Annotated in this window: 61 protein-coding genes and 3 tRNA genes (1 of these 64 running past the window's edge); 8 read left to right on the top strand and 56 right to left on the bottom strand. The window is 34.7% G+C overall.

The features are described from left to right. The 4 genes in view from F5ESL0246_RS01675 to F5ESL0246_RS01660 are tightly spaced (at most 11 nt apart) and all read right to left on the bottom strand, a layout consistent with a single transcriptional unit that may run on beyond the window. A protein-coding gene (locus tag F5ESL0246_RS01675; protein WP_122017826.1) for a TIGR01457 family HAD-type hydrolase crosses the window boundary here: on the bottom strand, nt 1-497 show its 5' portion. It extends 280 nt beyond the left edge of the window; only the first 497 of its 777 coding nucleotides appear in the window; its start codon is at nt 495-497; its stop codon lies beyond the left edge, outside the window. Next, nucleotides 498-1061: a YutD family protein gene (locus F5ESL0246_RS01670; RefSeq protein ID WP_122017825.1), complete on the bottom strand. Its 564-nt coding sequence runs from the start codon at nt 1059-1061 to the stop codon at nt 498-500. Beyond that, complete coding sequence (locus F5ESL0246_RS01665; protein WP_122017824.1) at nt 1051-2436, bottom strand: bifunctional UDP-sugar hydrolase/5'-nucleotidase; 1386 nt, start codon at nt 2434-2436, stop codon at nt 1051-1053. The genes F5ESL0246_RS01670 and F5ESL0246_RS01665 overlap by 11 nt, the downstream gene beginning before the upstream one ends. An 11-nt stretch (nt 2437-2447) precedes the next feature. Next, the gene (locus F5ESL0246_RS01660; protein WP_122017823.1) at nt 2448-2780 is read right to left on the bottom strand and encodes a hypothetical protein; all 333 of its coding nucleotides are present in this window, start codon (nt 2778-2780) and stop codon (nt 2448-2450) included. Between the two features lie 85 nt (nt 2781-2865). On the opposite strand from F5ESL0246_RS01660, the gene F5ESL0246_RS01655 reads away from it, so the two are divergent. Further along, nucleotides 2866-4236, top strand: coding sequence for a glycerophosphodiester phosphodiesterase (locus F5ESL0246_RS01655; RefSeq protein WP_122017822.1), 1371 nt, complete (start codon nt 2866-2868; stop codon nt 4234-4236). A 51-nt stretch (nt 4237-4287) separates the two neighbouring features. Here F5ESL0246_RS01655 and F5ESL0246_RS01650 read toward each other — a convergent pair whose 3' ends face one another. Continuing rightward, nucleotides 4288-5289, bottom strand: a complete 1002-nt coding sequence (locus tag F5ESL0246_RS01650) for a substrate-binding domain-containing protein (protein ID WP_122017821.1) — start codon at nt 5287-5289, stop codon at nt 4288-4290. Between the two features lie 151 nt (nt 5290-5440). On the opposite strand from F5ESL0246_RS01650, the gene F5ESL0246_RS01645 reads away from it, so the two are divergent. Beyond that, the gene (locus F5ESL0246_RS01645; protein WP_122017820.1) at nt 5441-6547 is read left to right on the top strand and encodes a Xaa-Pro peptidase family protein; all 1107 of its coding nucleotides are present in this window, start codon (nt 5441-5443) and stop codon (nt 6545-6547) included. Nucleotides 6548-6629: 82 nt separating this feature from the next. Here the strand turns inward: F5ESL0246_RS01645 and F5ESL0246_RS01640 are convergent, their stop codons facing one another. Then, nucleotides 6630-7013, bottom strand: coding sequence for a YtxH domain-containing protein (locus tag F5ESL0246_RS01640; protein WP_122017819.1), 384 nt, complete (start codon nt 7011-7013; stop codon nt 6630-6632). Nucleotides 7014-7030: 17 nt separating this feature from the next. Beyond that, nucleotides 7031-7456: a DUF948 domain-containing protein gene (locus F5ESL0246_RS01635; protein WP_122017818.1), complete on the bottom strand. Its 426-nt coding sequence runs from the start codon at nt 7454-7456 to the stop codon at nt 7031-7033. 114 nt (nt 7457-7570) lie between these two features. Here F5ESL0246_RS01635 and F5ESL0246_RS01630 point away from each other — a divergent pair, with 114 nt between their 5' ends. Further along, nucleotides 7571-8386 carry a mechanosensitive ion channel family protein gene (locus F5ESL0246_RS01630; RefSeq protein ID WP_122017817.1) on the top strand — a complete coding sequence of 272 codons (816 nt, stop codon included), beginning with the start codon at nt 7571-7573 and terminating at the stop codon, nt 8384-8386. 33 nt (nt 8387-8419) lie between these two features. Here F5ESL0246_RS01630 and F5ESL0246_RS01625 read toward each other — a convergent pair whose 3' ends face one another. Together F5ESL0246_RS01625 and murI are read right to left on the bottom strand one after the other, a co-directional pair. Then, complete coding sequence (locus F5ESL0246_RS01625) at nt 8420-9040, bottom strand: XTP/dITP diphosphatase (protein ID WP_122017816.1); 621 nt, start codon at nt 9038-9040, stop codon at nt 8420-8422. A 17-nt stretch (nt 9041-9057) separates the two neighbouring features. Next, nucleotides 9058-9852 carry a glutamate racemase gene (murI, locus tag F5ESL0246_RS01620; protein ID WP_122017815.1) on the bottom strand — a complete coding sequence of 265 codons (795 nt, stop codon included), beginning with the start codon at nt 9850-9852 and terminating at the stop codon, nt 9058-9060. A 79-nt stretch (nt 9853-9931) separates the two neighbouring features. Here murI and F5ESL0246_RS01615 point away from each other — a divergent pair, with 79 nt between their 5' ends. After that, complete coding sequence (locus F5ESL0246_RS01615; RefSeq protein WP_122017814.1) at nt 9932-10339, top strand: YslB family protein; 408 nt, start codon at nt 9932-9934, stop codon at nt 10337-10339. A 70-nt stretch (nt 10340-10409) separates the two neighbouring features. After that, nucleotides 10410-10775, top strand: a complete 366-nt coding sequence (mscL, locus tag F5ESL0246_RS01610) for a large-conductance mechanosensitive channel protein MscL (protein ID WP_122017813.1) — start codon at nt 10410-10412, stop codon at nt 10773-10775. 229 nt (nt 10776-11004) lie between these two features. On the opposite strand, the gene trxA is transcribed toward mscL, so the two are convergent. The 11 genes from trxA to F5ESL0246_RS01555 form a co-directional block, all read right to left on the bottom strand. Then, nucleotides 11005-11316, bottom strand: coding sequence for a thioredoxin (trxA, locus tag F5ESL0246_RS01605; protein ID WP_122017812.1), 312 nt, complete (start codon nt 11314-11316; stop codon nt 11005-11007). A gap of 89 nt (nt 11317-11405) precedes the next feature. Then, entirely contained in the window at nt 11406-13757 is a 2352-nt protein-coding gene (locus tag F5ESL0246_RS01600) for an endonuclease MutS2 (RefSeq protein ID WP_122017829.1), read from the bottom strand. Nucleotides 13758-13807: 50 nt separating this feature from the next. Then, on the bottom strand, nt 13808-14113 hold the full coding sequence (locus tag F5ESL0246_RS01595; RefSeq protein ID WP_122017811.1) for a DUF1292 domain-containing protein: 306 nt from the start codon (nt 14111-14113) through the stop codon (nt 13808-13810). A 1-nt stretch (nt 14114) separates the two neighbouring features. Continuing rightward, nucleotides 14115-14543 carry a Holliday junction resolvase RuvX gene (gene ruvX, locus F5ESL0246_RS01590; protein WP_122017810.1) on the bottom strand — a complete coding sequence of 143 codons (429 nt, stop codon included), beginning with the start codon at nt 14541-14543 and terminating at the stop codon, nt 14115-14117. After that, complete coding sequence (locus F5ESL0246_RS01585; RefSeq protein ID WP_122017809.1) at nt 14543-14800, bottom strand: IreB family regulatory phosphoprotein; 258 nt, start codon at nt 14798-14800, stop codon at nt 14543-14545. The genes ruvX and F5ESL0246_RS01585 overlap by 1 nt, the downstream gene beginning before the upstream one ends. 52 nt (nt 14801-14852) lie before the next feature. Further along, nucleotides 14853-17492, bottom strand: coding sequence for an alanine--tRNA ligase (gene alaS, locus F5ESL0246_RS01580; protein WP_122017808.1), 2640 nt, complete (start codon nt 17490-17492; stop codon nt 14853-14855). A 264-nt stretch (nt 17493-17756) separates the two neighbouring features. Continuing rightward, on the bottom strand, nt 17757-18188 hold the full coding sequence (locus tag F5ESL0246_RS01575; RefSeq protein ID WP_122017807.1) for a GNAT family N-acetyltransferase: 432 nt from the start codon (nt 18186-18188) through the stop codon (nt 17757-17759). A gap of 22 nt (nt 18189-18210) precedes the next feature. Beyond that, a complete protein-coding gene (gene nadE, locus F5ESL0246_RS01570; protein WP_122017806.1) occupies nt 18211-19044 on the bottom strand; it encodes an ammonia-dependent NAD(+) synthetase in 834 nt (277 codons plus the stop codon). Nucleotides 19045-19048: 4 nt separating this feature from the next. Further along, nucleotides 19049-20518, bottom strand: coding sequence for a nicotinate phosphoribosyltransferase (locus F5ESL0246_RS01565; RefSeq protein ID WP_122017805.1), 1470 nt, complete (start codon nt 20516-20518; stop codon nt 19049-19051). A gap of 67 nt (nt 20519-20585) precedes the next feature. Further along, nucleotides 20586-21686, bottom strand: a complete 1101-nt coding sequence (locus F5ESL0246_RS01560) for a glycosyltransferase (protein WP_122017804.1) — start codon at nt 21684-21686, stop codon at nt 20586-20588. After that, nucleotides 21683-22417 carry a WecB/TagA/CpsF family glycosyltransferase gene (locus F5ESL0246_RS01555; protein ID WP_122017803.1) on the bottom strand — a complete coding sequence of 245 codons (735 nt, stop codon included), beginning with the start codon at nt 22415-22417 and terminating at the stop codon, nt 21683-21685. Before F5ESL0246_RS01555 ends, F5ESL0246_RS01560 begins: the two co-directional genes overlap by 4 nt. A 121-nt stretch (nt 22418-22538) precedes the next feature. Between F5ESL0246_RS01555 and tagD the strand changes: the two genes are divergently transcribed. Continuing rightward, complete coding sequence (gene tagD, locus F5ESL0246_RS01550) at nt 22539-22925, top strand: glycerol-3-phosphate cytidylyltransferase (protein ID WP_122017802.1); 387 nt, start codon at nt 22539-22541, stop codon at nt 22923-22925. A gap of 327 nt (nt 22926-23252) precedes the next feature. Here the strand turns inward: tagD and F5ESL0246_RS01545 are convergent, their stop codons facing one another. The 12 genes from F5ESL0246_RS01545 to pfkB all read right to left on the bottom strand — a co-directional run bounded on the left by F5ESL0246_RS01545 (nt 23253) and on the right by pfkB (nt 33825). Next, entirely contained in the window at nt 23253-23951 is a 699-nt protein-coding gene (locus F5ESL0246_RS01545; RefSeq protein ID WP_122017801.1) for a GntR family transcriptional regulator, read from the bottom strand. A gap of 73 nt (nt 23952-24024) precedes the next feature. Next, entirely contained in the window at nt 24025-25140 is a 1116-nt protein-coding gene (locus F5ESL0246_RS01540; protein WP_122017800.1) for a hypothetical protein, read from the bottom strand. A gap of 164 nt (nt 25141-25304) precedes the next feature. After that, a tRNA-Gln gene (locus F5ESL0246_RS01535) sits at nt 25305-25376 on the bottom strand. Nucleotides 25377-25383: 7 nt separating this feature from the next. Further along, nucleotides 25384-25465, bottom strand: a tRNA-Tyr gene (locus tag F5ESL0246_RS01530). Between the two features lie 57 nt (nt 25466-25522). Next, nucleotides 25523-26704 carry an aminotransferase class I/II-fold pyridoxal phosphate-dependent enzyme gene (locus F5ESL0246_RS01525; RefSeq protein ID WP_122017799.1) on the bottom strand — a complete coding sequence of 394 codons (1182 nt, stop codon included), beginning with the start codon at nt 26702-26704 and terminating at the stop codon, nt 25523-25525. A gap of 123 nt (nt 26705-26827) precedes the next feature. Next, the gene (locus F5ESL0246_RS01520) at nt 26828-27532 is read right to left on the bottom strand and encodes a glycerophosphodiester phosphodiesterase family protein (RefSeq protein ID WP_122017798.1); all 705 of its coding nucleotides are present in this window, start codon (nt 27530-27532) and stop codon (nt 26828-26830) included. A gap of 172 nt (nt 27533-27704) precedes the next feature. Continuing rightward, nucleotides 27705-27776: transfer RNA gene (locus F5ESL0246_RS01515), tRNA-Gln, on the bottom strand. Between the two features lie 87 nt (nt 27777-27863). Then, nucleotides 27864-28379, bottom strand: coding sequence for a GNAT family N-acetyltransferase (locus F5ESL0246_RS01510; RefSeq protein ID WP_122017797.1), 516 nt, complete (start codon nt 28377-28379; stop codon nt 27864-27866). 61 nt (nt 28380-28440) lie between these two features. Beyond that, nucleotides 28441-29499 (bottom strand): SEC10/PgrA surface exclusion domain-containing protein, encoded by a 1059-nt coding sequence (locus F5ESL0246_RS01505; protein ID WP_122017796.1) that lies wholly within the window; start codon nt 29497-29499, stop codon nt 28441-28443. Nucleotides 29500-29689: 190 nt separating this feature from the next. Continuing rightward, nucleotides 29690-30328, bottom strand: a complete 639-nt coding sequence (locus F5ESL0246_RS01500) for a hypothetical protein (protein ID WP_122017795.1) — start codon at nt 30326-30328, stop codon at nt 29690-29692. Nucleotides 30329-30971: 643 nt separating this feature from the next. Next, on the bottom strand, nt 30972-32894 hold the full coding sequence (locus tag F5ESL0246_RS01495; protein ID WP_122017794.1) for a fructose-specific PTS transporter subunit EIIC: 1923 nt from the start codon (nt 32892-32894) through the stop codon (nt 30972-30974). Between the two features lies 1 nt (nt 32895). After that, nucleotides 32896-33825, bottom strand: a complete 930-nt coding sequence (pfkB, locus tag F5ESL0246_RS01490) for a 1-phosphofructokinase (protein WP_122017793.1) — start codon at nt 33823-33825, stop codon at nt 32896-32898. A 121-nt stretch (nt 33826-33946) separates the two neighbouring features. On the opposite strand from pfkB, the gene F5ESL0246_RS01485 reads away from it, so the two are divergent. Beyond that, a complete protein-coding gene (locus tag F5ESL0246_RS01485; protein ID WP_122017792.1) occupies nt 33947-34708 on the top strand; it encodes a MurR/RpiR family transcriptional regulator in 762 nt (253 codons plus the stop codon). A gap of 90 nt (nt 34709-34798) precedes the next feature. On the opposite strand, the gene F5ESL0246_RS01480 is transcribed toward F5ESL0246_RS01485, so the two are convergent. After that, nucleotides 34799-35791, bottom strand: coding sequence for a tagatose 1,6-diphosphate aldolase (locus tag F5ESL0246_RS01480; RefSeq protein ID WP_122017791.1), 993 nt, complete (start codon nt 35789-35791; stop codon nt 34799-34801). 255 nt (nt 35792-36046) lie between these two features. On the opposite strand from F5ESL0246_RS01480, the gene F5ESL0246_RS01475 reads away from it, so the two are divergent. After that, nucleotides 36047-38065, top strand: a complete 2019-nt coding sequence (locus tag F5ESL0246_RS01475) for a hypothetical protein (protein WP_122017790.1) — start codon at nt 36047-36049, stop codon at nt 38063-38065. A gap of 60 nt (nt 38066-38125) precedes the next feature. Here the strand turns inward: F5ESL0246_RS01475 and F5ESL0246_RS01470 are convergent, their stop codons facing one another. The 23 genes from F5ESL0246_RS01470 to F5ESL0246_RS01360 form a co-directional block, all read right to left on the bottom strand. Further along, entirely contained in the window at nt 38126-38527 is a 402-nt protein-coding gene (locus F5ESL0246_RS01470) for a PTS sugar transporter subunit IIA (RefSeq protein WP_122017789.1), read from the bottom strand. 21 nt (nt 38528-38548) lie between these two features. Then, the gene (locus tag F5ESL0246_RS01465) at nt 38549-39367 is read right to left on the bottom strand and encodes a PTS system mannose/fructose/sorbose family transporter subunit IID (RefSeq protein ID WP_122017788.1); all 819 of its coding nucleotides are present in this window, start codon (nt 39365-39367) and stop codon (nt 38549-38551) included. Next, on the bottom strand, nt 39354-40271 hold the full coding sequence (locus F5ESL0246_RS01460) for a PTS sugar transporter subunit IIC (protein WP_122017787.1): 918 nt from the start codon (nt 40269-40271) through the stop codon (nt 39354-39356). Before F5ESL0246_RS01460 ends, F5ESL0246_RS01465 begins: the two co-directional genes overlap by 14 nt. 10 nt (nt 40272-40281) lie before the next feature. Next, nucleotides 40282-40770 carry a PTS sugar transporter subunit IIB gene (locus F5ESL0246_RS01455; protein ID WP_122017786.1) on the bottom strand — a complete coding sequence of 163 codons (489 nt, stop codon included), beginning with the start codon at nt 40768-40770 and terminating at the stop codon, nt 40282-40284. A 165-nt stretch (nt 40771-40935) separates the two neighbouring features. Then, complete coding sequence (locus tag F5ESL0246_RS01450) at nt 40936-42099, bottom strand: SIS domain-containing protein (protein ID WP_122017785.1); 1164 nt, start codon at nt 42097-42099, stop codon at nt 40936-40938. A gap of 23 nt (nt 42100-42122) precedes the next feature. Continuing rightward, nucleotides 42123-42839 (bottom strand): GntR family transcriptional regulator, encoded by a 717-nt coding sequence (locus tag F5ESL0246_RS01445; protein WP_122017784.1) that lies wholly within the window; start codon nt 42837-42839, stop codon nt 42123-42125. A gap of 203 nt (nt 42840-43042) precedes the next feature. After that, entirely contained in the window at nt 43043-43279 is a 237-nt protein-coding gene (locus F5ESL0246_RS01440) for a hypothetical protein (protein WP_122017783.1), read from the bottom strand. Nucleotides 43280-43308: 29 nt separating this feature from the next. Then, nucleotides 43309-44727, bottom strand: coding sequence for a PTS galactitol transporter subunit IIC (locus F5ESL0246_RS01435; protein ID WP_122017782.1), 1419 nt, complete (start codon nt 44725-44727; stop codon nt 43309-43311). 22 nt (nt 44728-44749) lie between these two features. Beyond that, entirely contained in the window at nt 44750-45064 is a 315-nt protein-coding gene (locus F5ESL0246_RS01430) for a PTS fructose transporter subunit IIB (RefSeq protein ID WP_122017781.1), read from the bottom strand. An 11-nt stretch (nt 45065-45075) separates the two neighbouring features. Continuing rightward, nucleotides 45076-45561, bottom strand: coding sequence for a PTS sugar transporter subunit IIA (locus F5ESL0246_RS01425; protein WP_122017780.1), 486 nt, complete (start codon nt 45559-45561; stop codon nt 45076-45078). A gap of 260 nt (nt 45562-45821) precedes the next feature. Further along, on the bottom strand, nt 45822-46340 hold the full coding sequence (gene lacB, locus F5ESL0246_RS01420) for a galactose-6-phosphate isomerase subunit LacB (protein ID WP_199688549.1): 519 nt from the start codon (nt 46338-46340) through the stop codon (nt 45822-45824). 70 nt (nt 46341-46410) lie between these two features. Then, complete coding sequence (lacA, locus tag F5ESL0246_RS01415) at nt 46411-46839, bottom strand: galactose-6-phosphate isomerase subunit LacA (RefSeq protein WP_122017778.1); 429 nt, start codon at nt 46837-46839, stop codon at nt 46411-46413. 23 nt (nt 46840-46862) lie between these two features. Then, nucleotides 46863-47618: a DeoR/GlpR family DNA-binding transcription regulator gene (locus F5ESL0246_RS01410; RefSeq protein WP_122017777.1), complete on the bottom strand. Its 756-nt coding sequence runs from the start codon at nt 47616-47618 to the stop codon at nt 46863-46865. 316 nt (nt 47619-47934) lie between these two features. Beyond that, a complete protein-coding gene (locus F5ESL0246_RS01405) occupies nt 47935-48864 on the bottom strand; it encodes a phosphate/phosphite/phosphonate ABC transporter substrate-binding protein (protein ID WP_122017776.1) in 930 nt (309 codons plus the stop codon). A gap of 295 nt (nt 48865-49159) precedes the next feature. Continuing rightward, nucleotides 49160-49456, bottom strand: a complete 297-nt coding sequence (locus tag F5ESL0246_RS01400) for an HTH domain-containing protein (RefSeq protein WP_122017775.1) — start codon at nt 49454-49456, stop codon at nt 49160-49162. Between the two features lie 460 nt (nt 49457-49916). Further along, a complete protein-coding gene (locus F5ESL0246_RS01395; protein ID WP_122017774.1) occupies nt 49917-50681 on the bottom strand; it encodes a ChbG/HpnK family deacetylase in 765 nt (254 codons plus the stop codon). Between the two features lie 12 nt (nt 50682-50693). Further along, nucleotides 50694-52118 carry a PTS transporter subunit EIIC gene (locus F5ESL0246_RS01390; RefSeq protein WP_122017773.1) on the bottom strand — a complete coding sequence of 475 codons (1425 nt, stop codon included), beginning with the start codon at nt 52116-52118 and terminating at the stop codon, nt 50694-50696. Beyond that, on the bottom strand, nt 52108-52962 hold the full coding sequence (locus F5ESL0246_RS01385) for a PRD domain-containing protein (protein ID WP_122017772.1): 855 nt from the start codon (nt 52960-52962) through the stop codon (nt 52108-52110). Before F5ESL0246_RS01385 ends, F5ESL0246_RS01390 begins: the two co-directional genes overlap by 11 nt. Before the next feature lie 31 nt (nt 52963-52993). Then, a complete protein-coding gene (locus F5ESL0246_RS01380) occupies nt 52994-53485 on the bottom strand; it encodes a PTS glucose transporter subunit IIA (RefSeq protein WP_158592781.1) in 492 nt (163 codons plus the stop codon). A gap of 744 nt (nt 53486-54229) precedes the next feature. Further along, complete coding sequence (locus F5ESL0246_RS01375) at nt 54230-54559, bottom strand: replication associated protein (protein WP_122017770.1); 330 nt, start codon at nt 54557-54559, stop codon at nt 54230-54232. 42 nt (nt 54560-54601) lie between these two features. Next, the gene (locus tag F5ESL0246_RS01370) at nt 54602-54796 is read right to left on the bottom strand and encodes a damage-inducible protein J (protein ID WP_233551569.1); all 195 of its coding nucleotides are present in this window, start codon (nt 54794-54796) and stop codon (nt 54602-54604) included. 592 nt (nt 54797-55388) lie between these two features. Beyond that, nucleotides 55389-55748: a CPBP family intramembrane glutamic endopeptidase gene (locus F5ESL0246_RS01365; RefSeq protein ID WP_122017769.1), complete on the bottom strand. Its 360-nt coding sequence runs from the start codon at nt 55746-55748 to the stop codon at nt 55389-55391. 954 nt (nt 55749-56702) lie between these two features. After that, nucleotides 56703-57365 (bottom strand): CPBP family intramembrane glutamic endopeptidase, encoded by a 663-nt coding sequence (locus F5ESL0246_RS01360; RefSeq protein WP_122017768.1) that lies wholly within the window; start codon nt 57363-57365, stop codon nt 56703-56705. Nucleotides 57366-57671: the final 306 nt, after the last annotated feature.

Here is a 57671-nt window from a genome sequence, read left to right as displayed (position 1 = left end):
TTTCCAGGCATTAGTCCTTGATCACTAGGCAAATTCAAATCCCCATTTGTACTAATAAAGATTGCACCGTTTCTAATAGCATTAGTTGCAACTTGAACCTTATGATAAGTCAAATCAGTATCCATTCCCACAATTACATAATTTGGATTTTCTTCATTTAATTCAAATTGTGAATGTTGCCAAAACTCATTCCAAAGTCCAACTTGCCCAATCAAATAAACACCAATTTTACCAATTCGGTCTTTTTCTTGATCTAAAAGAAAGTCAATTGTTGCCATATTAGGAGTATAAATATGAGTTGTATCTGTTTTTATACCGTGTTGAGCCAATTTTTCAACTACCATCTGCGGTGTTCGTGTAGTGTTATTGGTTAAGAAAATATAATCTTTTTTTGCTTGATCAAGTCGCTTAATAAAACGGACTCCTGCTGCAATTGTATAATTTCCGCGATAAATGGTTCCATCAAGATCAACTAAAAATAAACGGTAATCCTTCACTTAGTTACTACTCTTTCTTTTTTTTATAATAAAAGAATGGTGAATTCCAACTTCTTTTGACATTTTCCCGGTTTCGCGTTTTTTAAAATGAACCATTGGTTGATGATGACGATAGGACAAATTATTATCCTTTCTAAGACGTGCACTCTGTCTATGCTTTTTAGTGCTTCCCCAATTTTTTCGACTATCAGTTTTATAATGATGAACAGGGGTCAATAATTGTAAAACAAAATACGGTCCCCCTGGATTACAAAATTCCATTAAATAATCTGCTATTGCACGTTGCTTGCGATCAATAGCAGTTTGAACGTTGTCTTTATAAAAACCCCTAAGCCGTAAATGATCACTAGAAACATCCCCGACTAAAAAATCATACTGATCTAAGTAGGGATCATATTTTTTACGCAAAACGTCTAAATTGATAGCTTCTTGTTTATTTACAAGAATTTGGTAGAGCTGTTTATTAATTTTTAAATGGTCACCATTTAAGGTCACTGAAGCCAGTGAATGTCTCAACGGTTGTTGTTTGGTAAATTTATTATCATTATTAACTTTATCTGTCATAAGTTCTGCTCCCAGCTAAAGGATATTTTTGTGCCAAATAGTTACCCACAACTTCACGCAAAAATTGTGGGAACAAAAATTCATTTTCTCCAACAATTGCAAGTGTAGGGAAAAAGGGAACCAAAACATAATGATCTAAAACAGCAAGCTCATATTTCTTAACTGGATCAATTTCTTGGTTATTTACAAAAACTGTACGATTGATTGGATCAAATTTAATGCCACGATAATGCATTTGACCAAATACTTCTCCTCGAAAGCTCATTCCTTGAAGATGAAAGCGATCTAAATAATGACGGTTCTTTTCAATTTCCATCACTAAGCGCCATAAATCACAGCCCTTTAGCCTCGTTCGCACTACATGCATTGAATGTGGAAGTGATTTTTGTAAATCATACTTAGTTATCACACCTGACTTAAATGGTGTTAAGAATAATCCTGAGCTAAGCATCGCTAAATTTGTGCCCGCAAAGTTTGCAATTGCATCCATCGAAACACGAATAGCAGCATCATTATTTTCTTCGTATTTGTGCGGTAATTTTGCAACTGGTTCACGCGACAAGATTTTTCGACCGTGTTCAAAATATCCATGCACCAATTCTTTATCACATGGTTTAGTTTCCATTAGATTAGTTGACTCAACAGATGGTGTAATCATTTGGATATGGTGCTGATCATCAATTTCAACGTACGTATTACCAACAAAATTTCCCCATTTACCAGTTTGTGTAATCCAAACTCCATTAACCTTCTCACCATGCTTTAGCAAATCATGGCTATGTCCACCAATAATCAGATCAATTTGAGAATAATTTTTAGCTAAAAAACGGTCCATATTCAAACCAACATGTGTTAAAAGAATTAAAATATCATATTTCCCAGTAATTTTAGGCAAAACTCGATCCATTGTTTCTCGCAGCATTTTTACATGCCAGTGATTCGGTTTATAAGAAAGCGGATAAGCAGCGGTTAGTCCTATTAGTGCAATTCGTGTTCCTTTTTTTGTCCGCATAATCTTATAATCATGTGCCCAATGTGGCATACTTTCGTCTTCCTCACGTAAATTTGCAAGTAGCACTGGAAATTGAGCATGATCAAATAAATGTTCAACAACTTCATGTGAATTGGAAATCCCTTCGTTATTACCAATTGTAACAGCATCATACTTAAACGAATTCATGAATTTAATATTTGCTTGTCCCAAGGTAGCATCCGTTAGTGGATTAGAACGGTCTAAAAAATCACCGGCATCAAATGTCAACACTTGATCAACCGATCGATCTTGTTGAGCCGCATGCAGATAGCGTCCAATTTGAGGAAAATGCTCAAAATGCGAATGCAAATCATTTGTATGTAAAATACGAATTTTTTCCATTTTTATGTTCTCTATCCTATTTTATTTGATCTTAAAATTAAATTATATGTATCTAAAATTTTTCCCTCTGGTTTTTCCCATTCTACCCAGTTGGGATTCTTCCAATCAGCTTCATTAGTTAAAGTTTCTAATTTGTAATTTTTATTAATATATTCTTCGTAAGTGATCAAGGCTTTTGTACGTGGTATATTTAATTGCAAAATTCTAACATTTTTGATTAATCCTCGATCAACGGCTAACTCAGCAATTCCGTTTTGATCAATATTGGAAATTTCAAAATATTTACTACCATCATTACGAGTGATTTCTTCAATTAAATCCAATTCTTCATATTGTTGATTCATTAACTATCCCTACATAAACTTAAACAGTGATATATAGCAAAAAATGTGTAACCATGCTATTGTAATATCTAATAGAGGTGTACACATGAAACATAAAAGCCTGCTGATTGCAGCTCTCTTTTTTAGCATAATCTTTTTAACAACTAGCGGTTTCACCGTTGTCGGTCATCGAGGCGACCCTAGCAAATATCCTGAAGAAACTATCCAAAGTGACGATTCCGCCTTTAACTCAGGCGCTGATTACGTTGAACTCGACCTTCATTTATCCTCAGATGGTGTGGCTGTGGTATCGCATGACGATGACTTATTCCGAGTTACCCATACTCCTGCCATTGTATCACAAAATACTTGGCACGCACTCAGTCAATTAACTTATGATAATGGCGAACATGTATTAAGTCTGGCTGAGTTATTTGCACATTATCAACATAGACCGCAAGCTAAGTTTATTTTAGAAACCAAAATTGATCATTCACTTGATTCATCTTATATGCTTGAAGATGAAATTGCTGCTACTGTCAAAAAATATCACATGGAAAAACGAATAATGATTCACTCATTTTCAGCAGCAAGCCTTTTTCATTTTCGTGAAATTTTGCCTGATTCATATCTAATTCTAATTGTTGGCAGTCTTAAAAGAATGAATTTTAGTAATTTACCACAAGTTAATGCTGTTAACGTTTCTTCTGATTTAATTTTAAACCACCCCTGGCTGATACATTGGCTGCATTTATTAAATAAGCAGGTCTTTGTTTGGACTGAAATGGATGAATCCCCCAGCTTGTGGCATTGGCTTATAAATAAAAATATTGATGGTGTGGTTACTAATTTTCCAAGTACTGGCTTTAAGTATAAACTTGCTAAAGAAGGATCTCGAAAATATGATATTCATCGTAAAGGAATCTATTTTGGTAAAGTAAGAACAGCAACCATGATGAATCCTTATGTTCGACATAAACAGCATAAGTATGTATATCCCGGACAAAATGTTAATGTGATGTACGGTGTTCGCGTTCACAATCAGCTCTACTATCAAATTGCAAATCAAACATTTATTTCTGCTGAATTTGTTAACCTCGATTTAAAACCACAGGATGTGGCTCCTTATCAGAATAAACAAATTTTAGCAAAACCTAAATCATCCGTAATGATTTACCGTTACCCAGAAAATCAAGCAAAGACATCTCAAAAACTTCCTGCAAATCGACTCTATAAAATCCAGAACTTTAATGGCAGTCCTAAAAGCATGTGGCTACGGATTTCATCTGGTTGGATTAGAGCTAAAGATATTCTCTTTTACGGATTCTTCGACGACACTTCTTGGCAACAATATCGCCACCTACCACGAATGAATCGCTACAACAATCTTGCACTAACTGCTTATCAACCAGTTGAACCACCAGCAGTCCTTTCAATTAAGCAACAACTAAATATAATTAATCACATAGCAATATAAAAAGCGATTTACTAATACTGTAAATCGCTTTTTATTGGTTCAAAACTAAAATTATTCATTTGTTGTACTTTGCTTTTTGAGCAATTCGTATGGTAATTCTATTTGTTTATCACTAATTTCTTCATTGTTCATCATCTTTGTTAGCAATCTCATCGCAACTGCACCAATATCATACAAAGGTTGACGAATTGCTGTTAAAGCTGGCCGCACTACCGATGCAACTTGAGTTGCACTAGTCGTAATGATTTCCAAATCCTTAGGAACATTCATTCCCGCATCAATTGCTGAATTTAAAATTCCAACAGCCGTAATATCATTTGTAACAATAACGCCATTAATATTATCACGCATTAATTGAGAAAACAGGTTATAACCATCTGAATAATCTTTAATATTATTATAAATATGTCCCTTACCTAGATTATGCTCTGTCATAAATTTATTATAAGCAACAATACGATTATCAGTATTAACAACTGTGCTGGAATTATCCAAAACAAGGGCTAAATTTCTTTTCCCATCGTTATACAACAAATTTAAAGCTTCCGTGTCGGCTTTTTTATAATCAATGGTTACGGATGGAAATTCATCATGTTTGTCCTTAGTTCCAGCCAAGACTACCGGTGTAGCTGTTCGTTTAAAAGCTTCAACTGCTTCATCTGGAAGATTGTCTGACATATAAATTACACCATCAACTTGCTTATTCAATAAGCTCTGAATCGCTTGATCTTCTTTCATTAAACGATTTTCAATACTTGTGATAATAATATTGTACTTATATAAAAGAGCAATATCATCAATTCCTTTTGACAATTCAGCAAAATATAGATTGGTTAAATCCGGTACAATTAAGCCAACAGTTGTGGTTCGTTTGGAAGCTAATCCTTGAGCCACGGCATTAGGTTGATAATGCAGCCGCTTGATTACTTCCATTACTCGATCGCGCGTATCTTTGCGCACGTTAGTATTACCATTAACAACACGTGAAACTGTGGCCATTGACACCTTAGCTTCACGAGCAACATCATAAATTGTAATATCTTGTTTACGCATCCTCATTCCCCTATCTTAATCTTAAATACTAGTATCAAATTTAGCATGCTTTTTATCTAATTGCAAGCGTTTCCAGCTATTCTTTCATTTTTTCAGGTCAAGAACATGATATAATTTTCCTAATTAATCGATTAATTTGAAAGGATTAAAAATGAATTTAACCAAATTACAAGAATGGCTACAAAGTTCTGGTAACGATGTGGCTTATATTTCCAATCCAACCACAATTGCTTACTTTACCGGTTATGAAATGGAACCTCATGAACGGATTTTCTGCTTATTAGCATTCAAAGATCAGGAACCATTTGTTTTTGTTCCCGCTCTAAACATCGAAGAAGCGAAAAATTCCGCTTGGAATGGTGATGTTTATGGCTATCTCGATTCTGAAAATCCTTGGGCAGTTATTGCTGATAAAATAAAAAGCCGTACTTCAGCATACCAAAAATGGGCGTTAGAAAAAAATAATTTGTCTGTAGCTCATTATCAGCTTATCCATGAACAATTCCCCGATGCTAATTTTGATGGTGATATCTCAAATTTTATTGCCAAAATTCGTTTGTATAAAACTCCAGAAGAAATCAAGCAATTACAAGCAGCTGGCCGTGAGGCTGATTTTGCATTTCAGATTGGTTTTGATGCAATTAGAACTGGCGTAAGTGAACGCTACATTGCTGGACAAATTGAGTATCAATTAAAAATTCAAAAAGGGGTAATGCATGAAAGTTTTGAAACAATCGTACAAACGGGTACCAACGCTGCCAACCCACATTTAGGACCAACAATGGATAAAGTCAACCCCCACGAATTAGTTCTATTTGATTTGGGAACTATGCATAATGGTTATGCATCCGACTCTAGTAGAACAGTTGCTTACGGTGAGCCAACCGCCAAACAAAAAGAAATCTATGAAATCGATAGAGAAGCTCAACAAGCAGCAATTGAGGCTGTTAGACCAGGGATAACTGCTTCTGAACTTGATAGCGTTGCTCGCGATATTATCACTAAAGCTGGTTATGGTAAATACTTTATTCATCGTCTCGGTCATGGTATTGGCAAAGAAGTTCATGAATATCCATCAATCGTACAAGGCAATGATTTAATCATTGAGGAAGGTATGTGCTTTTCAATTGAACCCGGCATTTATATTCCAAATGTAGCTGGCGTCAGAATTGAAGATTGCGGTGTAGTTACCAAAAATGGTTATGAACCTTTTACCCATACCAGTAAAGAATTACGTATCCTTGATTTAAAAGATTAAGCTAAAGTTCGTAACAAAATATAAAAATGCATTAATGGAAAATATGATTTCCATTAATGCATTTTTTAATAGATAATTTTATTTAACCAATAACCTTATCTTCCGGATGATTTAACTCATTCTGGTTATTGAAATCAGAAGGATTTTCGGCATTTTGCAAATCATCAACAGAATCTGCAAAATGATTTTCAATTGAACTATCATCTGATGAATTGTCAATTACAATATCATCAAAATCTTTTATCTCTGAATCATCATCAACATCCTTTGGAAATGATGATAGCTGATTCTTAACTATTTCTGTACCGTTATCGTACTTTTTCTTCAAATCCTGAACTGTTTCATTATTCTTAACTTTTTGTTTTAATTCATCAATTTGATTATCGGTAACAAGTAGTGAACCAGCCAAAAAGCCTGCTGCACCACCAATAACTGTCCCCAATATAAAACTTGTAATTTTTTTCATAAAAGTATCTCCTTTTATTAATCTGCGCCCTTACGACGTCTACGCCGTGCATACATTGATGTTAAAGCAGAAGACATAACACCGTTACGTTTCAAATGAAAACCACTAATTCTCTTTGCTAGTCTGCGTGTGGATGCATTAACATCTGAAACACTTTCACTCACATCTGCAGCTGCCTGCGCTACTGGATCCATAGTCTTCATCTTCACATTAACATCTGCCAGAAGAACATTCGTCTTATCTAACAAATCACTAGTTTGATCAAGTAACCCTTCAATCTCCTTAGTAACTTGCTGAATTGACTCATTAGTAACCTGGATTGTTTTATCTGCTTCTTTGGTCGCCTTTGCAATTCTGATAAGTACCGGTATCATAAAAAGTACTAAAATTAATAATGCAACGGCAGCAATTAGTCCTGCTAATGCACCATAAGAAATTGTCATCTTCTACCTCCAATTCTGTACCTAAAAAAAGTCTAGCATGAAAACACTTTAATCTCAAACCATATGTGATATTTTGATATAGTAAAACATAGAGTGTAAGAAAGGGCAAGAATCATGAACAAAATATTCCAAATTAATAAACGAGCTTTAACTTTTAATTGGGACAGATTAGGAGAACAAGTCCTCACTATGATGTGGCAACTAGCAGTTTCGACTCTAGTTTTTTATATTATTTACCGCCTTGGAAAAAAAATAATCGGTCATTATTTAAAACACGGCAAACGTCCACAAACTAAAAGATCGATGACGGTAACAGCTTTAATTAACAGTATTTTCGAATACACTGTTTTGTTCTTTTATTTATTTGCTGTTTTATCAATTCTTGGAATTCCAATCGGAACTTTATTAGCTAGTGCGGGAATTTTTTCCTTAGCATTAGGTATGGGAGCACAGGGCTTTGTGAGTGATTTGGTCAACGGCTTTTTTATTTTGAGTGAAGACCAGTTTGATGTCGGTGATATTGTCCAAATTAATAACCAAACTGGTATTGTAATTCAACTTGGTCTAAGAACTACTCGACTCAAAGCCGCTGACGGATCAATTATTTATATTCCCAATCGTAATATCTCAATCGTACAGAATTTAGCCCATGGTGGGTTTGGTCTTGACATTGAACTTCAACTAAAAGTAACCAATGACTTTACTAAGGTTCGACAACTAATTGAACAGGTAAACCATAATGCTGGGCTAATTAAAAAAGTATTGGTTCAAAAGCCTCAAATCATTGGAATTACTGCTCAAGTCGCTCAAACAGTAAACTATGTTATTCACTTTCAAGTTATACCTGGAAAAGAAAAAGAAGTACATGACCAATATTTAGCGACATATTTAAAAGTATTACAAGAAAACGAAATTACTCTTGCTAGCTAAAAAGGTGGTAGTCTAATCAGACTAACCACCTTTTTATTTAGTATTAAACTGAGCTAACCAACTTGGAAAAAGTTTAAGCAATTTTTGAAGTGCCTTACCTCTATGTGATAAACTATTCTTTTCATCTACTGACATTTCTGCAAAAGTTTTATCCATTTCATCAACATAAAATAATGGATCATAGCCAAATCCATCTTTACCTCGTGGCATAGTTAAAATACGTCCTGAACATTGCCCAGAAACCACTAAGTCTTGTTCAAAAGCATTCGGCATTGAAACCACAATCGTGGTATTAAATTTAGCAGTTCTTTTTGACAAAGGTACCCCACCTAATTCAGCTAATAACTTTGCATTATTTTTGTGATCATTGTGCTCCTCACCAGCATAACGAGCAGAGTGCACTCCTGGACCCCCATCTAATTCATCAACCATTAATCCAGAATCATCAGCAATTGTTATCAAGTGACTAAAATTTGCAAGAGCATGCGCTTTTAATTTGGCGTTTTGCTCAAAAGTTGTCCCATATTCATCCACAAATGGCGGATTAATTAGATCCGCATTGGTGATTATCTTTATATTAATATTGGCGTTTTCAAAAGCCTTTTTTAGTTCTATTGCCTTTCCTTGATTAGTTGTCGCAAATAATACTTTCACTGATTATTACCCACTTTCTAATAAATGCAGCACTGTGCATGAAATTCAGGTTCATTGAGCACAAGTTTTCCTAATTCATTCACTAAATTAACATCGCCAGTAGTGTAATACTCATGTCTGCCAATAGGAGAAGTTTCATTTAGCAAATGCTCATGTTGTAAAATATCATAAGTATCTTGGGCAACTTGGTCAGCCGGATCAATTAACCGAATTCCAGGTCGAATACACTGGTTAAATTCTGCTTGAATAATCGGGTAATGTGTGCATCCTAAAACAAGAGTATCAATATCTAACCCATTAAGTGACACAAATGTTTCTTTAATGGCTTTAAGATATGCATTGTGTCCTGCTTTTTTTTCTATAAGTGGAACCAACTTCGGAGCTGCAAATTCATTTACTCGGATATCATGACGTTGACTAATGATTGCTTCTTGATACGCATGCATTGCTGTCGTCATCTGTGTTGCTATGACCGCAACATTATTATTTCTAGTTGCTTTTATTGCCGACTTAGCTCCTGATTGAATAACTCCAATAATTTGTACACCAATCCGCTTTTGAATTGTCTTCATTGCCACTGCTGTTGCAGTATTACAAGCAAAAACAATTATCTTAACATTCTGCTGCAACAAAAATTTTACACTTTGCCAAGTTAACGCAATAATTTCATCTTTGGACTTGTTACCGTACGGAATATGCGCATTATCGCCGATAAAAATAGTTGACTCGTTCGGCATTTTTTGAATAAACTTTTTAACTACTGTTAAACCACCAACACCAGAGTCTAAAAGACCGATTGGTCTCTTATCCATATTATAAATCTCCTTAAATATTTTCTACTTTTATCAATTTTACGGTAAAATAGAAGAAAATAAAAGGGATGACTTCTTAATGCAAAGTAATAATCAACATAGTGAACATGTATATTTTGTCAATCAGCTATATCGTGACTTTTTATTACCAGAAATTCTAGGCGAGGATAATGAAGAAATTCTTTACTGGGGTGGCAAAAGAATAGCACGTAAATACGATTTAACTTGTTTTGACGATATCAATAGTTTTTTTGCCACAACTGAATTTGGTACCTTAACTAAAGTTAAGGAACGACGTACAGAAATTATACTAGAATTAAGTGGTCAGAGTGTGACTGATCGATTAAATAGTGGTAGCCATGAATTTTCTTTAGAGTCAGGCATTATTGCCGAAGGAATACAAAAAGAAACTGGACGCACAGCTGAATGTGAGTTACAAATTGATAATAAAAAGAAAAAAGTTCGTTTAATTGCTAAACTCAATTAATTTATTGAGTATATTAATTGAGCTTTTTACCATTTTTGTAATGTTATTAATGTAGAGGAGAGGAATTAAGATGCTAAAAGAATTCAAACAATTCATCGAACGTGGCAATGTTATCGATTTAGCTGTTGGTGTTATTATCGGTGGGGCTTTTACTAATATTGTTAATTCATTAGTAAAAAATCTGATCAACCCGCTAATCGGCTTATTTATCGGCCGAATTGACTTATCTAATTTGATGTTTAAAGTTGGTAATGCATCGTTTAAATATGGGGAATTTATTAACACAGTAATTAACTTTTTGATTATTGCATTTATTGTTTTCCTACTTGTTAAAGCCGTTAACAAAGTTACCCACCCAGCTAAGCAATCTGCTGGTCCCACAACTGAAGATTACTTGAAACAAATTTGTGATTTACTAAAAGGAAAAAATAAGTAAAAAGTCTATGTAATACTGTTTACCAGACAAAAAAGACGTCGAGTTTTCTTACTCAACGTCTTTTTCACAGAACTTTTACTTAAGCTCCAACCATCACGCAAACCTGCCAAAAAATAAATTCCCTTTTTATTGATGACAACTATGAATGAACAAACAGAACGCAAATCATCTAAAAGCGATTTGCGTTCTGTTTTGGTTAAAACGTGAGGAGGTTAGCCCCATTTTTTAATTAGTCAGTATATTGACTCAGAATTTGATCAAGTTTGGCTTTAGGAGTATAACCAGTAAGACGATCAACAACTTTACCATCTTTTTTAATAATTAAAGTTGGAATTGCCATTATTCCTAATGAACTAGGTGTCTCTTTATTTTGATCAACATCCATCTTGGTAAATCTTACATCTTGGCGTTCCTGTGCTAACTCATCGATAATCGGTGATTGCATTTTACATGGACCACACCAGGTAGCCCAAAAATCAGTTAGCACTACGCCATTTTTAGTTTCAGTTTCAAAGTTTTGATCTGTTAATTCATCAACCATAAATAATTCCTCTTTCATATAAATAAGGAGTTTTCTTATTAATAGATTAAGTATAGCAATTTAACTTACTTTTTACAAGCAAGGGGGGTTTATTTCAAATGAACAATTGTAGCACCATTCCCACCCTCGTTAGCTGGAGCATAATTATAACTTTTGACATGTTTACTTGCGTGTAAATATTGCCATACCCCTTTTCTGATCGCTCCCGTACCAATACCATGAATAATTGTTACAACATCAAGTCCAGCTAACAAAACGGAGTCAATATAACGATCAAGATTATTTAAGGCTTCATCATATCGTTGCCCTCGTAAATCCAGTTCACTCCTAGCATTACTACGACGGTTAGAGCTAACCGCATGAGTGAGTGTAACTTTCTTTGACTTAGTTTCAGTACCTGCTTTTTGGATGTCTCGGTCACTAACTTTAACTTTAATGATACCTAACTGCACTTCATATTGATGCTCACCAAGTTTTTTAGTAATTGTACCCAACTGATTATAAGATAAAACTTTTACCCTATCACCAACCTGCACATGATGTCTTTTTTTCTCTCGTCGTAATACACGGTTATGGACCAATTTTTCATTTTGTTGCTCTAACTGATTTAATTTACCTTTAGCAGCGATTAACTCATTTTGCTTAATACTTCCTTGTTGCTTTAACTGTGTAATTATTTGGTCAGCTTTTTTACGACTTTTGGTTATAATTTCATTTGCCCGCTCCTGTGCAAATTCCAATTGCTTCTGTACTCGCTGGTTGTACCAATCAAGTGCCTGTTGTAACTCTAGTTCAAGGTTTCGGCTTCGATCAAGGCTTGATTGCAAGTGACTACGAGCCTGAGTAGCTGCCTTAGTTTGCTTAGTCAGTTCCGTAATCATTTGATTAACATCAACATTGCTATCAGACATCATTTCCTGTGCATCCTTGACTACATCCTCACGCATACCTAACCTACGTGCAATCGCAAATGCATTGCTATGACCGGGAATACCAATTTGCAAACGGTAAGTTGGTGACAAAGTTTTCAAGTCAAATTCCATTGATGCATTAGTTGTTTTGTGTCGATTATAACCGTAAAGCTTTAACTCTGGATAATGTGTAGTCACAATTATCTTAGCATTTTTTTTACGTAAAAAATCCAAGATACTAATTGCCAAACTAGCACCTTCTTCAGGATCTGTTCCCGCACCAATTTCATCAATTAAAACCAAGGTGTGATCATCAACTTTTTTCATTATCTTAATAATACTATTGATGTGTGATGAAAAAGTACTAAGTGACTGCTCTATCGACTGTTCATCGCCAATATCAGCACAAATGTCTTTAAATACCCCTGCTTTACTTCCTTCAGCTGCTGGAATAAATAGACCCGATTGTGCCATTAATTGCAATAGCCCCACTGTCTTCAAAGTAATAGTCTTACCACCAGTATTCGGTCCCGTAATTAACATAGTATCAAAGTCTTGACCAAGATAAATATCATTAGCAACAACTTTGTCTGGCGTAATTAAAGGGTGCCTTGCTTTCAAGAAAGACAAAGATTGATCTTTAGTTAATTTAGGTTCACTTGCATTTAATGAAGAGGCTAACATGGCCTTGGCTTGAATAAAATCAAGTTCAACGAGAGCTAAAGCAATTTGATCGATCTGCTTCACATCATTGCGTGCAATATCCGATAATTGATGTAAAACACGTTGAATTTCACGGCGTTCCTGTGCAAGAAGGTTTTGCTGACGATTATTTAAATTTAACACTGCGTTTGGTTCAATAAACAAAGTTTGGCCACTAGAACTTTGATCATGAACAACACCACCAAATTTATTACGATATTCCTGTTTCACCGGAATAACATAGCGTTCATCCCTAATAGTCACAATCTGATCCGAGAGATACTTATTAGCACCACCTTTAACATAATCATCCATCCGAATCTTAATTTCTTCATCATTCTTTTTAAGCTCACGACGCAATCGCATTAAGTCACTCGATGCAGTATCCAATATTGTCCCATCAAAATCAAGTGATTTTTTTAATTCATATAACAAATTAGCAGGAACCTTAAGGTTAGACAAAATATCGGTAATTGCTGTTAAATCTATTTGTGACAATTCACTTTGGTCTAAGAAATGATTAACCTCATTTGCAAGAGTCAACACCAACAAAATATTGCCTAATTCGGTCGCATTCAAATTAGCATTGATTTTAAGCCTCTTTGTACTTGGCACGACATCCATAAAATCCACAAGTGGTAATTGACCCTTGACTCTAAGCAGGTTTACACCAGTAAGAGTTTGTTGCAAAGTAAATTCAACTTTCTTAAAATCGCTACTTGGAGTTAATGTAGCAGCTTTTTTCTTAGCTGGCATTGTAATTGCCATTTGCTGCAATTTATCAGTAATCTTGGCAAATTCTAAAGTTTCTAATATTTTATTATTCATCATTAACAAATTCTCTATTACTAAAAAAGGCTGGCTAAGCCAGTCTTTTTTTACTCACCACTTAAGCGGTCATCATCCAAGAACGTATTAAGCACTCCCTGAACCATATTCCACTCTTCGTCTTCTTCAATTTCATGCAAATCGCTACTAGTTACATCGCCTTCTGAATCAGCGTCATAGCTAAAAGCCAACACTTCAATTTCTTCATCTTTATTGGTAGCAGCTGGATATAGTAAAATATATGATTTATCATAATCATCTGAATGAAATGTGAATAAAACCTCGTATAATTCTTCATTACCTTGATCATCTATTAAGGTGATTTGACGGTCTTCACCGTGAACTTCTTGTGTCATATTAATCCTTTCGGTTTTGATCTAAATAATTTTGCAAAATCAAGACAGCAGCCATTTGGTCAATAATTTTCTTACGCTGATGCCGATCATGAATTCCAGCTTCTTCCACTAGAATTCGTTGAGATTCGACAGTTGTCAAACGTTCATCTGAATAATAAACAGGCAACTTAAACTTGTCTTGTAATCTTTGACCATATGCTTTACTTCTAATAACTGAAGCACCTGATGAACCATCCATATTTTTAGGAAGACCTAATACAAAGCCATCCACATTGTATTGACGAACAATTTTCTTAAGGGGTCTCATACCAAAATTATGTCGTTTTTCATCTATCAAAATCGTCTCAATTTTTTGAGCGGTTATTCCTAACTCATCACTAACTGCGACCCCAACGGTTTTAGAACCAATATCTAGCCCAATTAACCGCATTATTTATCTTTACCTAGATAACTTTTTACAAGTTCTTCAATAATTTCATCACGTTCGTGCTTTAAAATTAAATTACGAGCATCATTATGCCGGGGAATATATGCTGGATCGCCTGACAATAAATAGCCAACAATCTGATTAATTGGATTATAGCCCTTTTCTTCAAGTGCATTGTAAACATCTTGTAGCGTATCATAAACATTTTTACCCTTATTTTCATTAAAGTCGAAATGCATTGTTTTACCTAATGAACTCATAATCATTCCTCCTGACGTAATTTTACTTGAAAACTTTCATAAACTCAATAAATTAATTTACAGAAATTAAGTTCAAAACAGTTTGAATAGCTTTGCCTAACCCCTCAGGCTTTTTACCACCAGCTTGAGCCATGTTAGAACGACCGCCGCCACCACCGCCAAAAATTGGCGCAGCTTGCTTAATTAATTTACCTGCATGAAGATTAGCATCGAGAGCTTTTTGTCCCAAACTAATAATCATGTTAGCTTTGTCATTCTTGGCTGAACCTAAAACAAGAACATCAGACTTAGAACTATTCTTCCATGCATCTGCAAGTTCGCGCAAGTCGTTCATGCCATTGACATCAACTTGTTCAGCAATAACTGTTAAGCTACCTATTTGTTGAACCTTATTAAAAATTGATGCTGCTTTTGCCTGGTTAATTCTCATGTTCAAATCGTCAACTTGTTTTTGAGTTGAATGAAGTTCTTCTTCCAAACTCTCAACTTTATTAATTACATCTTCAGGCTTCGTTGATTTCACACTGCTTTGAACTTCATCAAGTAATTCTGAACGATGTGCTAAATACTCGTAAGCCTTTTGAGAAACAACCGCTTCAATTCGTCTTAAACCTGCACCAATAGCTGATTCTGATATTATTTTGAAAATTCCAATTTGATTAGAATTAGAACAGTGAGTGCCACCACAAAATTCAATTGAAAAGTCATCCATTTGTACAACGCGAACTTGGTCACCATACTTACCATCAAATAAGGCTAATGCACCCATTTCTTTTCCATGTTCTGGATCAGTAATAGTGGTCTTAACATTAATTGCTGCCCAAATCTTTTGATTAACCAATGTTTCAACTGATTTGATTTCCTTGTCGGTTAAAGGTTCGATTGCAGTAAAATCAAACCGCAAATAATCAGGTTCTACCAAACTACCAGCTTGGTGGGTATGTTCACCAAGAACACTGCGCAAAGCTGCATGTAATAAGTGAGTAGCCGTATGTGAGTGGCGCAATCCTTCACGGCGTGCACGGTCGATTTTTAAAGTATAGTCTTCACCTTTTTTAAAAGGTAAAATTACGTCAACGTAATGCAGATTTTGATCATTAGGTGCATGCTGAACATCAACAACTTGAGCAACAAGATTACCTTCATGATCATAAATTGAACCATGATCAGCCACTTGACCACCCCGTTCTGCATAAAATGGTGTTTTATCAAAAATCAAAGTTGCTTGTTCACCATCAGCTTGATTAACTAACTTGTCGTCAACAATAATATCTATCAATTTGGCATGTTTTTCTTCATAAATACCATACTCAAACTCAGAATTGTCTTTCAAATTCATTAAGGTTTCATCCTGAGCTCCCATTGACTGCAAATTACCGCGTGCTTCTCGCGCACGTTTCTTTTGGGCCTCCATCTCTTTATCAAAACCTTTTTTATCAACTTCTAAGCCAGCATCTTGTGCAGTTTCAAAAGTTAATTCATATGGAAAACCATAAGTATCAAATAATTTGAAAGTATCCTCACCACTAATTGTCTTAGTATCATTTTCTTTAGCATCAGCAATTAACTTGTCAAGCAAGGTTAACCCTGAATCAAGTGTCAGCTGGAAACGCTGTTCTTCATTTTTGATAACTTTAGCAATAAAATCTTTTTGTTTAGTTACTTCTGGATAGTGACTTTCCATAACTTTGCCTACCACAGGAACTAATTTATAAAGAAATGAGCCCTTAATTCCCAAGCGCTGACCATTTAAGTCAGCACGACGAATCAACCGACGCAATACGTAACCGCGACCTGTATTTGAAGGAAGTGCACCATCGGCTATAGCAAAGCTAACCGTTCGAACGTGATCAGCAATAATTTTAAATGCGGTGGTATCAGATCCATTTTGACCATACTTCTTACCCGATGTCATTTCCTCAGTAGCATGAATCATTGGCATAAACAAATCTGTTTCAAAGTTAGTTGGAGCTCCCTGCAAAATTGATAACACACGTTCTAGGCCCATTCCTGTATCAATATTTTTATGCGGTTGATCAACATATTTTCCGTTAGCCAGGTGATTATATTGTGAAAAGACAATGTTCCAAATCTCCAAGTAGCGAGCATTTTCACCTCCTGGAAAATTTTCAGGATCATCTTCAGAAATATCATTATTTTCTTGTCCTCGATCATAAAAGATTTCAGAGTCTGGACCACATGGACCTTCACCTATATCCCAAAAGTTCTCTTCTAATCTAACAATATGATCTTGAGGCATCCCTACCTCAAGCCAAATTTTCTGTGCTTCGGTATCTTTAGGATAAACCGTACAATAAAGTTTGTCCTCATCCAAATCAAGCCAATTCGGACTAGTAAGAAACTCCCAAGCCCAAGTAATTGCCTCTTTTTTAAAATAATCACCTACGGAAAAGTTACCTAACATTTCAAAGAATGTTTGATGTCGTGCAGTTTTACCAACATTTTCAATATCATTAGTCCTAATTGATTTTTGTGAACTTGTGATACGATGATTCTTAGGTACAACCGATCCATCAAAATACTTTTTCATCGTTGCTACACCAGAATTGATCCAAAGTAAAGTTGGGTCATCTTGTGGAATTAATGATTGACTCGGCATTACCATGTGACCGTGTTCTTTAAAAAAGTCCAAAAACATTTGTCTAAATTCAGAACTCGTCAGTTTTTTCATTATTTTCTCCCTTTTCAAAATAAAAAGCACTGTTGCTATACTTAAGGACGCATAAAACGCGGTACCACCTCAATTGCAACAGTGCTTGTTACCTCTTAATTATCTTATTTTGTAAAAACTGTAAGGAGCATCTTTTAAATGACCATAAACCGCTCTCAGCATCCGGCTCTCTCTTTGAAACGTCATTTTAAAAAACATATCTTAAGTTAAAAATAATTGTACTACTTGCACAATCTTTGTCAATAATTCCATTACCCATCTATATTAATCTAACCGTTTACCGAATCGTTTTTGTTTTTTACTACAATGATACCCTAATCGTTCATAAAACTGATGTGCGCCATACCGCTCTTCACCAGAATTTAATCTTATTTCATTAATTCCCGCTTTTTTAGCAAACTGTTCAACTGCATTCATTAACTGTGTACCAATTCCCTTTTGCTGCGCTGATTTTGCAACAGCTAATGCCAGCACATTATACATTGGCGGAAAATAGGTTTCTTCAAATAATTCGGTATGAACATAACCAATTACTTTACCATCATTTTCAAAAACCAAAAGCAAATGGTGCTTACTATCAGCTAAAAGTCTTGACAAATTTTCCTTAGTCTGTTTAACCGGATAATCGTAACCCAATTGCTCTTGATTAATTTTTTGAATTTGCTCTGCATCGGCCACTTTGACTAGTCGAATCATTTTTATCTCCTCAAACAACTTATTAATTGTTAATAAAAAAAGTATCAAACACACTTATCGGTAAATGGCGTTTATGCTCACTCTTTCGCCATAATGCCTCAATTTTTTCAGCTGCTTCAGGCGAAACTTCTCGTCCCTCCAAATAATTATCAACATCATTATAACTGACTCCAAGAGCAATTTCATCTGGCAAATCGGGCTTATCTTCTTCCAAATCAGCAGTGGGTGTTTTTAAATATAGATGTTTTGGGCAGCCTAATTCTTTTAACATTTGTTTTCCTTGACGCTTATCTAATCTAAATAATGGAGTTAGATCAGCAGCTCCATCACCATATTTAGTATAAAAACCACTAAAATTTTCGGCTGCATGATCGGTGCCGACAACAGCACCGTTATGTGCGCCAGCAATTGCATATTGAACAATCATTCGCTCACGTGCCTTAATATTGCCTTTATTAAAGTCAGTTATTTCTTGACCAGCAGTGTTCAAACTGGACACTGTAGCATCAACAGCTTCTTTAATATTAACAATTAAATCTTGATCTGGCTTTTGAAAAGAAATCGCATCAGCAGCATCCTGAGCATCCGCCTGAACACCATAAGGCAAGCGAACAGCAATAAATTGATATGAGTCATCCCCGGTCTCTTGGCGCATTTCAGTAATTGCCATCTGACATAGTTTACCAGTTAAAGTGGAATCTTGACCTCCAGAAATTCCTAAGACGTATGATTTTAAAAAGGGATTTGCTTTTAAATAATTCTTTAAAAAGTCAACAGAACGTCTTATTTCTACTTGAGGGTCAATTTCTGGCAAAACATGTTCATACGCAATTATTTTCTTTTGTAATGGTCTCATTTAATTATCTCCTTTTGGCAATTTGTTGACGAATATCCTTAATTAATTTCATCTTACTGTCATATAATTCTTGAGATAAATCAACTGGATATTCTTGCGGATTTAAACTTCTTTTATATTCATCCCATAAGCCATCTAAATTAGCAGCACAAAATTTCCTAATAGCCGTCAACTTTGGTTGCTGATAAATTAAGATTCCATTTTTAAAAATATCCTTCAATAGCGGTTCAGCTGTATAATTAGAAACCACTTTGTTGATGTAGGTATATTCGGGATGAAACATAAACAACGAATCAAATGTCCGTGGGTCAACGCCCGAACGTGCTATCCAATCACCCTCATTTTTCTTTTGAGTATTGGCAGAGATACGCCACACTTGTTTTTTACCCGGAGTAGAAACCTTGCTTGCGTTAGAAGAAATTTTCAACGTATCTTGCATTTGCTGATTGCCATCTTCAACCGAAACAAGTTTATAAACTGCTCCCAAAGCTGGCTGATCATAAGCTGTAATATATTTGGTACCAATTCCCCAAACATCAATCTTAGCCCCCTGCATTTTCAAACTAGTAATGGTTGTTTCATCTAAGTCATTTGATGCATAAATTTTAGCATTCTGGTAGCCAGCTGCATCAAGTTCATGACGCACCTGTTTAGAGATGTATGCCATATCACCGGAATCAATCCTAACTCCCTGAAAATTAATTCTATCGCCCATTTCATTGGCAACTCGGATGGCATTTGGAACACCACTTCTTACCGTATCATAAGTATCAACTAAAAAAACACAATCTCGGTGCGTTTGTGCATAAGCTTTAAAAGCTTCGTATTCGCTACCAAAAGCTTCAACTAAAGAATGTGCATGTGTACCAGAAATTGGGATACCAAATAGTTTCCCTGCACGGACATTGCTAGTAGAATCAAATCCGCCAATATATGCCGCTCTTGTTCCCCAAAGCGCAGCATCCGTTTCTTGGGCCCTACGCGTTCCAAATTCCATGACACCGTCACCTTGAACCGCTAATTTTACACGTGCCGCTTTAGTTGCTAATAATGTCTGATAATTAATAATATTCAAGATCGTTGTTTCAACTAATTGGCACTGGGCTAACGGGCCTTCAATTTGCATTAATGGTTCATTGGCAAAAACAATTTCACCTTCACGCATCGAACGTACTGTTAACTTTAATTTGAAGTTACGCAAATAATCGATAAAATCAGTATCATAACCCACTTCTTCTTTAAGATATTGCAGATCACTCTCTTTAAATTTTAAATTTTGTAAATACAAAATAACATGTTGTAGGCCAGCAAAAACACCATAACCATTACCAAAAGGTTCTTGACGATAATAGACTTCAAAAACAGCATTACGCTGAGCAATTCCTTTTTTAAAATACGTATACATCATATTGAGTTCATACAAATCTGTATGTAAAGTCAAGGAATCATCCTGATCTAATTCTTGATAAAACATTCTATCCTCTTAATTTAGTTCAAACCAATTTTGTTCTATTATAAACATTTCAATTAGTTTAAACAATTTAGTCGACTTTGAGTAATGAATGATAAACCCCCATCAGACTTAATAATTGCTTGTCTAAAGAGAAATTGTGAGCTAAATATTTTTTTTCACAAAGTGCCATTTGCGTGAGCTTTTTAGCAGGTAGATTTATAGCTGATTTTAGCGTCTGAGTAATTGAATCAAGATCACCAATTTGAGCCACAAAACCATGTCTTTCGTCAGGAATCATCATCCTAATATCACCAACATTTGTAGACATAATTGGTACCAAATTATCACTTGCTTCTAGTAAAACTAACGGAAAACTTTCCGAATAGGAACTTAGAACAGCTAAATCCATTTTATGATATAGTTTTTCCAGTTGCTGGTGTGTCAAAAAGCCTTCAAAAGTGACTTGCGATTCCAGTTTTAAGTCCTGAACCAATTTTTTTAATGTAATTAATTCTGAGCCGTCGCCAGCAATATAAAGATGGATATTGCTTTTATTAAGACGTTTCATTGCTTTTAACAATAGTTCTTGACCCTTAACCTTTTCCGTACGAGCAACATTAATAATATTAAAAGCTACGTGGTCTTCTTTAGACGAAAAGTATTGATTCTCATGAAAAAAAATACCGTTATATATTACATGAACTTTTTCAGGTATAATTTGACCTTTAGTTATCAACAGTTGAGCAAATTTCTGCGTTACTGCAAAAATGGCATCTGCCTTTTTTAGTGCACGCATATTGGCTACTGTAAAAGCATGACCAAGTAAACCCCTATTGGCAAAATCCAAGTAGGGATCAGAATGAACTGTTACACACCATTTAGCCTTAATTTTTGCTTTAATCAATGACAAAAACAAATTAGCGCGAGCCCCATGTGTATGCACAATGTCATAGTTACCTTGATTAATAAAAGTGACCAAACGCTTTAAACTGCCTAAATCATATCGGCTTCGCGCTCCTAATACAAAAACAGGTATACTTGCAGCCTGAGCAGCATAGGCAACTGGACCCTGAGCAAGGCATAATAATTCAAAGTCCTGATTTTCAATCTTTGCTTCTCTTAACAAGTTAATGATATGAGTTAAGCCGCCACCTTCTTCGAGACCGGCGTTAACGTGCAAAACTTTCATCTTTTTTTGTTCCTTTTTTCCTGATAAACATTCAGGACAAATTTGGGTAAAACCAACATTCGTTTACAACGTGTCGGATTTTTTAATAAACGGTAAAACCATTCTAAATGAGCCTTTTGCCAAAACTGCGGTGCCCGCTTAACTTCTCCTGAAAAGACGTCAAAACTACCACCAACGCCCATCATTAAAGCTGGCAAAAGATTTTTACGCAATAAAGCTAAAAGTTGTTCTTGTCGTGGCGACCCTAGAGCAGCAAATACCAAATCGGGTTCAGTACGTTCAATCTGATATGCTACTAGTTCTAAATCTTCATTAAAATATCCATCTTGCGCACCAACCAATTGAATATCTTGGTATTCCCGAGCAATCTTAGCTTGAATAGCATGGATAACAGTAGGCTTGGCACCAATTAAGTAAACTCGCAAACCACGATCATTAGCTAAGGTCATTAGCCAAGAAAACAAATCATAGCCAGTTACGCGTTCTTTTAATGGTGTCTCTAAAATTTTAGCTGCTTTAATAATACCAATCCCATCTGCTGTTATATAATCCGCATCATAACCTAAGAGTTTCATAAATTCAGGATTTTCATTCGCAGTCATCACAATTTCAGGATTAGCGGTCACCACCAACGTAGACTGGTGATTGTTAATTCGTCCAATAAATTTATTTTGAAACTGGTTAAAGCTTTTATTATCAAAGTTAACGCCTAAAACATTTACTTTATCCATGACTATCTCCCTCATGTCCGATTTACTTTATTTTAGCAAACTATTAGGTTTTGAGGGACAGGTTTTACCTTTTCTATAAATATGATACTATTATTTTGTTAAATTAACGGGAGCGCTATATATGAAAAAAGTTATTACTTATGGAACATTCGATTTGTTACATTATGGACACATTCGTTTATTGAAACGTGCTAAAGAATTAGGTGATTATTTAATTGTTGGACTTTCAACAGACGAATTTAACGAATTACAAAAGCATAAGGAATCTTATAATAGCTATGCAGAACGTAAATACATCTTAGAAGCCATTCGCTACGTTGATGAGGTGATTCCTGAACAAGATTGGGAACAAAAAATCCAAGATATTAAAAAGTATAATATTAACACCTTTGTCATGGGAAGCGACTGGCAGGGCAAGTTTGACTTTTTAAAACCATATTGCGAAGTTATTTACTTGCCTCGAACACCAGGTGTTTCAACTAGCAAAATAAAAAATGATTTAAAGTAAAAGACGAGAATCGAATTCGATTCTCGTCTTTTTGTTTCGAAATATAATAAAAATGTCAAACTCGTTATCAAATTTTTGCCAACCAAACTGATTTAAACATTATTTCTTAAAATCATATTTCATAACAAATTATTTAAGCCAATAATCCTGTAGCATACTTTACCAGGTTTTAAATTCAATGATGGTAAGAATTACAAATATCGAACTTAACTTATCTTTTAACTGCTAATATTATTTGTTTTTAAGCAATCACCCAAAATCACTATAACTATAGGCTCTTTGCTAATTTCATTAATTCAGTTGTAAGCCCAAAACATAGTCACATCATTATTTTGAAAATGTAAATTCAAAGCGATCAGCCACATAGCTTGCTCTGGTATATTCAAATGGTTCTCCAGTCAAAAGTTCAGTAACCTGAAGACGAGTAATCAATGCTTCACCCTTTTTTGCATCAAGTAAACGGGCTGTATTTTCATTGGCGATCGCTGCAGAAATATGTTCGGTTACCCGACCAATTTGATAACCATTCTTCTTCAATGTATGGTACAAATGTGCCGAAATATCTGCCTTGGACATCCCCATAATTAGTTGCTGCGGAATTGTCACAACTTCATAACAAATTGGTATATTATCTGCATAGCGAATTCGTTCCATTCGTAGAATTTCTTGGTTATCCGTTAACCCAAGCCGCTCACTCTCAGATAATGTTGGCTTGCCCACTCGATACGAAATCAATTTGCTTGACGGAACCTGACCATTAGCATGGGTTATTTCCGTAAATGACATGATGCCCGACATCTTCTCTTGAACCTTCTGATTAGCAACATATGTGCCACTACCTAAACGTTGTTCTAAAATCCCTTCATCTTCGAGTGTTTTAATTGCTTGACGCAAAGTCATACGCGAAACGCCGAATTTTAGAGCAAGCTGCCGCTCGGCTGGTATTCTGCTACCAACCCGATAAACGTGATTTTCAATTTCACGCTTAATTTGATTATGAATTTTGATATACATTGGTTCTTCCATCAGCATGCCTCCTATTATATTATAACTCAAATTGGTCTAGTTATGATAAAGTAAAATTAATTGATTTCTCTAACTAATTTTTTCTAGTGGTCCACTTCATACCTAAGATTTGAACCTTGGCATCGCGGCTGCATTCCACCAGAATTGATTCATCACTGGTAGCAAGAACACTGGCATGCATTTTTGCCCAATCCTTTACGGCTAAATCAGCACCATTAGAATTAAGTATTAGATCATGTCCTTCAAGTTGAGCATGATCACTTAACGCCAAAAAGTATTGATATTCATTACCTCCATTGAATGTACTTCGACGCACATTACATTTTGCATTATCCTGAAAATCAGCATGATTTAAAATTATCGTATTAATCAATGTTATTTGTGTATCATTAACTGCAACTAAACGACTAATGCGACTATTTTGAATAATAACAGAGGGCTTTTTGTCAAGATAAATTCCCCCCTCAAAGTTGCTAGCAATAATATTAACCCATGATTCATCCGTGATATACAAACTAGTATCATCATGCGATAAAATTTTGCTATTTAGCATATTCAGCCAAACCTGTCCCTGTAATAACATTGTGTCCACAACTGAATTATTCAAATCAAGTTCCACATTACTTTTGGTAAAAGTATCAATACTACCATAAATACGTGAATTACTAATAATTGCTGTACCGTGACCTTCTAAAGCTAAAGCACTAAAATCTTCAGCAATATTTTCAATTGAAGAATCGTTCATCTCTAAACGAAAATCAGAATCTGCAAATAAAGAAACAGAGCCATTTAAAATAACAGTTGAATATAATTCTAAAGTAACCTTACCATTGGCCGCCAAAACTGCCGTATCATTACCATAGCCTTTTACAAGACAATTGCGCAAGGTTAAATACGTGTTAGCTTCGGCTGGCACGAATAGACTATTAGAATCATCATTAGTATTGATACATAGATTTTCCAGATTAACAAACTGACTATCAGCCGCTAAATTTAAATAACCCAAAATGGTTGTCTCCTCTGGAAGATTTCCTGTGCCTTTAATTGTAATATCTGATAGCAATATATCTGGTGGCATTTCGTAAAAACCCGGTTCTAGTAACAGGACGTCATCTGCACGCAAATCTTTCAATGCATCGTGCCAATCAATTTCGCCGCCACCGGCCCCCACTTTAACTAATCTTGCCATAAAAATCCTTTCTTGATGAAAAGTAAGCCAGCTACTATTGTACTATCTTCATCACTGAATAGCTAAAATCAGCTTTAAAACAATAAATATTATTAAATTAAAATTTAGTTGATAAAAGCAAGTAAAAAGGCAACTATTACAGCTGCCTAAATTTAGTATTGATATTGGGTTAGCTGGATTCGAACCAGCGCATACTAGTACCAAAAACTAGTGCCTTACCGCTTGGCTATAACCCAGTGATAATGGAGGAGGGTGGATTCGAACCGCCGAACTCAGAGAGAGCGGTTTTACAGACCGCCGCGTTTAGCCACTTCGCTACTCCTCCGTTACGCACGTTAATTATCTTACCTAAAAACATACGTAAATGCAAGTAAAAATTTGATTATTTTCGATTTTCTTTTACATATTTTTCAAGCCGTTTAAGCCCTTCTTCAATTTGAGACATTGCCACGGCGTAAGAAAAACGAATATAGCCTTCGCCACCCTTTGCAAAACATGATCCACCGGTCACAGCCACATGTGCTTTATCTACCAAATCGTAAATAAACTTACTATCATCCTGCTCAAAGCCAGTTGGGATTTTAGCAAAAATATAAAACGCACCTTCAGGTTTAGCACAAACAAAGCCAAGCTTAGTCAATCCTTCATATAAAACATCACGTCTTTTTTGAAATTCCAATTTCATTTGCTGTGCATCATCCATCCCATTCTTGAAAGCCTCTTCAGCAGCATCTTGCATCGGAGTTGGCTCAGTTGTAACAATTGTCTGATGAACCTTAGCAATTTGAGTCAAAATTTCTTTTGGTGCACAAACAATTCCAATTCGGTAACCAGTCATTGCCCAAGACTTAGAAACACCATTCATTAAGATTACTTGATCATGCAATGATTTTTCCATTGAAGCATGCGGCTGATCATAATTTAACTCACTATAAATTTCATCACATAAAGCAAAAATCGGCCGATCACGAATTACATCTGCTAAAGCATCAAGTTCAGACTGAGTATATACAACACCTGTTGGATTTGTGGGGTAATTCATAACTAACATTCGTACCCGGTCACCATATTGATCAATGACTTGCTGTAGTTGTTTAGGTGTCAATTTGAAATCACTTTGAGATGTATCAATTTCAACCACCTCAATTCCCTCATTAATAATTGCTTCATCAGACATGTATAACGAAAATATTGGCGTTGGTACAACCATTACATCACCAGGATTTAAAACCGCAACCACTGTATCAAAAATCCCTTCACTTACACCATTAGTAACCAAAACCTCAGTAGCAGGATCATATGTTTGACCATACTTTTTCTTTAAAAATATACTGGCCGCAGTTCTTAAACCTATCGTTCCATTAGACGGAGCATAATGCGAATGATTATCAGTAATTGACTTTTGTGCAGCTTCCTTAATATGATCTGGAGTATTAAAATCTGGCTCACCCAGAGTAAATTTTACCACGTCGTGAATTTGACCTGCATACGTCGCAAACTTTAAAATTGGATTTTCAGGAGCATTGGCTAAACCTTTTCTCATATATTTAGTTAAATTAATCATTTCTTATTATCCCCTTTCATTTTTAACAAATTATACATTTTATTAACAAAATTTGCTATAATTTTTAATTTTTAGTTAACAAAAAAAGACGCATCCACTGCGTCTTTTTAATAAAATTAGTTTTTAATCCTGTACCTGATTCCTTATTTTGGTCATCAAAGGATAATTATCTGTAAAAATTCCAGCAACATGAGACTCAAAACACCTTTGAGCAACTTTGGGATCGTCTACCGTCCAAATACGTTGTGAAATTGCCTTTGTTGTAGGTAATAATTGTTTAGGATGAATACCCGCAAAATGATTATCCGCAATTAATTTGGCGGGATTAGCGACCTTTTCATCAGTTAAATAACAATAAATTTGATTAGGATCAATTTCCTGACAGTTTTTCAGCGTAACGTAATCAAAGGAAGAATAGATAATGGGATGATTAAAAGTGTATTTTTTGGCCAAATTTAATACAATTTTTTCAATTCCTGAATAGTGAATAACACCAGTTTTGAATTCAAGGTTAATAACAATATCTCGATTATTAACTAATTTAAATACTTCCTGTAGCAATGGAACTGGCTCACCATTTGCCAAATGCAATTGACGCAATTCTTTTAAAGTGAAATCTTTAAGATAACCTATTCCATCGGTAGTACGATCAACACGCTCATCATGCATAATCACAGGGATCATATCTTTAGTTAGTTGTACATCAAATTCAATACCATCGGCACCATTTTTAACAGCATCAGCAAAACCAGCAAGCGAATTTTCAGCAAACTTGGCTGGATAACCACGGTGACCAAAGACAATTGTTTTATTTTTGACTTTTTCCATTTTTATATATTTTGAACCTCAAATAATTAGTTTTTAATATAGAAGTACAATGGATAATGTTAAACCTTTTAGTACAAATTTGATACCTAAAAGCAAAAATATTTTTAATTTTTTTGATAAAAAAAACAGTCAAACGACTGCTTCTTTCTGGGTTGGGTGTTCGTATGAACAATTGGGTTAGCTGGATTCGAACCAGCGCATACTAGTACCAAAAACTAGTGCCTTACCGCTTGGCTATAACCCAATCAAACTGAGCTTTTCCTCATCGCTCAACATTATTAGTATAGAAAATTGTTGACTGCGAGTCAAGAAAAAATTTATTTTTTTAAAGTTATAAATTAAGCTCGTAAGCATAACGCATACCATCTTGACCGCTATCGACATGAATGATACCACGATACTCAAATCCTGTTGCCTTAATTAATCCCTGCATCCTCAAATTAGAAGCATGAGTATCTATTCGAAAGTTATGTATTCCTAACAACATACCACGTGAAATCAGATTTGATATCAAAATTTTCCCTAATTGTTGTCCTCGAAAGACAGATAAAATTGCTACCCTATGGATGGTCGCATATGGAGCATTCGTGATTCGCCAAGAACCTTCAATCTGTTGATAAGTCGGCTCAATTCCGCATTGCAGAATTGCTACACCCATAATTTGAGAATCATTTATTAAACAGTATGCCTGTTTTTTGATAATATCTTCATTTATTATTGCTTGATTAGGACGACCGTTTTGCCATTGTGGATTACCATCATTCTTTAACAATTTCTTGGCATCAGTGATAATATTCATAATTTTTGCCAAATCTTTAGTTTCAGCCAGTCTAATATATATTGCCATTGTCCTGTCCTCACTTTTTAAGAACAAAAATAAAACTAACTTATTAGATTACTTTAAAGTATTATGGTTGAAATCCAATATTATACTTTTTGCTTTTTACTACATAAGTCGGCACACTAATGAAGTGCAAAGAACAAATATTACTAGTATGTGAAATACTGAAGCCAAAATAATTATAATCGCCATCATGTAATGAGCCTTGCGTATTTAATAAGTCACCAGCATGGTCCCATTCCTGATAATAATTACGATTATTGCGACCATCTTCTCCACTACCAGTATATCCGAACAGCATTTGTTTCAGGCCAAAATAGATACTTTTTTTAAGTTGCGTCATTGTCATAGTTTGGGTAGGATTGTAAAATCCAGCCATGTCTTCAACATAATTATTATCCAAATTCAGTCCGTTAGTTTTACAGGCTCGAACAATCCCAGGAATATAGTGACTATTTCTAATAGTTTGATTATTTCTAGCATACTCAACGGCAATATCTTGAGCTAATTTATATGTTCCTATACTGTTAACCCAAGGCATGAGACCCAAGTCACTTCTAGCATCATTGATTAGACGCAAGCTAAACTCAGTTAAACTTTTGATTTGATCAGAAGTTATTGCATCCAAGTTCACTAGTATCAAATCATCTGTCTTTGATTCACTCGACTTTACACGGCTGAAGTCATTAACTTTCATTCCCCGCATTGATGCATTAATAAAAGCTTTACTTGGCTTTCCTTGATATGCTCGCAATACTTCCGCCTTAGTATATCCGGAAGGTAATTTTAACTTAGCTTTAATATAAATCGGTGAACTTTGTTTTCTTTTTTGCTTTACATCTTTTGCTAAAATCCAATGAGAATTATTACCAATCTTGTATGCGAGAATTTTTTTCTTACCAATTCTCTTTTTAATACTATACGGATAAGATGTTTTAGCACTAGCATAAGAACCAGAAATCTTTCCCGATTCATTATATAGTCGTGGTTTCTTCTTGGATTTAACTACAACATATCCTTTAACTGTTACAGCATGTACCTGTTGTGATTGATTCACCATGATTTGCAAAATAGTCATACATAAGAAAACATTGGTTATTGCAAGCATAATTTTGCTTTTATTCATTTATCTTCTCCAAGAATATCTTTCATTTAATTGACGTTTATAACTTTATAGACAATTTTAAAACTTAATTACTATTAATAGCAATTAATTTACGCAGTTTAAAATATAATTATTTTTACAAAAAAGGCACCAGTTTTAGCGACTAGTGCCTACTTATATATTATTTATTTAAAACGAAATGGAAATATGATTAATACCAGCCATTAGCTTGCCAAAATTGTTTAGCTGCTACCCATGAGCCATAGCGACTTGCCACGTAATTATCAGCTACACGTTCTTGATTAGCTGCGGAATAATCTCCATTTAAGTAAGATGATGATAATTGATACTTACCGATGTATTGGCCATTTTGTGCACTGTATGAGCCACTAGATTCGCGGTTAGCAATCCAAGCTTTAGCACTGGATTCTGAATCAGATGCAACTGCGGTATAGTTAACACTACTATTATCTGCATTGCCACTTGCAACTACTTCTTGAGATTGCGTTTGAGTTTGTGCTGGGTAATATCCTTGGTTAACATACTTTGCCTTTACCCATTGGTTCTTGCCCAAGTCATACCACTTATGACCATACTGATCATAAGCAGTTTTAATGACTTTCCAAGAAGAATTACTTGGTAAAACTTGTCCAGTAGCTTCAGGTTCCTCATAACTGTTCCATACACGAATTTGATTTCCCTCGACATAATTTACAGTTACAACTGCTGCATCATTTTCAACGATAGCTGCGTGAACTGTGTTTGTTTTTGCACTGTTCATCACAGCAACGCCTGAAGCGGATAATGCTGCTACTGCTGCTGATTTAACTAAGATCGATTTTACCTTCAAAAAAATTCTCTCCTTATAAAGTTTCATATCTATACTATTCCCATCAAATTGAAAAATAAAAATCTACTTATCAATTTGATTGTCTATATATTACAGTGTTTTAATTGCAGAACAATAACAGAACTATCACTCCCGCTTTAAGAAAAGATTACTCTGTTAAAAATTCTTGTCACATTTGTAACATTTAATTTATAAGCATATTTTTAAGCAAAAACGCACAAGAACAATGATTTGAGATACAATTGCTTAGTCTAAAGACTCGTATTTGCATTAAGCAATTTAGTATAAAGGTAACTATTTTTGCAACACAATTGAAAAATACCTTTACAAAACTATCGTTGTTTTTTATTTAAAGTGCTATAGTTAAGCTAAAAGTTTTACTGAAGGAGGGAGAATAATGAGTAAATATCTCGTTAAGTTGGATGAAAAAGACTGGCAAATGATCAAAGATTGTCATACTAAGAATCTTTCAATTATGGAGGCACTGGATGATGCTAAAAAAGTAGAAGAGTAAGAGTTTCTCAAAATTTTATTGTTTAACATGAGAGCACTTATTTTTTATTGTAAATACACTAAAACAAAAAATGTGGAAAAGCGGCTAAAGGAAAATTAATCCTTTAACCGCTTTTTAGCATGTGATCAATTAAAATTTAGTATTTTTAAATAAGTTAAAAATATCTTGAGACGTATTAGCAGCCTTTAGCTTAGTAATAAAATCTTTATGTGTTAGCAATTTGGCCGTATTTGACAAATATTTTAGGTGCTCATTACTGTCAACTTGTGGAATTAAAAATGAAATTACCGTATCAATTTTATGCCCATCCAATGATTGCCAGTCTATTGGATGCTTTAATTTAAGAATTAGCATTGCTGATTTTTCAATTGCAGCTGATTGAGCGTGCGGAATTGCAAAACCATCTGTCATACCCGTCGAACCTTCTTGTTCACGGTTAGTGTAACTAGCATAAACTTTTTCACTATCATTAGCTAAATTATTGTTAACTGCAAAATTAGCTAAATATTTTAAAGCCTCATCACGAGTTGATATATCAACATCTGTTTTAATATTTCTTATTTCTAAGATATCACTCGGATCAAATGTTTTCTCATTTGTTGCTGTTGTTTCATTTTTTATTTTGGAAGAAGTAGGTATCACAACATTTTCAGTGGATATTGCATCCTTTTTGGCAAAACGAGAAGCAATCAATGCCAATAAAGCACCGGAGATAATTGAGCCTATTACAATCCACAAAACCCATAAAAGTGGTTTATTAACTAATGGTAAAACGATAAAACCGCCATGAGGTGCAGGCACACTTATCCTGGAAATATAGGTAAGAACAGAAGCTACAGCTGAACCAATCATAAATGCGGGAATATTCCATAAAGGATGTTTAGCAGCAAATGGAATAGCTCCTTCCGTAATATGGGTTGAACCAAGTAGGAAATTAACATAACCAGCAGCTTTTTCACTCTTAGAATATGCTTTAGGATTCATTAAAACAGCAAATCCTGTGGCTAGTGGTGGGGCAGCAATACATGCAGCAGAAACACCAGCCATGAAGTAATAATTACCTTGTGCAAGTAAAACAGTTCCCGTTACATAGGCAGCTTTATTAATTGGCCCACCGAAATCAGATGCGCACATTATTCCGACAATGATTCCAAGTAAAATCGGATTAGTGTTTTCAAAACCCTTGAGCCATGTCATCATACCTACATTAATCGCTTTAATCGGTGTATTTAATAAATACATGATAGAACCAGTGATTAAAACTCCTAGAACTGGAAATAGGAAAATTGATTTTAAGCCGCGAAACTTATCATCTGGTAATGGTTTAAATAATTTTTGTAATCCCCCAACTACAATTGTTGCTAAATAGCCACCAACAATGGCGCCCAGAAATCCACCACCACCATTAAAAGTAATAAAACCAGCAGCTAATCCGACAACAAAACCTGTTCGTTGAGCCAATGCTTCTGCAATATATGCTCCTAAGACCGGAGCCATCAAATTCATGGTCGTACTACCAACCGTGTTTAGCATGGCCGCAAATTGATTGTATTCACTGCTCTTAGGATCAGCCGAATTAATTCCCCAGAAGAAGGAAATTGCGATCAAAACACCGCCTGCAACAACAAATGGCAACATATGCGATACACCATTCATTAGTGATGTATACAATTTGTTTCCTACACTTTGGTTATTTTCACTAATCATATCAGAATTACCCGAATTTTGACCTTCTTTATAAATAGGAGCATTCAATGCACGATTGATCAACTTTTCGGGTGCCTTTAATCCATGAGCCACAGGAACCACAACTAATTTTTTACCTGCAAAACGATCAGTATCAACATCTATATCAGACGCAACAATTACAGCTTTAGCTTCTCTTATTTCTTCAGCTGTCAAATGATTTTCAACCCCAGTTTGTCCATGAGTTTCAATTTTGATCGTATAGCCAAGCTTTTTTGCGGCCTTTTCCAAGGCCTCTTCGGCCATAAAAGTATGCGCAACACCAGTAGCACAACCTGTTGCACCTACCAAATCATATTTTGTCATATTACTTCATCCCTTCTTTTACTGAAATCTGTGGTAATAATTCATCTAAATCAAACTCAGTTAAGCCAATTCTACTTGCAGTGTCGCTACCTGCCGCCACCGCCATCTTTAAAGCTTCTTCAACTTGTTTGTTTTTTTCTAATAGAGCAATAAAAGTTCCCAGCATTGTATCGCCTGCACAAGCCGAATTGACTACTTTGATTTTGGGCGCATTGGCAAATAAAATATGATTATTATTAATCAATGCTGCTCCTCGCGCCCCTAAAGAAACCAAAACATTTTTGCAACCACCCGCCAATAATTTTTGTGACAATTCTACGATCTTCTTTTTAGTTAATTTTTCTTTGCAGTTAAAAAGTTTTGCCAATTCTGCATCATTCGGTTTTAGCAAAAATGGCTGAAATGGCAAAGTATCAAGAATTGCCGGGTAACTACTATCGATAACCAACTTAGCTTTCTTATTCTTAGCAATTTTAGCAATCTCAACCAAAATATTGGGTTTAATTCCCTTGGAAAAACTTCCAGAAATCACTACAATATCATTAGTTACTAAATTGGTGGTTAGATACTGCAAAAATTTATCCTGAACGGTTTGATTAATTACAGGTCCCGGATTTACCTCTTTATATTCAGTATTTTCGTCAATGACATTTGTAAAAACATTAACTCTAGTTGGTTCCTTAACTTTAAAAAAATTAGTTTGTATACCTTTTTCTTTTAATCCAGAAACGATATAATCCAATGTAAAACCACCGCCAATACCAGTAGCAACACTAGTGATACCCAACTTTTTCAAAACAAATGAAACATTAACCCCTTTACCATTAGGTTGTAACTCGAATTTTTCTGTTCGATTAACAACTTGAGGTTTTAACTTCCTTGTCACAATTACTAAATCAATTGCAGGATTTAAAGTTACTGTATAAATCAAAGCTCTCTTCTCCTTTTTCTTGCCTTTTGCTTTATTATAAAGATAATTTAGTGTAACGATTTTCTTAAATGATAGCGTTTACTATAATAAACAGAAAAAGTTTTACAAATGAGGTAAATCAATGCCAACTAAAGAACTCAGTTCTGCTGAACTTCACTTATGGAATATTGTCGAAAATAATCCTGAACAAATTGCAAAAATGTCAATAGTTAAATTAAGTCAATTCGCAAATGTATCTACTGCTACAATCGTACGCACAATGCAAAAAATGGGTTATAGCGGTTATACTTCTTACCGTGAATCTTTGAAACTAAAGAGTAAATCAAACTCTGCCTTTAGCGTCTTAAATGACGCTGACGATAAAATCCGTCATGTTATTACTAAAAACGAAATTGAGATGAACAATACTCTCCATAATCTCAGCTATAGCACAATTGAAGACAGTATTTCATTGACTAAACAAGCAAAAATTGTCTTTATTTTTGCTCGCGGTCTCTCAGAATCAATTGCCAATGAATTAATGGTTAAGTTGCAGTTAACTGGGAAATATTGCGAATTTCATTCTGACCCAAATATTATTAAAACTATGGCTAGTAAAATTAAGCCTAATGCACTTGCCATTTTTATTACCCTAAATGGCGAAACCGAAGAATTAGTTGCGGCAGCAGCCATTTTGAATAAAAATGAAATACCAATTTTAACTTTTACTACCAATCCAGCTGGAAGTATCATGCCTTATTCCACCCTGTCATTTATCGGATATATGTCAAAAACAAATTACTTTCCTGAATATGAGGTGCGTTCACGTTTACCTTTGCAAATTATGACACGTATTTTTAGTGACGCCTATTCTGTTAGAACTGACTTTTATAAAAACAAATAAAAAAACACGAAGTTATTTAAATAACTTCGTGCTAGTAATTTATATAGTAAATTTCAAAATATCTGTTCTTAACTAGAAGCTTTTATAACATTATTCAACTTCTAACTTATCATGCCAAGACTTTGCTCCTTTGAGTGCTTTGTTTAAATTTTCAATATTTTCTTTGCCTTTAGTTGCAAGCCATTTGCGCCCTGCTTCTTCACTTTCGCCTGCAAATGGTTTAATTGCTGGTTTCCACGTAGCTCGGCCGCAAAGAACACCATTAAATTTTGCTCCCACATCCTCAGCCATTTTAATCTCAGCAATAAACTCTTCGCTTGTCACACCAGCTGATAAGAAGATATAAGGTAGATCGGTTGCTTCGGATTGTTTTTTCAATAATTTTTTAGCTTCATCTTGAGTATAAATAACGTTGTTATCGCCATTAAAGCCTTCAACATACTTAAGATTAAAGGGAATTTCCACCTTTAAAACCGTCACATTATATTGAGGTTTTGAAAATTCTTGCATGGTTGCAATAACTTTAGCAGCCTTAACTTTAGCAAAATCTTCACTCTTAGCATCAGTAATCTTGGAATCATAAGTTAATAATTCCAAAAATAATGGCAATTCGTTGGCCTTAGCTTCTGCACCAACTCTTTCAACGAATGCTTTCTTCTTGTCATTAATTTCCGCACCCTCATCAGGATCGTAATAAACCAAGAACTTTATAGCATCACCGTCTTCATTTTTTATGCGCAGCCCTGACTGGTTGGCAATTAAATCTGGCATTCTACCAGGTTCAGTAGTGTCATATCCAGTCTTTTCATATGATAAAAGCAATCCACAATTCTTATCTCTAACTTTAGTAGCCGGAAGACCATACTCAGGATCTGTCAATATTGAAGAAGCATAAGGCGTTAATTCACTTGAAACTGCCTTTTTAAAATCAATAATTGTTGTTTCATCTGCTGGCTTATTAGCAGCAGCAGCCAACATTTTTTTTAGTGATCCCCGTTGATCAATAGCTAAGGCACTAATTACACCATCTTCAGTTGATAAATTAGCCATATGCTTAGCAACAGTAGAAGTAATTGTTCTCATTATATATCTCCTTTGATAATTTTTTAATCGCACACAATTATTATATACTCAAATTACTAGCTTTAAAAGCGGTACCAATCTTTGTGTAAAGCTTTACAGATGATTTATTATTTTAGAAAAACTTTACTCAATACTGTATCTAATCTATTTGAATTTCAACATTTTTATTCCTAAAATTGACAAGACTTGAATATTTATTTTGTGTTAGAATTTAACTAATAAAAAGTTAACACAAACGATATTGAGGTGTTTCTTATGACATTTACCTATACGCTAAGATACATGTTGGATCCACAAACAAATACATCAGAAAAAAGGCAAAAGTTACTAAATTTTGTTAAAAAAGCAAAAATTGATGATGTTGCGTTTTTTATTAATGGAGAAGAGTTGAACCATAGTCACCTAACTACAAATGAGACTCAAGTATGGCTTGATGCAATTAAACCTATGCAAAAAGAGTTAACGAGATTAGGCGTCACAACTAGTTTAAATCCTTGGACTACAATTATGCATTCAGATAGAGGTTATCAGGTCAATCCAACAATTGGATTCAAGACTTTTGTTGATCTTAATGGTTATAAAGCAAAAGATATGGCTTGTCCTGCTGATCCCCATTGGCGCAAATATATTTGTAAAATTTACGCTCAATATGCCAGTCTCCATCCCCATCGTCTTTGGCTTGAAGACGATTTTCGTCATTACAATCACTCACCACTCGGTTTGATGTGCTTTTGTCCATACCATATGAAGTTATACAAACAGAGATTAGGTTTTACAGAATCACGCACAGATTTCGTTAAAAAAATTCTCCAACCAGGAAAAGTTACCAAAGAGCGACAAGTTTATCTTGACCAAGCTCGCCAAGAAATGATTGAAAATGAACATTTAATTGAACAGGCAGTGCATAAAGTTAGTCCAGAAACCGATTTGGCTCAAATGACTTCCTATCCTGACTGGCACGCGCTTGAAGGACGGAATTGGCAAAAATTGTTTATTACACAAGCTGGCTCAGGACATACTCCAATTGCTCGTCCTCATCTGCCAGCTTATAACGAAGTAGCACCATTAAAATATGGTCGTGATTTTGAAGCATATACTCGAATTACTGCGGCTTTTTTAGGAGAAAAAACTGACCTTTATCCTGAATTAGAAAATTATATGTACTCACCACTAGTTAAATCACTATCTTTTACAAAGTTTCAGATTATCACATCTATTTTGGTGGGTAGCAAAGGTATTTTGCTTAACCTGTTTGATATGATGGGCAATGGCATTAACGACTCTTGGCATTATGCTGAAATGCTATCTGAAATCAAGCCGTTTATAACTGAGCTTTCAAATAACCGCTTGTCCATAAACCATTTACGCGGCATTAAGGTATTAGTCGATCAAGATTCTAGTTACAGTCTTCAAACCCCAACAGGTAAGGACATCACTGAGCTTTTGCCACATGAAAAAAACTGGGCCAGTTTGCTTGGATCTTTTGGTTTCGCCACAACAATCACTACCGTTAATTCGGAAAGTCAACTAAATAATGAAACTATTGCTATATCTGGACAACTGCTGCGTAACTTTTCTAGTGAAAAAATTAATGATCTATTACGCAATAACTTTGTTTTACTTGATGGCGAAAGCGTACAAGTACTTTTAGATCGTGACTTAAACAGTTTATTACATATTAAAAAAGCAAGATGGCACAAATGTAGAACAGCTTATCAATCATACGAACAAGCAGACGGATATCGAATTAATAATGTTGTCAATCCACGAATCACGATGCTTCAACATACTGGTAATTACTTAAAACTTGACTATGAAAAAAATTCTCCTGTTGAAATCTGCTCTAATGCATACAACTCAGTAGGAGAAAAACTGGGTAATTTTATGACTATAGTTAACAAGAGAACAATCATTTTACCGATGGATCAAGATCCTAAATACGGTTGGGAATCTCAATATACTACTTATAAGCAAGAACTTTTGCAGCAAATGATTAATCAGATTCATTCCGTTGATTATTTAATTGATATGCCCAATGTTAAATTAAATATTCAAGATGATGGTAAAATTGCGTGGTTAGCTAACTTTACTTTAGACAGTTACAAAGAAATTAGATGGCACTTGTCTCATCCTTTATCTGAAGATAAGGTAACCGTTATTAAACGAAAAGGAAAATCCTTTATTTGTAAAATGTTATCAATTAAAGTCAAAAATAATATTGCTACTATTTCCACCAAACTTAATCCACTCGAAACAATTCAATTATTGTTCTAATTTGTGTAAAAATAAAACCTGATTTTCTTTTCAAATCAGGTTTTATTTTTATTTGAGTTTTTATTTTTTCATTTTTGCTAACATTTTGGAAATATCGACCATACCAGCTTTTCCAGCCGTAATATAATCAGAATCCATACCGTTCATTTGGCTATTAAGCCATTCAATAACTAGGGGTAAATTCATTCCTGCAATCAAATGGAGCTGTTCACCAGCCATAATCAACTGGCTAACCACATTAGCTGGTGTACCACCCATCAAGTCAGCAAAAACCGTAATATTTTCTGGATTAACACCAGCAATTTCTTTTTCAAATTTTTGCTTAAAATCATCTGGTCCTTCTGATGGAAGTAAACATACAGCGTGAACATGTTCTTGTTCACCCATAATTAATTCAGCACTAGCTTTTACTCCCTCAGCCATGTCTCCATGACTAATTAAAATCAATTCATTTTTTGCCATTTATATTCTTTTCCTTAATAATTAAATTTTTGCAATAACACCAATACCGCCTAAAATGACACAAAGTACTAACACAATTAAAATTGCCTTAGTTGAAGTCATCCCTTTCTTTCCAAGCAGCCAATATACAAAGGCTACCACAGCCGCTGGCAAAAGTTTCGGAATAATCATATCAAGATTATTTTGAACATTCATGGTAACCTTGCCTATTTGTGGCACCCAAGCAAACTTGATATTAACCATTGTAGCCACTAGCGCACCGACCATAAATACTCCCAATACGGTAGCAGAATCAGTTAAAGCATTTAAACTATCACGCATATCAGTAACGAGGGATACTCCCTTATCATAAGCAAAATGTAGCTGTTTCCACCGGAAAACACAGATTAATAAACTGGCAATTACCCAGATAACAACACCGATGGGATTGCCTTGCGCAGCCATTGAAGCTGCCAAAGCACCAAAGATAGTTGGAACAAGGGAAGCAAAGATCGAGTCCCCAATAGCAGCAAACGGACCCATCAATCCAACTTTCAAACTTGTAACTGTATCCTTACCCTCAATTCCTTCATTCTCTTCTACAGCCAAATCAATACCAGTGACAATTGTATTAAAAAAGTTAGAGGTATTGAAGAACTGCATATGAGTTTTCATCATTTCTTTCAATTCTGGACTATCATCACCATAAATTTTTCTTAGCTGCGGTAAAATTGTGTACAAATAACCACTATTTTGCATTCTTTCATAATTCCACCCCAGCTGAAAACCGAATAATGACCTACGGTTAATTTGCTTAAAATCTTTATCCGTTAACTGATACTTTGGTTTAGAGTTCGTCATCAGTGATCTCTCCTTTATTATCATCAATTTTTGAGCTTGCATTATCACTTGAGGCCACGACATTCTTAGCAGCCGCTTTATTAATTGGAATACTCTTATAGTGCAGAATTGCTAAAGCTAATCCTATCATGGCTATTGCTAACATTGGAAGTCCATTGAAAGTGGCAGTGAATGATTTATTTGCAGCAGCAACTCCAGCACCTAAAGCTTGAATGTTAGAGAAAATAACAGAGAACAAAGTCGTAATGGTAAATCCTAGTATTAAATAAGCAATATGCTTTTTAACTGGAAGATAGCGTAGCAATATCGCAAATCCAACTGCTGGAAGTGTGGCACCTGCAACAGTTAACCCAGTACCTAACCACATTAAATCACCATTTAGTGCATTAGCAATTGTTTGAACTAAACCACGTCCAAACGCCAAGGCAATGAATACTGGTACTGCACGAGATAATGACCATGGGATTGCACCGTATAAAACATTTCTTTCAACCGCACTATAATTTATTTTATCCTGGTCGATCAAATGGTCAATTCTATGCGCAAAATATGTATTAGCAAATCTTGCCAAAACATCCAACTCAACCATAATTGCTGCAACTGGTACTGCAATTGATGAAATAGCCGTTTGGGGGCTCATGCCCCTAACGCTAGTTGAAAATGCAGTCGCTAAAACTGTTCCTGTTGTTGCATCTATCTTTGAAGCACCACCAAAAGTACCTACTCCTAAAACCATTAACTGCATTGATGCTCCAATGATTAATCCAGTTTGTAAATCGCCCATAATTATTCCTGCAATCAAACCTGCACCAACAGGAGTGTTCAATGATGAATAAATCTGCAACTCGTCAAGAATTTCTAAACCTGCGTATATTGTAAGCAGTAATATTTGCCACCAAACCATTTTCTTCCTCCTACTTCATTTTTTCATCAATCAGTTTCATTAAATCATGCGCATCAACGCTTGGATTAACTTGAGCTATTAAATTTACTCCTTTAGCGGCAATTTGTTTAAAAATTTCAACATCATTTGAACTGATATTAACCTGTTTGGTTAACTCAGTAGTGTCCTCTTTTTTAGACATATTCCCAACATTAATCGTTTCAAGATTAACACCTAAGTTAAGAAGATTGAGAAATTTTTGTGGCTTTTTTGCAACAATGAAAATTCGCTGATTACCATAACGATCCTTATTTAAATGATCCGCCGCAACCTCAGTTGGTAAAACGCTTAATCTAGTTGTCATTGGCGTCGCCATTCTTAAACCACTTTTTTGAATGTCATCCTTTGCCGCCGCTTCATCAAGAATGATAATTCGTTCTACCTGCAACTTAGGAGTCCAAAGATTGGCTACTTGACCATGAACCAAGCGCTCATCAACTCTTGCACCCACAATATTCATATATACCTCCATCTATACTAAGTAAACCCTCACATTATTATAAAGCGCTTTCACAATTACATAATAAGGTACCAACCAGTTTTTGTCAACAAATAATTTATAATAATTAAAGTCTTAACATTTTACTGGTTAAAAAATTCTTACAATCACTCATTCAAGTGCCTTTTAAAATTGGTGGATTGTCACCCCTTTAACGACTCGGTTAACTGTGCCAGTTGGCGATGGCGTATCTGGCTTATTACCCACTTTAATTGAGGTCAACAGTGCTAGCGTCTGACCAAACATTATATCTGGCAAGGCCAAATAGGCATTGGGTAGCAAATTTTTTTCAGCAAAAGTGAATGATTGTCCGTCAAAGTTTTGGCCCTCTTTTTCTTGACCAACTGCCATAACAAGCGGCACAATTTGATCATCTTTGATCTCATTTAAGATATCCAAGTCGTATTGTCTGGTATAAGAATTATTTGAGACAAAATCAAAAACAATTGTCTTTTTGTCCAAAAATGACTTTGGACCATGACGAAGCCCCATTGACGTGTCAAAGAGGGCAGCTACTTTACCAGCAGATAATTCCAAAATTTTCAGCCGTGCTTCTTCGGCAAGGCCACCAAGACTACCACTTCCGATATAAGTGATACGGTTAAAATTAGTATCAACGATCGTTTGTATTTCACTTTCCCGTTCAATGACACTTTCGCCCATTTGGGCAATCTGTTCAATTATCTTACCCTTTTGCTTATCAGCCATTTGGTCAAAAACGAGCAGGGTTGCAAGACTCATACACGTAAATGAGCCGGTCATCGCAAAGCCTTGGTCGAGCGATTTTTCCGGCATTAGCAATACTAGTCCGCATGGATCACCAATCAGGTCTTGGGCTAACTGGCCAGCAGGCGCACAGGTAATGGCAATTTGATACAAGTGCTTGACCATTTTTTTGGCTAATTCAACCGTTGCCACCGATTCAGGCGAATTACCACTGCGTGCAAACGAAACTAAAATCGTTGGTGTTTCTGGTTCAAGGTAATCTTCTGGCGTAGATACAATTTTAGTGGTATCGATAGCTTCGAAGTTATACTTGCTGCGATCGCCGTGCTTTTGCAAGTATGGCATCACGGTATTGCCAACATAGGCACTAGTTCCAGCGCCAGTGAAAATAACCCGTACCTTACTCCATTGTTGGTTAATTTTAGCTAAAAAAGCCGAGATTTCATCTTTTTTATCCTGGTATATTTCCCATGTTTCCAGCCATAATTTAGGTTGTTGCTCAATTTCACGAGCCGTGATTTTAGCATTCATTTGTTCTAATTCTGCATCTGTTTTAGTAAACATTTATTTTCCCCTTCTATTAAAAATCAAAATAACTTATTGTATTGGCGCGAACGATAAATAAACTTGTCACCGCGGGCTAGTGATATCGTAAACTCGATCGGAATATTTTTTTCATTGATAGTTTTACGGAAAATTTTCAAACACGGTAAACCAGCTTTTTCATCTAAATACTGACCCTCTTGCTTGCTTAAACTAACAGCCTGCACGTCCTCAAACGCCATTACACCAATTTGGTTGTACTTTTGTTTGAAAACGCCGTACAGCTGCTGATCTTGCAGGTCAGTAATCTTAAGATCTGGAAAAAGCCTGGCTGGTAAGTAGCTTTTACTAAAAATCCGTGGCTGGTTATTGGCTAAACGTATGCGTACCAACTCATAAACTTGTTCATCTTCGGTTAAATTCAGTTGTTCGATGATATGCTGATTCGGAGTAACTAATTCTAAACTTCGATTCTGAGTCGAGGCTTTTTGACCAGCCCGCTTCAATTCCTCAGAAAAAGAATACATCCCGCCGATATTAGGTTGATCAAGAACGACACTCGCAACAAAAGTTCCTTTGCCATGAAGACGATAAATTAATCCGCGCTCTTCTAGATTTTGCAACGCTAATCTAATAGTATTACGACTAATACCGTATTTAATTAAAAGTTGACGCTCACTTGGTAAGCGGGCATTTGGCTTCATCTTTTTGATTTGTTTTTCTAAATCAGTAATCACCCGCTGATAAAGCGGTTTTTGCATTGTCTTTCTTCCTTTCTAACTGGTTGATACCACTTATGATTTGAGTGTAGCAAAGAAAGCGGTTAATTGCAATCTGATTTTAGCTTATTTTATCTTTTCATCAGTACTTATCTGAAATGCACTCACTTTTAACAGCATTCGCAACATTTTAGTCATAAAAAAGACCAGTAAGATTGTTCACCTTACTGACCTTCGTTATGATTTTATTTATTTATTTTATTACCGCGCCAATCGTAATACTTTTGGCTGAGGCGATTTTTTGGGTTATCATAAACGACTACCCGATACAATGCATAAATTGTTCCCACCATTGCAACTAAACTGGTTAACCAATTTTTGAAAAGTACTTGCACAAGATTAATTACGATTACAAACACAGTCCACATAAAAAGTCCATTACGTCTAGCTACTTCTTTTGGTGTAACCTTTTCTTTTTTCATTCAAATCATCCTTACCAGAATCATTGTAATTAACTATGCTTTTCAGCTGCGGCATATTCTATATTCCTCTTCTTCATTTCACGTGCATACCACCAGAATAATAGAAGATAAACTGCCAAAGCGGCAATTGCATAAACAATGAACATACCGTGTTGCTTCCATGCATTACCAACTAGATAAGCCAAGAATTTTTCAACTGGGCCTTCCATCGTGGTATCAGAAACCAATGTGTGGGCCGGAATTGCTGCACCAACTGAGTGAGCCATGTTGGTAACAAATGGACCAACCATTGTGCCTGCCCAAAGGAAGATTGGTAATTCAACCGTACCGATAATAATCATCCGAATGATTTTACCGCGAGTAACAACTAACAAAGCTGGCGTTACACCCATGGCAATAATACCACCGAGTGGCATTAATCTGTTACCAGGCAAAACCATTGCTTCAAGCATCATAATTGGTGCCAAGACATTGGCAGCTGCCCAGATTTCAGACCGACCAGCAAGAAATGGCCAGTCAAGACCAATGTTAAATGTCCTGCCGGAAAATTTCTTGGTGGCGAAGTCTGCAATTCCTTGTGATAGCGGCTCAACCGAAGCAATAAACCATGAGCCAATAACGGAGAAGAGTTCAATACATGAACCACCAACAAAGGATAGCGTAAACATATCTTTCCATCCCTGTTCAGTGGCAAAGTTATTGCCTGCAAGTAAGGAAACAAAGACACCAAGGTAAACACCAATGGCAAATCTGCTGCCCCAGAAACCAATTTTTTCATTCAACTTAGTTGAGTCAAAGTCGAATTTATCAAGCCACGGAAGACACTTATCAAAGAACTTGTTGAAGACCATGATAATAGGGTTCATCATATAATTCATGTGCGTGGTCGTCATTGGGTTACCTTCAGGCGCATCAAGTAAGTCATTGAAAGTTGGTTTCATCAAATCAGAGTTGATGATCTTCATTGTTCCAATAAAAATAACCAGTAGAGTCGAAAGCCATAATGGTGCTCCGACATAAACACAGAACAAACCGATAAAGGCTAAATGCCAAACGTCAAAAATATCAACATCCAAAGTGTTGGTTTTGTTCATTACTAGTAAAACAACGTTCAAAATGATTAATACTAAGAGGTAAAAAAGGGTATAAGGCGAACCCCAAGTAATTGTTGCTAATGGTGCCCAACCCATATCCTGCATATCCATATGAATTCCAGTGTGCTTAACAAACTGCATCATTGGTTTTTGAAATGCCGTAGTTAGCATATTCATAATATTACCGATCGCCGTAATCGCAATCGCTAATTTCATACCACCTTCGAGCGCTTTAGAAAATTTAACCCGAAAGAGTAAAGCAATAAGTGTTAACACGATTAGCATTATCGTGGCTGCACCCATATCAATCAGTGGTTTAAAAAGTGAATTAGCGAAATTAATTATTCCGTTCATTATTAGTTCCTTTCAAATAAAACTATTTTGCATTAATTTCCTTAACTACTTTTTCTACATTGTCATAAACCGGTTTGGCCATTGTTGGTATCCGGTACAAAATAGCACCGGCATCAATCAGCGGAATCTTCGGTGTAAATGAAAGATCAGTCTTGGCGATTGTTAGGTAGCCATCATAGTGTGACAATAATTCCTCATTGACATCTTTAACCATGTAAGCATCAACCTTAACGTTATAGCCACGCTTTTTCATTTCTTCCTCAACTGCATCTTTAATTTGGTGCGATGAGTTAACCCCTGCCCCACATGCAGCAATAAATTTAACTTCTCTACTCATAAAAATACCCCCTATTGCTTAAAATACTCACTTAAAAACTGATAAATTTTATCAGGGTCAGTAAGACTGAATAACTCTTGTAGTTTTGAAACAGACGTAAGTCGAAGAAAGTCCATGATTTGTGCCAAGATATTTGCCTGTCCTTCCGGATCATTATTTAAAATCATAAATAAGAATTTCACTGGTAATTCTTGATCAGGCGCAATCATATTTTTAAATCCAACCGTCGACTTCAAGGCAACCGGAATTACTAAACGCGTATTAACAAATTCCCCTTCAGTGTGCGGTACTGCAATATTAGGCAGTTCTTTTGCAATCGGTGACGTGTCAATTCCAGTCGGGTAATCGGCCTCTCGTTTGGCGATTTCAGTAAAGAAATCAGCCTTAACAAGATCTTGTTGCAGCAAATTCTCTGAAACTTCCTTTAAAACCGCGGTTGAATCAATCGCATCGCTGACAAATACAGCTTTTGGTGAAAACAAGCTATCTACTTTCACAGCTCAGACTCCTTTTCCATACTAGGCAAGCACTTTCGTTTTTGTTTGAAAATGTTTTATTTTGTTTGCTTGTCTATTGCTATTATATGTAATCGGATTCAAAATTGCAACAAATTTTACAAATTTCAGTAAATAAGAATGTCAAAAACTTCATGAGTTAGTGGTTTGCTTAACTTTACCGCTTTAATTAAAAAAGCCCATGATTCTGTTTGACCATGGACTTTTGTGTGCGATTAAATTTTGTTTTTTATTTACTTTTATTAGTCGTGGTATACGCCTTCGGCCCACTTCTTATTTTCTTCATCAAAGAAGTGAACATTATCCTTTTGATCAGGATTTGGCTTTGCAATACCATCAATTTTGGTAATTAATTTGCGGTTATCGTCAGTTGGGGCATACTTAGCGTTCAAAAATGAATCTACAATATCAAAAATGAAATCACGTCCAAGCACAATACCGCCGAAGCCAATAACATTTGCATTTAATTCACGGCGGGCATATTCAGCTTGGGTAGCGTCGCCAACCATCGCTGCTCGAATGCCCTCATTTTTATCAGCAGCCGTTGAAATACCGATGCCCGTTCCGCAAAGAACGATGCCAAGATCAGCGCGACTATCAGCAACATCCTCTGCCACACGCTTACCATACATTGGATAGTGGGTTCGTGTGTTGTCATGTGTACCCTCATCAATTACACGATAGCCTTCATCCTTAAGATGATCAGAAATTGCCATTTTTACGGCAGTCACAATATGGTCATTACCCAAGGCAATCACCATATGCTTATCAATTTTAGGATCAACAAATTCTGGTTGTGGTCGATCATTATCTAACATTTCTAGCCCTCCTTTAGATCATTTCTTCTAACATATTTAGTCGAATTTGATGCCGTCCGCCAGCATAGTCAGTATCAAGATAGTGCTGCACAATCGAATAAGCTAACTTTTCACCAACAATACCACTACCCAAAGCGATCGCCTTAGCACCATTGTGCATTGCTGTCATGTGAGCAGTTCTTTCCTCGTTTACATTTGCAGTGACCATCCCTTTGACCTTGTTAGAGGCCATTGCTGATCCTACACCATATTCATCAAACATGATGGCTTTTTTAATACCGTTATTCAGCACTTCACGTGTAACAAGCAAACTAGATTCAACAAAATCTGCTGCTGCTTTTGGTGTAACGTCCAAGACCTCATAATTGTGATCCTCCAAGTACTGCTTGACTTTTTCCTTTAAGTCAAAGCCAGCTTGATTGCTACCAATAACAACTTTCATAGCTAAAACTCCTCTCAAAACAACTACTTATAAATAGTTGTAAATTGACTATAATGTTTTTCCAATTCAGGATCGATACCACGATTAGTAATCAAACCATCAACATTGCGCAAGTCATAAAATTGATGAAAATCGCTGTGATCCAATTTAGAATAATCAGCCACTATCAATTTAATTTGTGAATGATCCAATCCGATTCCTTCGGTTTGACCCTCTTCTAAGTTAGCTGTTGTCATAGAAGTATCTTTAATGCCATTAACACCTACAAAGCCGACTGAAAAAGACATTGTTGCAAGTTCACTATTAGCAAGAGCTCCTAAAAAAGCACCACTGATTCTCCGATAAGAACCACCAATCATGATCAGATCATAATTATTAGGACTGTTTTTAGCCACTTCAAAAACTGGCAGTGAATTAGTCACTATCCTTAGATGCTTAACTTTAAGGTTAGCAACCATTAATTCTAAAGTAGTGCCCGGACCAACATAAATTGAATCATTTTCATGAATTAGATTGCAGGCGCGCTTGGCAACTTCAATCTTTTCCTTACTATGAATCTCTCTTTTTTGTTTGTAACTTTTTTCAATACGGCTTTGGTCTGACAAAAGCTGCGCGCCACCGTGAATACGCATAATCTTGTTGGACTTATGCAATTCATTTAGATCCCGCCTGATTGTCATATCAGACACCTTGAGTGCTTGAGCCAATTCATCGACTGTTACAAACTTTTGCGTGTTTACTATCTGTAAAATTGTCTTTAATCTTTCACTTTTTAACATGGTTACCTACTTTTTAAACTAGATTAAGCAACTAACTTAGTTCATCTTTTAGTATAATTGTTCTATTTTGTTTGTCAATGTTTGAACATGTTTGATAAACATAAGAAGACTAGTAGTGGTTACTACATTTGTTTAATTTTGTTTACCTTAAGTAAAAATATAATGCATTTTCAAACTTTTTAATAGGTAAAAACGAATATTTACAAAAATATACCATTACTTTATCTTACATTTGTCTTACACGAAATTAGTTTACAAACAAAAAACTAGCCTGATTTTCACCAAACTAGCTTTGTCAATATTGCATACAACCTAACTAATTTTTGACTTCTTCGGCAATTTTTTGGTACTTACGAACTATATTATAGTCGCTGTCCTTAGCTCGAATGTAGCCCTCTTGATCATAAACGCTCTCAATCACTTTTCTACCCTCCTTAGACTTACCAATTTCTATGAAGGCGTTAGCCAATTTTTCACGAAAAGACTTGGACATACCTGGTACAACCGAAATCGTGTCATTAGGAACCGGACGCGTGTAATAAATTGGAATAACTTGTGACTTAATCTTCGGATTATCTTTCAAAACATTATTACGCGCATCTTCAAAAACAAACGCGGCATCGGTATCCTTATTTAAGACATTAAGCACGCCTTGGTCATGTCCGGTAACTGTGACCAACTTACAATTACGCTTAATGTCAAATCCTTTTTGTTTCAATTCTGCTACTGGGAAGATATAACCCGTGGTCGAAGTTGGGTTCTGAATTGAAATTGATTTACCCTTCAGATCCTTCCAGCTCTTGATTGGCGAACCTTTTCTAACTAAGATTTCTGAGCGCAAAGTATGCACTAACTTATTAGTCCAAGTACCTTCCGGCGCTTTCAAGCCATAGCGTTCAGATTGCAATAAAACATCAGCTGCACCTTGCTTATGTGCTTGCACGTAAGCGTCGGCTGGCAAGAAGCCTGCATCAACCTTCTTAGATTTCATTGCTTCGATGACCGCATTATAATCAGTCGACACGGTAACATGAACTGGGATGCCGAGGCGCTTTGAAAGCATTTTTTCAATCGGCTTAGCCTGACCTTCCATCTTGTCGGCTGCAACACTTGGCACGAATTGAACGTTCAATGACTTGGGTGTGCCACTTGCGTTCTCTTTCTTGTTTGAATTCGAACAACCTGCTAAGGCAACCACGCTGAGCATCGCAACTATAGTGACGAGCACTTTTCTTATTTTTGACATAATTTCCTCCCGAGTTTTGCAAAAAATTGACCAATAAAAAAGACTTAATGTTTAACACGAAAGTGAAAAATTAAGTCTTTTATTGAATCCAACAATTAAAAATAAAAACGATTGTATGACTTGGATAAAAGTAAAAGTTAGTAATGAAAAAATTGTTTTTAAACCGACCAAATTTTTCATCTTACTAACTCCCTTCTACTATCATTTAACCAAGAAAAATAATAGCACAAATATTTTGTTTGCGAAAGATAATTAACAAAAAACAAGCTCAAATGAGTTCGCTCTGATAAAAACATTAACTGTTGTACTTCTTGTCGCTAATTACTTTACCATTACCAATCGATCTTATCTTTTGGGCATCGTCGTCATCCTCATCACCCACACGGTGGAAAAGTTGTACATAATAGCCATGATTTCTTACAGTCATAATCTTGTTTAAATCGCGTGATTCAAGCCATTCATTTACGCCACTAATTGATAAGTAGGCTGTCCTTTGCGTTATTTTCAACTGTTCAACAATTTGACTAATACTCAATAATGAATTTGAATCTGTCAACATCTTCAACAACAAATATTCGTGATACAACATCATATTCTCACCTACTTCTAACTCTCAGTTAAATAATAAGCCGAATAAAATGAAACTTGTTACACGTTTTAAACTGAAAACTTTTACATTTTCAGCTAAATAAACAATCTGCTAGATATTTGATACAGTATGAATTTTTAAATTAGCAATCCTAACTATAAAATTCAAATCAATATTCTAACGACCATTTTAAAATCGAAAATTGTAATTTTAAGTCCAACACCTATCATAATTAAGCTCAATAGATATAATCTAACTTGTGTTTAAACAATTCGTATATTAACTAATATTTTCAAATTGAATTAAAGTGTATACAGGTTGATTTATTTTTATTATAGATAGATGAGGTTAAAGCAAAAAAGCACTCTATTATTAATTGCTATACTTAACAATAATAGAGTACTTAATGATTATAAAAATTATTTCCTAAATACTGACGTGACCCCTAATTAATATTCTGAGTTTAACTTAATTCTGAATATCTGACTAAATGAATGTTTTTGTCAATAACTTGAAAACGAGTCTTCGAATCACACAAAAAAGCAACTTCTTGTGGACGTGGTAACGTTAAACTAGATTGATTTAAAATACTTTGGTCTAAAAATCCAGGATGACATACCATCATTGGTACATTATTAGTCGGACAATTTTTAGCAAAATTAATTGCATTATTAAAAGTGGTATACGGATTATAATTAGGCTTCATACTATCCATAAAACTTGTAATCGTAGTATTCTTTTTAAATTTAACTGGATCCAAATTTAGATCAAATGGAAGTAAAGGCAAATCGTATTTATCAGCTACTATTTTCAAACCTTTCAATAGATTATTACTATAAACAGCATGTGCCTCAAAATAGGCCGGTTTTTTACCAACAAGTTTTAAAAAGTATTGATATTGTGCTTCAATTTCAATAACAACTTCATCTAAATTAACCAAATCATGATCAGTTTGTCGATAAGTCTTGGAAGCTTTAAAATAACCATCTTCAGTAACTAAACTGGGTATTAAGTTAGGGTCACTAATTGGCTTACCTGCACAAATTACTGTATGCATACCAATATCAATATCAAAGTCCTTTAATAAATTTAATCCATGCTTCGTATCTGCCATATTGACCATCACACCAACATTGTTAATTATGCCATTTTTTATACTTTCATAAATACCATAATTGACTCCTTTAGAATAACCAAGATCATCAGCTCGAATAATTAAATTATTCATTTCAATTCCTCCTTATTCACCCTTAGACTTGGGTTCAACTCCAATAAGATATGTTGCTACTGCTGCAACAACTAGTGCTACGACAGCACTGATAATTCCATTAATCAAATTTACAGTTGAACCGCCTACATAAGCTGTTAAAGACATAAAATTAGCAACTGGTACAATTACATATCCTGATACATGCATAATAGCTGCATATATTCCTCCAACAAAACCACCTATCATCATTCCTATAAATGGTCTACGATATTTAATTGCTAATCCGTATAACCCAGGTTCAGTAACTCCACCAATTATATTGGCAATGAAATAGCTAAACGCTAATGATTTTTCTTTTTTATCTTTTAAGCGCAAAGTCGCACCTAAACTCATTCCTGCAACTGCAAAACTAGCGGCAAGAGAACCAAGAATAATAAAATTATCATGTCCAGTTTGAGCTACAATTGTAATCATTGCACTGATCATTACCAAATGCATCCCTGTAATTACTAGTAACTCCCATAAAGCACCAATTATTCCAACTCCAATAATAGCTGCAACACCACCTAATTGACCGAATGAAATAATTCCTTTTGAAACATATTCACCCAAAAATCCTCCTAAAGGTCCTAATATACATAAAGCCAGTGGCAACATAACAGCAATTGTTAGAGTAGGTGCTAATATTGTTCTAAGTGCCGGAGTAATATGTTTATTAAAGAAACGTTCAATATATGACATTATCCAAACAGATAATAAAATTGGAACAACGGTACTGCCATAGTTAGTTAAATGCATTGGAATACCATACACAGTAAATGGCTTACCGGCTGCAACAATTTTAACTAACTCTGGATCAAGTAAAATTGATCCTAAAAAAATTCCTAATACTGGTGAAGTATTAAATTGCTTAGCGGCCGTATAACCAATTGCAATAGGGAAAAAGTAAAAACCAGCATCACCAACAAAAGAAAATAAGCGATACAAATCACTTTGAACAGAAATCATATTTAACATTGTTGGCCCAAAAACTGCAGCTAGCATTTTAAACATTGATGCTGCAATTAAAATAGGAATCAAGGGTGTCAAGCTACCAGTGATTTTATTTAAAATAGTATTTCCAAGTGATTTCCATGTTTGTTTTTCTTTTTTCTGAATTTTGCTTTTATCTACATTTTCTGCAATTGGTGCTGCTTCAGCTAAATTGCCAACTTGTACCACGGCATCATAAACTTCGTTAACTGTTTGACCAATAATAATTTGGTATTGTCCAGCAGAACGCACAACACCAAGTACTCCAGTGATTTTTTTTATAGCCTCATCATTGGGAATACTCATATCTTTTAAATTAAGGCGTAGTCTAGTCATACAATGTGTAGCAGTTATTACGTTACCACTACCACCAATGGCTTCAATAATTTTTTCTGCCATTTTCTGGTAATCTTTATTCATTATTTATTCCCCCATTATCTATTGTTTGTGAGATTATTCGTTGAACATAAATCATTAAATAGAAAGTTTCATCATCTGTACTGAATGTTTTCAATCGCTGGTCAATTTTACTGACAATATCAACTGTACATTGATATACTTCTGGATAATTTTTCTTAAAGCTTGATCGAATTAATTTACTAGAACCATCATCAATTTGTTCATTATTTTCCAATCGTTTCAGATAGTAGCGTAAGTGAGTTACAAATCGATTATAAATAAAAGCATTTCGATCTATCTTTAGATTAAACTTACTTTCAATTTCTTGAATTGCTAATTCAGTAATTGAATTAAATCCAGTTTCACTTAGTTGAAGAGTAGTAACCACTTGCGAATTAATAAAATGGATGGCAATTGCAATCTTTTCTTCTTGAGGTAACTGAATCTTTATTTTTTCTTTAATTAAGTCTAAAGCAATTTCACCTACATGGTATTCTTTAGGATATAAAGACCGAATATCATAGGAAAAAGGATAATTAAACTTTATCCCTTTTCTAGATCGTTCTATTGCAAAATTAATATGGTCAGCCAAACTAAACATAATATTTTGATTTAAATCATGATCAAGAATTGACTGTGCATTTTTAATAATATCTGCGCTTACTTCTAAGATGTTTTCAGGAATCTCTTTAATTAATTGGAAATTATGTGTATCCATCCGATAAAAAGTCATTTTTATTTTACTTAAATCGGACAACTCATATGGCATTTTAGGAAATCCTATTCCTTTGCCAAATGCTACTAATTCATCAAAATTTTGATCTAAACAAATTGCGACGTTATTATTAATCTTTTTAATAACCTGCATTAGGCTCTCCCTACTTCAACATTACATTATTTTATTGCTTAACTACCACATCTTGAGTAGTTACTTGATCACCAAAACTTTTGATCATATTCCAATTTTGATGCTCAGAAGATAATTTGGTAAAAATCACCATTGTTATTAAACTTGCATGTTCGTTAGCTAACAACTCACGATCAAGTTCAATAACTGGCTGACCTTGCTTAACTATGTCATTTTCTTTAACCAAAGCTGTGAAACCCTTACCCTTCAGATTAACAGTATCAATACCAATATGAACTAAAATTTCATCACCTTCACTAGAAACTAAACCTAATGCATGTTTAGTTTCTGGAAGTGAAACAACTTTCGCAGATATTGGTGAACAAATCAGTTTTGCTGATTCACCTAAGGCAACAGCAAAGCCATCACCCATCAGTTTTTGTGCAAACACTGGATCATCAACATCACAAAGATTAGTTAATAAACCATTGACAGGTGCAGAAACTGTAAATACTTGTTTCTTATTTTTGAAAAAATTAAACAAGATTATTTCCTTTCTAAAAACAAAAAACTCTTTGAGACATCACTACTAAAAAGTACATAAAATACTTAATTAGTGGTAATGCCTCAAAGAGTAACAATCCATTTAGTTTTATTATACACATCAGCAACTTTTATGCAAGCGCTTTTTATTTATCGATTAGTGTCAACTTTTTGTGGGTAATAAACTTTTAGCCCTTACCTGCTGCTAGTTATAGTTTTCACTTTTTAAATTATTTGAATGCAGATTAGATTGCATCTATTAAGTTAATTAATGTAAGTGTTCAACTTAAAATTGTAATTTACAAAAGAATTATCTGTAATAATAAACAGAGAATTTTTACTTGTTGAGAAATAAGTTGCAAGTCGGACAGAACAAAATTTATTAACAATAGAAACACTCTAGTCACACTAATTCACACAAAAAAACAGGCAATCAAGCCTGCTACATCAAGGGTTATGTTCATTCTTAAACAATTAATAACGATAACTTTTTAACTTATTTTACTTTATGTGACTTGTAATGTAACTGATAATAACAGTTCACATTAATTTACAACTATTTAAAATACTTCATAACAAGCAAAAGCCGGTCATGTCAAGATTGATACAACGAGCTTTAATACTATATTTGCTTTGGTTATGCTGACTAGAAACCGGCAGGCTGTTGACTTCAAAACTTTATTTATCAATGTTTACCCAATTCTAAATTGCTTAGCTAGCTCCATCTTTGATTCCAACTAATTAATTAAAACAATTCACTATGAGTTCCAATAGCAACTAAATACACTACCGTTTTGGACTGCGAATAAATTAATAAGTGATTGCCTGTTTGACCATTAAGATGAATATCAATTATTTTAATGGGCGTACCTGCCGGATTACCTAGGCCTTTTTTAATTTGCTTAATTAATTTCAGTTTAGCATGAAGCAGGTGAGGCTTAAAATAACTTGGAATACGTTTGCCCTCTATTAACTGATCCACGATATATTTCCAAGCTGGGCGTCTTTCAGAATCAATTCCTTCTGAGAAATGTTTTTTAAAAACATTATTCCAATTAGGATCAACCTGTCTCATAGCAAATTGTTTCTTAAATTGACTAGAAAAGCCAATTTCTTTTTATTCATTTAGCAATTCCATTAATTCTTCATAATTATGAGCTTTTGGCAATTTCTTAGTGCCATTCATATCTGCTTTTATCTCTGCTAGCGATGCTTGAACAGTTTCACTAAGAGTAGGCACAATATATTGCTTTGGAAGTCCCTCAATTGCAACTTCAGTCAAACTCATTCTAACAAAATCAGAAATACTCAAACCGTGTTTTTCTAATTCATTACTAGCCTTAGCTTTAATATAGGATCCATTCTTGCTTCAATTCTTGCTGTTTGTGCCATCTTAATCATCTCAATTTAATTGTACCATTATTGTCGTACAAAGCGATAATAAAACTTACACTATTCTAAGTTTTCTATAAGAGTTAAAAAGTTATTTGGGCTGCTAGTATTAAAAAAGATAATAATTTACTGCAACCAGTCAATAGTGACGCTCGCAGTAAAACCTATAACCATACAGTTGCAATAACGTAAAAAAGCTTCATTCCGCACACTAAAAAGCGGTTACAAAGATTGATATATCAATCTTTGTATCTGTCAAAAAATCAGTCACGAAACACAGTAATTTTTATGTTTCGTTTGTGTTATTAATTATCAAATTATCCTTCGCGTATCTGTTTAAAACGTTGATACACAAAGGATAACTAATTTTTACAAACTTAATTTATGCTGATTGCCAGTGTGATTTAAGTTGTTAAAGCCTTACCGCTCTGGCATTTACAGTTATTGAAGTATCACTAATTTTATTTTAAAGCATTAAATATTCTATGAAAGTACTGTGTTATGACACAATATTAAAAAAGTCCAATCAAAATAACTAACAAATTATTAACCATATGAATAGCTATTGGCTGAACTAGGCTATTTGAATAAAAACATGAAATTCCCAATCCTATGCCTAAAACAAAATTTTCTACGGTCCCCCAATCAATTTGTCCAGAATGTAAGAATGCAAAAATAAATGCAGTTAGAAAGATATTAATTATAGGATTTATTTTTTTAAAAAAATTAGATTGTAATATACCTCTAAATAATATTTCTTCTAATACTGGAGCTATTATTATATTTCCAAAAATAATAAACACTGCTAGTGGAGATGTTTTAAGCATTTCTATTAGGTACTCTTTTTGACCCGCATCATACCCAGTAGTCATTTATAGCCATCGCAAAATTCCCAAATAGCACTTGCAACAGCTCCTAAGCAGAAATCAAACCTACCATCATATATGTTATTTAGTTCATCGTCTTATAATTCTTTATAATTATTATCTATTAATACATCCATTTCTAATTATCCCCTATATCTGCTATTTGTCTATCATTTAATAACTCATTGCCAAACATTTTTTCATCTTCTTCCATTGTTTTTACTTAACATCAAATAATTATTCAAACTCAGATTCGTTATCTTGAAAAAATTCCACAATAAATTTTGATATAATATGAATTGAATGAATTCGCCGCTTAAACTGTTCAAAGGTATATGTTTTTTCATCAACAATGAAACTTTTAAAAAAATTTTGATCAGTAAAAAGCTAGATAAGGTTGCTCAACTATATGATGCCGTATATAACCTCGACTCGATAAGTATAGAAATGAGCTAGACTATACATAAAATGGGTATTATAGCGATAACTTTATAACTTCAGTGATACTGGTTAGATGCAAATTATAGTGCTTCAATGGGACAAGAAATTCATCATTTTGAAAGGGAAGCATACACATTAAAAACTAGAAATTTATCTTATTATGCTTTTTGAAAATTACCCTTGTCTAAAATTAACAGCTCTTATATAGATGATGATTTTATATATACTTCCTTAGAAATAACAATTCAGGAAAGTGAATTCATCCTATTAAATGTCATTTATAATTTAAATAATTCACTTGATAAAATGAATACTCACATCCATATTATGTTCCCATAACAAAAATTGAAGAAGCAAAAATTATACAAGTTTCTTCCAAACTAAAGAAAAATGCCAAATTAATAAAATTAAAAAGACAACCAAAAAGCTTAGCTATAACTAGTTAACTGAGCTTTTGGGTTTAATTTATTATGTTCTTTAAGTACTATGATGCACAAATAGATTTGGATAACAGTAAGATCAAAAAACAAAATTTATTAAATAGACAATTAAATTTGATAAACCGTGACAAAATACTACTGATCCCAAATCATCAGTCACATAATATAAAACAGAATACGAAATGCCTGAACATAATAGCTCTAAAGTTTTATAGTTAAAGGAATAACCATGAGCAAATGCGAATAATACGCTCGTAATTATTATTGAAAAAAGGGGAGGTATATCTTTTAAAATACCACCCTGTAAAATCCCTTGCCATACCACTACCTCTAAAAGTGGAGAAATCAAAACTAACGTAATTATTAAAATTGGCGCAAGTTTTGATTGTGAAGCGGCTAGTAACTCTAAATCTTGATCGTTTCCTTTTTCAAGCACTGTAATAGCAAACTGTAAAATCTGTGAAAGTAATGCAAATAAAACTGCAAAACTATAACTTCTAATAATATTATTTTTCACAAATATTGGTTTGGAATTCAAACGATGATAAACAGTATAAACAATCAGAAATATAATTATCGTACTAAAAAATGTTATCGCAACATGTAAAAATAAATTTATATTTTTCGAACTTTCTCCCCCAAAAAAGCCTTCACTTATTGTAGGGATTTGGATAATTATAGATAATATCATAAACAAACAAAGATATAAAACTTTGTTTGTGATCTTTTTTAAACTTTTCATATTAATAATTATTCCTTCAAAATCAAAAGATTTCTCAAAATACACCAACGTGCTTGACTGCCAATCAATACTTTATATCGTCATTTTATTATTCTTGAGTTAAATCATTTCAAATATTTATTTCCACCTTTGTAAATTCGTTTCTCGTTTATTTTTATTTTTTGAATAATCGAAAATTACAATTTTAAGTTGAACACCCTACTTGATTTGATAGATGCAATCTAATCTTTTCTCATATAATTCATCGGGAGTGTGGTAGGCTAAGATTTTGCGCGGCAGGTTATTGCACCATTCCTCAATGCCGTA

The sequence above is a fragment of the Lactobacillus sp. ESL0246 genome, assembly GCF_003692965.1.
Lineage (GTDB): Bacteria > Bacillota > Bacilli > Lactobacillales > Lactobacillaceae > Lactobacillus.
The sequence above is the reverse complement of the archived record's forward strand: the minus strand, read 5'-3'. Positions and strand labels throughout refer to the sequence as shown.

What these genes read in the sequence shown, in the direction of transcription:
- F5ESL0246_RS01670 (WP_122017825.1), bottom strand. Translation starts at nt 1,061, where the DNA reads ATGACAGATAAAGTTAATAATGATAATAAATTTACCAAACAACAACCG.
- F5ESL0246_RS01665 (WP_122017824.1), bottom strand. Translation starts at nt 2,436, where the DNA reads ATGGAAAAAATTCGTATTTTACATACAAATGATTTGCATTCGCATTTT.
- F5ESL0246_RS01660 (WP_122017823.1), bottom strand. Translation starts at nt 2,780, where the DNA reads ATGAATCAACAATATGAAGAATTGGATTTAATTGAAGAAATCACTCGT.
- F5ESL0246_RS01655 (WP_122017822.1), top strand. Translation starts at nt 2,866, where the DNA reads ATGAAACATAAAAGCCTGCTGATTGCAGCTCTCTTTTTTAGCATAATC.
- F5ESL0246_RS01650 (WP_122017821.1), bottom strand. Translation starts at nt 5,289, where the DNA reads ATGCGTAAACAAGATATTACAATTTATGATGTTGCTCGTGAAGCTAAG.
- F5ESL0246_RS01645 (WP_122017820.1), top strand. Translation starts at nt 5,441, where the DNA reads ATGAATTTAACCAAATTACAAGAATGGCTACAAAGTTCTGGTAACGAT.
- F5ESL0246_RS01640 (WP_122017819.1), bottom strand. Translation starts at nt 7,013, where the DNA reads ATGAAAAAAATTACAAGTTTTATATTGGGGACAGTTATTGGTGGTGCA.
- F5ESL0246_RS01635 (WP_122017818.1), bottom strand. Translation starts at nt 7,456, where the DNA reads ATGACAATTTCTTATGGTGCATTAGCAGGACTAATTGCTGCCGTTGCA.
- F5ESL0246_RS01630 (WP_122017817.1), top strand. Translation starts at nt 7,571, where the DNA reads ATGAACAAAATATTCCAAATTAATAAACGAGCTTTAACTTTTAATTGG.
- murI (WP_122017815.1), bottom strand. Translation starts at nt 9,852, where the DNA reads ATGGATAAGAGACCAATCGGTCTTTTAGACTCTGGTGTTGGTGGTTTA.
- F5ESL0246_RS01615 (WP_122017814.1), top strand. Translation starts at nt 9,932, where the DNA reads ATGCAAAGTAATAATCAACATAGTGAACATGTATATTTTGTCAATCAG.
- mscL (WP_122017813.1), top strand. Translation starts at nt 10,410, where the DNA reads ATGCTAAAAGAATTCAAACAATTCATCGAACGTGGCAATGTTATCGAT.
- trxA (WP_122017812.1), bottom strand. Translation starts at nt 11,316, where the DNA reads ATGGTTGATGAATTAACAGATCAAAACTTTGAAACTGAAACTAAAAAT.
- F5ESL0246_RS01600 (WP_122017829.1), bottom strand. Translation starts at nt 13,757, where the DNA reads ATGAATAATAAAATATTAGAAACTTTAGAATTTGCCAAGATTACTGAT.
- F5ESL0246_RS01595 (WP_122017811.1), bottom strand. Translation starts at nt 14,113, where the DNA reads ATGACACAAGAAGTTCACGGTGAAGACCGTCAAATCACCTTAATAGAT.
- ruvX (WP_122017810.1), bottom strand. Translation starts at nt 14,543, where the DNA reads ATGCGGTTAATTGGGCTAGATATTGGTTCTAAAACCGTTGGGGTCGCA.
- F5ESL0246_RS01585 (WP_122017809.1), bottom strand. Translation starts at nt 14,800, where the DNA reads ATGAGTTCATTAGGTAAAACAATGCATTTCGACTTTAATGAAAATAAG.
- alaS (WP_122017808.1), bottom strand. Translation starts at nt 17,492, where the DNA reads ATGAAAAAACTGACGAGTTCTGAATTTAGACAAATGTTTTTGGACTTT.
- F5ESL0246_RS01575 (WP_122017807.1), bottom strand. Translation starts at nt 18,188, where the DNA reads ATGATTCGACTAGTCAAAGTGGCCGATGCAGAGCAAATTCAAAAAATT.
- nadE (WP_122017806.1), bottom strand. Translation starts at nt 19,044, where the DNA reads ATGAGACCATTACAAAAGAAAATAATTGCGTATGAACATGTTTTGCCA.
- F5ESL0246_RS01565 (WP_122017805.1), bottom strand. Translation starts at nt 20,518, where the DNA reads ATGTTTTATCAAGAATTAGATCAGGATGATTCCTTGACTTTACATACA.
- F5ESL0246_RS01560 (WP_122017804.1), bottom strand. Translation starts at nt 21,686, where the DNA reads ATGAAAGTTTTGCACGTTAACGCCGGTCTCGAAGAAGGTGGCGGCTTA.
- F5ESL0246_RS01555 (WP_122017803.1), bottom strand. Translation starts at nt 22,417, where the DNA reads ATGGATAAAGTAAATGTTTTAGGCGTTAACTTTGATAATAAAAGCTTT.
- tagD (WP_122017802.1), top strand. Translation starts at nt 22,539, where the DNA reads ATGAAAAAAGTTATTACTTATGGAACATTCGATTTGTTACATTATGGA.
- F5ESL0246_RS01545 (WP_122017801.1), bottom strand. Translation starts at nt 23,951, where the DNA reads ATGGAAGAACCAATGTATATCAAAATTCATAATCAAATTAAGCGTGAA.
- F5ESL0246_RS01540 (WP_122017800.1), bottom strand. Translation starts at nt 25,140, where the DNA reads ATGGCAAGATTAGTTAAAGTGGGGGCCGGTGGCGGCGAAATTGATTGG.
- F5ESL0246_RS01525 (WP_122017799.1), bottom strand. Translation starts at nt 26,704, where the DNA reads ATGATTAATTTAACTAAATATATGAGAAAAGGTTTAGCCAATGCTCCT.
- F5ESL0246_RS01520 (WP_122017798.1), bottom strand. Translation starts at nt 27,532, where the DNA reads ATGGAAAAAGTCAAAAATAAAACAATTGTCTTTGGTCACCGTGGTTAT.
- F5ESL0246_RS01510 (WP_122017797.1), bottom strand. Translation starts at nt 28,379, where the DNA reads ATGGCAATATATATTAGACTGGCTGAAACTAAAGATTTGGCAAAAATT.
- F5ESL0246_RS01505 (WP_122017796.1), bottom strand. Translation starts at nt 29,499, where the DNA reads ATGAATAAAAGCAAAATTATGCTTGCAATAACCAATGTTTTCTTATGT.
- F5ESL0246_RS01495 (WP_122017794.1), bottom strand. Translation starts at nt 32,894, where the DNA reads ATGACAAAATATGATTTGGTAGGTGCAACAGGTTGTGCTACTGGTGTT.
- F5ESL0246_RS01485 (WP_122017792.1), top strand. Translation starts at nt 33,947, where the DNA reads ATGCCAACTAAAGAACTCAGTTCTGCTGAACTTCACTTATGGAATATT.
- F5ESL0246_RS01480 (WP_122017791.1), bottom strand. Translation starts at nt 35,791, where the DNA reads ATGAGAACAATTACTTCTACTGTTGCTAAGCATATGGCTAATTTATCA.
- F5ESL0246_RS01475 (WP_122017790.1), top strand. Translation starts at nt 36,047, where the DNA reads ATGACATTTACCTATACGCTAAGATACATGTTGGATCCACAAACAAAT.
- F5ESL0246_RS01470 (WP_122017789.1), bottom strand. Translation starts at nt 38,527, where the DNA reads ATGGCAAAAAATGAATTGATTTTAATTAGTCATGGAGACATGGCTGAG.
- F5ESL0246_RS01465 (WP_122017788.1), bottom strand. Translation starts at nt 39,367, where the DNA reads ATGACGAACTCTAAACCAAAGTATCAGTTAACGGATAAAGATTTTAAG.
- F5ESL0246_RS01460 (WP_122017787.1), bottom strand. Translation starts at nt 40,271, where the DNA reads ATGGTTTGGTGGCAAATATTACTGCTTACAATATACGCAGGTTTAGAA.
- F5ESL0246_RS01455 (WP_122017786.1), bottom strand. Translation starts at nt 40,770, where the DNA reads ATGAATATTGTGGGTGCAAGAGTTGATGAGCGCTTGGTTCATGGTCAA.
- F5ESL0246_RS01450 (WP_122017785.1), bottom strand. Translation starts at nt 42,099, where the DNA reads ATGTTTACTAAAACAGATGCAGAATTAGAACAAATGAATGCTAAAATC.
- F5ESL0246_RS01445 (WP_122017784.1), bottom strand. Translation starts at nt 42,839, where the DNA reads ATGCAAAAACCGCTTTATCAGCGGGTGATTACTGATTTAGAAAAACAA.
- F5ESL0246_RS01440 (WP_122017783.1), bottom strand. Translation starts at nt 43,279, where the DNA reads ATGAAAAAAGAAAAGGTTACACCAAAAGAAGTAGCTAGACGTAATGGA.
- F5ESL0246_RS01435 (WP_122017782.1), bottom strand. Translation starts at nt 44,727, where the DNA reads ATGAACGGAATAATTAATTTCGCTAATTCACTTTTTAAACCACTGATT.
- F5ESL0246_RS01430 (WP_122017781.1), bottom strand. Translation starts at nt 45,064, where the DNA reads ATGAGTAGAGAAGTTAAATTTATTGCTGCATGTGGGGCAGGGGTTAAC.
- lacB (WP_199688549.1), bottom strand. Translation starts at nt 46,340, where the DNA reads ATGGTGATTGCCTTGGGTAATGACCATATTGTGACTGCCGTAAAAATG.
- lacA (WP_122017778.1), bottom strand. Translation starts at nt 46,839, where the DNA reads ATGAAAGTTGTTATTGGTAGCAATCAAGCTGGCTTTGACTTAAAGGAA.
- F5ESL0246_RS01410 (WP_122017777.1), bottom strand. Translation starts at nt 47,618, where the DNA reads ATGTTAAAAAGTGAAAGATTAAAGACAATTTTACAGATAGTAAACACG.
- F5ESL0246_RS01405 (WP_122017776.1), bottom strand. Translation starts at nt 48,864, where the DNA reads ATGTCAAAAATAAGAAAAGTGCTCGTCACTATAGTTGCGATGCTCAGC.
- F5ESL0246_RS01400 (WP_122017775.1), bottom strand. Translation starts at nt 49,456, where the DNA reads ATGATGTTGTATCACGAATATTTGTTGTTGAAGATGTTGACAGATTCA.
- F5ESL0246_RS01395 (WP_122017774.1), bottom strand. Translation starts at nt 50,681, where the DNA reads ATGAATAATTTAATTATTCGAGCTGATGATCTTGGTTATTCTAAAGGA.
- F5ESL0246_RS01385 (WP_122017772.1), bottom strand. Translation starts at nt 52,962, where the DNA reads ATGCAGGTTATTAAAAAGATTAATAATAACGTCGCAATTTGTTTAGAT.
- F5ESL0246_RS01375 (WP_122017770.1), bottom strand. Translation starts at nt 54,559, where the DNA reads ATGAGACAGGTTGATCCTAATTGGAATAATGTTTTTAAAAAACATTTC.
- F5ESL0246_RS01365 (WP_122017769.1), bottom strand. Translation starts at nt 55,748, where the DNA reads ATGACTACTGGGTATGATGCGGGTCAAAAAGAGTACCTAATAGAAATG.
- F5ESL0246_RS01360 (WP_122017768.1), bottom strand. Translation starts at nt 57,365, where the DNA reads ATGAAAAGTTTAAAAAAGATCACAAACAAAGTTTTATATCTTTGTTTG.